Source organism: Enterobacter cloacae complex sp. IR53041 (assembly GCF_049238285.1).
Taxonomy (GTDB): domain Bacteria; phylum Pseudomonadota; class Gammaproteobacteria; order Enterobacterales; family Enterobacteriaceae; genus Enterobacter; species Enterobacter roggenkampii.
This window is the reverse complement of the sequence record NZ_JBMKHB010000003.1, coordinates 1-55,354: the sequence shown is the minus strand read 5'-3', so window position 1 is coordinate 55,354 and position 55,354 is coordinate 1. Positions and strand designations below refer to the sequence as shown.

The 55,354-nt window shown below is 57.5% G+C and carries 58 protein-coding genes and 1 pseudogene (1 of these 59 cut by a window edge); 41 read left to right on the top strand and 18 right to left on the bottom strand.

Going from position 1 to position 55,354, the window contains the following annotated elements:
• Positions 1 to 805, top strand: partial view of a GGDEF domain-containing protein gene (locus ACOTXF_RS03115; RefSeq protein WP_232926655.1) — the 3' portion only. The gene continues 260 nt to the left of window position 1, outside the view; only the last 805 of its 1,065 coding nucleotides appear in the window; its start codon lies off the left edge, out of view; the stop codon is at positions 803 to 805.
• Between the two features lie 95 nt (positions 806 to 900).
• Positions 901 to 1,689, top strand: a complete 789-nt coding sequence (gene fhuF, locus ACOTXF_RS03110) for a siderophore-iron reductase FhuF (RefSeq protein WP_048962992.1) — start codon at positions 901 to 903, stop codon at positions 1,687 to 1,689.
• Positions 1,690 to 1,771: 82 nt separating this feature from the next.
• Here the strand turns inward: fhuF and ACOTXF_RS03105 are convergent, their stop codons facing one another.
• The gene (locus ACOTXF_RS03105) at positions 1,772 to 3,118 is read right to left on the bottom strand and encodes a PTS sugar transporter subunit IIC (RefSeq protein ID WP_032675905.1); all 1,347 of its coding nucleotides are present in this window, start codon (positions 3,116 to 3,118) and stop codon (positions 1,772 to 1,774) included.
• Between the two features lie 328 nt (positions 3,119 to 3,446).
• On the opposite strand from ACOTXF_RS03105, the gene ACOTXF_RS03100 reads away from it, so the two are divergent.
• A complete protein-coding gene (locus ACOTXF_RS03100) occupies positions 3,447 to 3,905 on the top strand; it encodes a YbaK/EbsC family protein (protein WP_008502085.1) in 459 nt (152 codons plus the stop codon).
• A 38-nt stretch (positions 3,906 to 3,943) separates the two neighbouring features.
• Here the strand turns inward: ACOTXF_RS03100 and bglJ are convergent, their stop codons facing one another.
• On the bottom strand, positions 3,944 to 4,579 hold the full coding sequence (gene bglJ, locus ACOTXF_RS03095) for a DNA-binding transcriptional activator BglJ (protein WP_032622978.1): 636 nt from the start codon (positions 4,577 to 4,579) through the stop codon (positions 3,944 to 3,946).
• Entirely contained in the window at positions 4,576 to 5,313 is a 738-nt protein-coding gene (locus tag ACOTXF_RS03090) for a helix-turn-helix transcriptional regulator (RefSeq protein ID WP_232926657.1), read from the bottom strand. Before ACOTXF_RS03090 ends, bglJ begins: the two co-directional genes overlap by 4 nt.
• A gap of 417 nt (positions 5,314 to 5,730) precedes the next feature.
• Here ACOTXF_RS03090 and ACOTXF_RS03085 point away from each other — a divergent pair, with 417 nt between their 5' ends.
• From ACOTXF_RS03085 to ACOTXF_RS03005, 17 genes are all read left to right on the top strand, one after another.
• Positions 5,731 to 6,507, top strand: coding sequence for a threonine/serine ThrE exporter family protein (locus ACOTXF_RS03085; RefSeq protein WP_021240591.1), 777 nt, complete (start codon positions 5,731 to 5,733; stop codon positions 6,505 to 6,507).
• Entirely contained in the window at positions 6,498 to 6,971 is a 474-nt protein-coding gene (locus ACOTXF_RS03080) for a threonine/serine exporter (RefSeq protein WP_020885295.1), read from the top strand. The genes ACOTXF_RS03085 and ACOTXF_RS03080 overlap by 10 nt, the downstream gene beginning before the upstream one ends.
• Positions 6,972 to 7,038: 67 nt before the next feature.
• A complete protein-coding gene (locus ACOTXF_RS03075; protein WP_008502090.1) occupies positions 7,039 to 7,680 on the top strand; it encodes a TetR family transcriptional regulator in 642 nt (213 codons plus the stop codon).
• 41 nt (positions 7,681 to 7,721) lie between these two features.
• Entirely contained in the window at positions 7,722 to 8,174 is a 453-nt protein-coding gene (locus ACOTXF_RS03070) for a MarR family winged helix-turn-helix transcriptional regulator (protein WP_023293337.1), read from the top strand.
• Between the two features lie 84 nt (positions 8,175 to 8,258).
• On the top strand, positions 8,259 to 8,687 hold the full coding sequence (locus ACOTXF_RS03065) for an organic hydroperoxide resistance protein (RefSeq protein ID WP_008502092.1): 429 nt from the start codon (positions 8,259 to 8,261) through the stop codon (positions 8,685 to 8,687).
• Between the two features lie 148 nt (positions 8,688 to 8,835).
• Positions 8,836 to 9,381, top strand: coding sequence for a primosomal protein DnaT (gene dnaT / locus ACOTXF_RS03060; protein ID WP_021240595.1), 546 nt, complete (start codon positions 8,836 to 8,838; stop codon positions 9,379 to 9,381).
• Positions 9,378 to 10,115, top strand: a complete 738-nt coding sequence (dnaC, locus tag ACOTXF_RS03055) for a DNA replication protein DnaC (protein WP_008502094.1) — start codon at positions 9,378 to 9,380, stop codon at positions 10,113 to 10,115. The genes dnaT and dnaC overlap by 4 nt, the downstream gene beginning before the upstream one ends.
• Before the next feature lie 83 nt (positions 10,116 to 10,198).
• On the top strand, positions 10,199 to 10,681 hold the full coding sequence (locus tag ACOTXF_RS03050; protein ID WP_021240596.1) for a DUF2501 domain-containing protein: 483 nt from the start codon (positions 10,199 to 10,201) through the stop codon (positions 10,679 to 10,681).
• Positions 10,682 to 10,951: 270 nt separating this feature from the next.
• Positions 10,952 to 13,243, top strand: a complete 2,292-nt coding sequence (gene opgB / locus ACOTXF_RS03045) for a phosphatidylglycerol--membrane-oligosaccharide glycerophosphotransferase (RefSeq protein ID WP_023326656.1) — start codon at positions 10,952 to 10,954, stop codon at positions 13,241 to 13,243.
• A 180-nt stretch (positions 13,244 to 13,423) separates the two neighbouring features.
• Entirely contained in the window at positions 13,424 to 14,236 is an 813-nt protein-coding gene (locus ACOTXF_RS03040) for an EAL domain-containing protein (RefSeq protein ID WP_232926659.1), read from the top strand.
• Between the two features lie 4 nt (positions 14,237 to 14,240).
• On the top strand, positions 14,241 to 14,735 hold the full coding sequence (locus tag ACOTXF_RS03035; RefSeq protein ID WP_023293340.1) for a Csu type fimbrial protein: 495 nt from the start codon (positions 14,241 to 14,243) through the stop codon (positions 14,733 to 14,735).
• Between the two features lie 2 nt (positions 14,736 to 14,737).
• Complete coding sequence (locus ACOTXF_RS03030; protein WP_025912124.1) at positions 14,738 to 15,514, top strand: fimbrial biogenesis chaperone; 777 nt, start codon at positions 14,738 to 14,740, stop codon at positions 15,512 to 15,514.
• On the top strand, positions 15,435 to 17,723 hold the full coding sequence (locus ACOTXF_RS03025) for a fimbria/pilus outer membrane usher protein (protein ID WP_232926661.1): 2,289 nt from the start codon (positions 15,435 to 15,437) through the stop codon (positions 17,721 to 17,723). Before ACOTXF_RS03030 ends, ACOTXF_RS03025 begins: the two co-directional genes overlap by 80 nt.
• A complete protein-coding gene (locus ACOTXF_RS03020; protein WP_025912122.1) occupies positions 17,714 to 18,670 on the top strand; it encodes a Csu type fimbrial protein in 957 nt (318 codons plus the stop codon). Before ACOTXF_RS03025 ends, ACOTXF_RS03020 begins: the two co-directional genes overlap by 10 nt.
• A 126-nt stretch (positions 18,671 to 18,796) precedes the next feature.
• A complete protein-coding gene (locus ACOTXF_RS03015; protein WP_232926662.1) occupies positions 18,797 to 19,537 on the top strand; it encodes a winged helix-turn-helix domain-containing protein in 741 nt (246 codons plus the stop codon).
• 2 nt (positions 19,538 to 19,539) lie between these two features.
• Complete coding sequence (locus ACOTXF_RS03010) at positions 19,540 to 20,013, top strand: hypothetical protein (RefSeq protein WP_032635519.1); 474 nt, start codon at positions 19,540 to 19,542, stop codon at positions 20,011 to 20,013.
• A 29-nt stretch (positions 20,014 to 20,042) separates the two neighbouring features.
• The gene (locus ACOTXF_RS03005; RefSeq protein ID WP_232926664.1) at positions 20,043 to 20,549 is read left to right on the top strand and encodes a GNAT family N-acetyltransferase; all 507 of its coding nucleotides are present in this window, start codon (positions 20,043 to 20,045) and stop codon (positions 20,547 to 20,549) included.
• A gap of 92 nt (positions 20,550 to 20,641) precedes the next feature.
• Here ACOTXF_RS03005 and tsr read toward each other — a convergent pair whose 3' ends face one another.
• Both tsr and hpaR read right to left on the bottom strand, forming a co-directional pair.
• Entirely contained in the window at positions 20,642 to 22,306 is a 1,665-nt protein-coding gene (gene tsr, locus ACOTXF_RS03000; protein WP_232926666.1) for a methyl-accepting chemotaxis protein, read from the bottom strand.
• A gap of 83 nt (positions 22,307 to 22,389) precedes the next feature.
• Positions 22,390 to 22,830, bottom strand: coding sequence for a homoprotocatechuate degradation operon regulator HpaR (gene hpaR / locus ACOTXF_RS02995; RefSeq protein ID WP_008502106.1), 441 nt, complete (start codon positions 22,828 to 22,830; stop codon positions 22,390 to 22,392).
• A gap of 270 nt (positions 22,831 to 23,100) precedes the next feature.
• On the opposite strand from hpaR, the gene hpaG reads away from it, so the two are divergent.
• The 14 genes from hpaG to yjiA all read left to right on the top strand — a co-directional run bounded on the left by hpaG (position 23,101) and on the right by yjiA (position 38,030).
• Positions 23,101 to 24,378, top strand: coding sequence for a 4-hydroxyphenylacetate degradation bifunctional isomerase/decarboxylase (gene hpaG, locus ACOTXF_RS02990; protein WP_232926668.1), 1,278 nt, complete (start codon positions 23,101 to 23,103; stop codon positions 24,376 to 24,378).
• Positions 24,375 to 25,841, top strand: a complete 1,467-nt coding sequence (gene hpaE, locus ACOTXF_RS02985; RefSeq protein WP_025912116.1) for a 5-carboxymethyl-2-hydroxymuconate semialdehyde dehydrogenase — start codon at positions 24,375 to 24,377, stop codon at positions 25,839 to 25,841. The genes hpaG and hpaE overlap by 4 nt, the downstream gene beginning before the upstream one ends.
• A 2-nt stretch (positions 25,842 to 25,843) precedes the next feature.
• Positions 25,844 to 26,695, top strand: coding sequence for a 3,4-dihydroxyphenylacetate 2,3-dioxygenase (hpaD, locus tag ACOTXF_RS02980; RefSeq protein ID WP_008502109.1), 852 nt, complete (start codon positions 25,844 to 25,846; stop codon positions 26,693 to 26,695).
• A gap of 9 nt (positions 26,696 to 26,704) precedes the next feature.
• The gene (locus ACOTXF_RS02975; protein WP_008502110.1) at positions 26,705 to 27,085 is read left to right on the top strand and encodes a 5-carboxymethyl-2-hydroxymuconate Delta-isomerase; all 381 of its coding nucleotides are present in this window, start codon (positions 26,705 to 26,707) and stop codon (positions 27,083 to 27,085) included.
• A gap of 106 nt (positions 27,086 to 27,191) precedes the next feature.
• Entirely contained in the window at positions 27,192 to 27,995 is an 804-nt protein-coding gene (gene hpaH / locus ACOTXF_RS02970; protein ID WP_232926670.1) for a 2-oxo-hept-4-ene-1,7-dioate hydratase, read from the top strand.
• 9 nt (positions 27,996 to 28,004) lie between these two features.
• Positions 28,005 to 28,802: a 4-hydroxy-2-oxoheptanedioate aldolase gene (gene hpaI / locus ACOTXF_RS02965; protein WP_232926671.1), complete on the top strand. Its 798-nt coding sequence runs from the start codon at positions 28,005 to 28,007 to the stop codon at positions 28,800 to 28,802.
• 21 nt (positions 28,803 to 28,823) lie between these two features.
• A complete protein-coding gene (gene hpaX, locus ACOTXF_RS02960; protein WP_232926672.1) occupies positions 28,824 to 30,176 on the top strand; it encodes a 4-hydroxyphenylacetate permease in 1,353 nt (450 codons plus the stop codon).
• Complete coding sequence (gene hpaA / locus ACOTXF_RS02955; RefSeq protein ID WP_008501306.1) at positions 30,148 to 31,038, top strand: 4-hydroxyphenylacetate catabolism regulatory protein HpaA; 891 nt, start codon at positions 30,148 to 30,150, stop codon at positions 31,036 to 31,038. The genes hpaX and hpaA overlap by 29 nt, the downstream gene beginning before the upstream one ends.
• A 195-nt stretch (positions 31,039 to 31,233) precedes the next feature.
• Positions 31,234 to 32,796, top strand: coding sequence for a 4-hydroxyphenylacetate 3-monooxygenase, oxygenase component (gene hpaB, locus ACOTXF_RS02950; RefSeq protein ID WP_232926674.1), 1,563 nt, complete (start codon positions 31,234 to 31,236; stop codon positions 32,794 to 32,796).
• A gap of 17 nt (positions 32,797 to 32,813) precedes the next feature.
• Positions 32,814 to 33,326 (top strand): 4-hydroxyphenylacetate 3-monooxygenase reductase subunit, encoded by a 513-nt coding sequence (locus ACOTXF_RS02945; protein ID WP_044597195.1) that lies wholly within the window; start codon positions 32,814 to 32,816, stop codon positions 33,324 to 33,326.
• A gap of 177 nt (positions 33,327 to 33,503) precedes the next feature.
• Positions 33,504 to 34,421, top strand: coding sequence for a helix-turn-helix transcriptional regulator (locus tag ACOTXF_RS02940; protein WP_008501309.1), 918 nt, complete (start codon positions 33,504 to 33,506; stop codon positions 34,419 to 34,421).
• A 191-nt stretch (positions 34,422 to 34,612) separates the two neighbouring features.
• Positions 34,613 to 36,766 (top strand): carbon starvation CstA family protein, encoded by a 2,154-nt coding sequence (locus tag ACOTXF_RS02935; RefSeq protein WP_008501310.1) that lies wholly within the window; start codon positions 34,613 to 34,615, stop codon positions 36,764 to 36,766.
• A gap of 96 nt (positions 36,767 to 36,862) precedes the next feature.
• On the top strand, positions 36,863 to 37,066 hold the full coding sequence (locus tag ACOTXF_RS02930; protein ID WP_003856610.1) for a YbdD/YjiX family protein: 204 nt from the start codon (positions 36,863 to 36,865) through the stop codon (positions 37,064 to 37,066).
• A 10-nt stretch (positions 37,067 to 37,076) separates the two neighbouring features.
• Positions 37,077 to 38,030, top strand: a complete 954-nt coding sequence (yjiA, locus tag ACOTXF_RS02925; protein ID WP_048962267.1) for a GTPase — start codon at positions 37,077 to 37,079, stop codon at positions 38,028 to 38,030.
• A 69-nt stretch (positions 38,031 to 38,099) separates the two neighbouring features.
• Here the strand turns inward: yjiA and ACOTXF_RS02920 are convergent, their stop codons facing one another.
• Entirely contained in the window at positions 38,100 to 39,458 is a 1,359-nt protein-coding gene (locus ACOTXF_RS02920) for an esterase-like activity of phytase family protein (RefSeq protein WP_048962266.1), read from the bottom strand.
• A 411-nt stretch (positions 39,459 to 39,869) separates the two neighbouring features.
• Here ACOTXF_RS02920 and ACOTXF_RS02915 point away from each other — a divergent pair, with 411 nt between their 5' ends.
• Positions 39,870 to 40,415 (top strand): YfaZ family outer membrane protein, encoded by a 546-nt coding sequence (locus tag ACOTXF_RS02915; RefSeq protein ID WP_047746519.1) that lies wholly within the window; start codon positions 39,870 to 39,872, stop codon positions 40,413 to 40,415.
• Complete coding sequence (locus ACOTXF_RS02910) at positions 40,415 to 40,735, top strand: hypothetical protein (RefSeq protein WP_008501314.1); 321 nt, start codon at positions 40,415 to 40,417, stop codon at positions 40,733 to 40,735. The genes ACOTXF_RS02915 and ACOTXF_RS02910 overlap by 1 nt, the downstream gene beginning before the upstream one ends.
• 44 nt (positions 40,736 to 40,779) lie before the next feature.
• On the opposite strand, the gene ACOTXF_RS02905 is transcribed toward ACOTXF_RS02910, so the two are convergent.
• Entirely contained in the window at positions 40,780 to 42,150 is a 1,371-nt protein-coding gene (locus tag ACOTXF_RS02905; protein ID WP_048962265.1) for an NAD-dependent succinate-semialdehyde dehydrogenase, read from the bottom strand.
• Positions 42,151 to 42,301: 151 nt separating this feature from the next.
• On the opposite strand from ACOTXF_RS02905, the gene ACOTXF_RS02900 reads away from it, so the two are divergent.
• Together ACOTXF_RS02900 and ACOTXF_RS02895 are read left to right on the top strand one after the other, a co-directional pair.
• Positions 42,302 to 43,045 (top strand): helix-turn-helix transcriptional regulator, encoded by a 744-nt coding sequence (locus ACOTXF_RS02900; RefSeq protein WP_046092376.1) that lies wholly within the window; start codon positions 42,302 to 42,304, stop codon positions 43,043 to 43,045.
• A 47-nt stretch (positions 43,046 to 43,092) separates the two neighbouring features.
• Positions 43,093 to 43,731, top strand: a complete 639-nt coding sequence (locus ACOTXF_RS02895; RefSeq protein ID WP_048962264.1) for a LysE family translocator — start codon at positions 43,093 to 43,095, stop codon at positions 43,729 to 43,731.
• A 30-nt stretch (positions 43,732 to 43,761) separates the two neighbouring features.
• On the opposite strand, the gene ACOTXF_RS02890 is transcribed toward ACOTXF_RS02895, so the two are convergent.
• A complete protein-coding gene (locus tag ACOTXF_RS02890; protein ID WP_023293359.1) occupies positions 43,762 to 44,064 on the bottom strand; it encodes a BrnA antitoxin family protein in 303 nt (100 codons plus the stop codon).
• Positions 44,051 to 44,338 carry a BrnT family toxin gene (locus ACOTXF_RS02885; protein WP_025912099.1) on the bottom strand — a complete coding sequence of 96 codons (288 nt, stop codon included), beginning with the start codon at positions 44,336 to 44,338 and terminating at the stop codon, positions 44,051 to 44,053. The genes ACOTXF_RS02890 and ACOTXF_RS02885 overlap by 14 nt, the downstream gene beginning before the upstream one ends.
• Before the next feature lie 169 nt (positions 44,339 to 44,507).
• Between ACOTXF_RS02885 and ACOTXF_RS02880 the strand changes: the two genes are divergently transcribed.
• Positions 44,508 to 45,779, top strand: coding sequence for a DUF445 domain-containing protein (locus tag ACOTXF_RS02880; protein ID WP_025912097.1), 1,272 nt, complete (start codon positions 44,508 to 44,510; stop codon positions 45,777 to 45,779).
• On the opposite strand, the gene ACOTXF_RS02875 is transcribed toward ACOTXF_RS02880, so the two are convergent.
• From ACOTXF_RS02875 to ACOTXF_RS02845, 7 genes and pseudogenes are all read right to left on the bottom strand, one after another.
• On the bottom strand, positions 45,776 to 46,852 hold the full coding sequence (locus tag ACOTXF_RS02875) for a DUF2955 domain-containing protein (RefSeq protein WP_047746527.1): 1,077 nt from the start codon (positions 46,850 to 46,852) through the stop codon (positions 45,776 to 45,778). The two genes, ACOTXF_RS02880 and ACOTXF_RS02875, sit on opposite strands and share 4 nt — an antisense overlap.
• Positions 46,842 to 47,909, bottom strand: a complete 1,068-nt coding sequence (locus ACOTXF_RS02870; protein WP_025912094.1) for an HlyD family secretion protein — start codon at positions 47,907 to 47,909, stop codon at positions 46,842 to 46,844. The genes ACOTXF_RS02875 and ACOTXF_RS02870 overlap by 11 nt, the downstream gene beginning before the upstream one ends.
• Positions 47,906 to 48,376, bottom strand: coding sequence for a MarR family winged helix-turn-helix transcriptional regulator (locus tag ACOTXF_RS02865; RefSeq protein ID WP_047746530.1), 471 nt, complete (start codon positions 48,374 to 48,376; stop codon positions 47,906 to 47,908). The genes ACOTXF_RS02870 and ACOTXF_RS02865 overlap by 4 nt, the downstream gene beginning before the upstream one ends.
• 146 nt (positions 48,377 to 48,522) lie before the next feature.
• Positions 48,523 to 49,218, bottom strand: a complete 696-nt coding sequence (locus ACOTXF_RS02860; RefSeq protein ID WP_045371542.1) for an ArsR/SmtB family transcription factor — start codon at positions 49,216 to 49,218, stop codon at positions 48,523 to 48,525.
• Positions 49,211 to 49,327, bottom strand: a pseudogene (locus tag ACOTXF_RS02855) (amino acid-binding protein); the annotation flags it as partial. The pseudogene ACOTXF_RS02855 and the gene ACOTXF_RS02860, both read right to left, overlap by 8 nt.
• Positions 49,306 to 49,635 (bottom strand): antibiotic biosynthesis monooxygenase family protein, encoded by a 330-nt coding sequence (locus tag ACOTXF_RS02850; RefSeq protein ID WP_008501327.1) that lies wholly within the window; start codon positions 49,633 to 49,635, stop codon positions 49,306 to 49,308. The pseudogene ACOTXF_RS02855 and the gene ACOTXF_RS02850, both read right to left, overlap by 22 nt.
• 151 nt (positions 49,636 to 49,786) lie before the next feature.
• The gene (locus tag ACOTXF_RS02845) at positions 49,787 to 51,202 is read right to left on the bottom strand and encodes an aldehyde dehydrogenase family protein (RefSeq protein ID WP_047746534.1); all 1,416 of its coding nucleotides are present in this window, start codon (positions 51,200 to 51,202) and stop codon (positions 49,787 to 49,789) included.
• 100 nt (positions 51,203 to 51,302) lie between these two features.
• Between ACOTXF_RS02845 and ACOTXF_RS02840 the strand changes: the two genes are divergently transcribed.
• Positions 51,303 to 52,205 (top strand): LysR family transcriptional regulator, encoded by a 903-nt coding sequence (locus tag ACOTXF_RS02840; RefSeq protein ID WP_047746535.1) that lies wholly within the window; start codon positions 51,303 to 51,305, stop codon positions 52,203 to 52,205.
• On the opposite strand, the gene ACOTXF_RS02835 is transcribed toward ACOTXF_RS02840, so the two are convergent.
• On the bottom strand, positions 52,192 to 52,671 hold the full coding sequence (locus ACOTXF_RS02835) for a carboxymuconolactone decarboxylase family protein (RefSeq protein ID WP_008501331.1): 480 nt from the start codon (positions 52,669 to 52,671) through the stop codon (positions 52,192 to 52,194). The genes ACOTXF_RS02840 and ACOTXF_RS02835 overlap by 14 nt on opposite strands.
• 101 nt (positions 52,672 to 52,772) lie before the next feature.
• On the opposite strand from ACOTXF_RS02835, the gene ACOTXF_RS02830 reads away from it, so the two are divergent.
• The gene (locus ACOTXF_RS02830; RefSeq protein WP_047746537.1) at positions 52,773 to 54,176 is read left to right on the top strand and encodes a PLP-dependent aminotransferase family protein; all 1,404 of its coding nucleotides are present in this window, start codon (positions 52,773 to 52,775) and stop codon (positions 54,174 to 54,176) included.
• A 7-nt stretch (positions 54,177 to 54,183) separates the two neighbouring features.
• Here ACOTXF_RS02830 and ACOTXF_RS02825 read toward each other — a convergent pair whose 3' ends face one another.
• Positions 54,184 to 55,080 (bottom strand): CBS domain-containing protein, encoded by an 897-nt coding sequence (locus ACOTXF_RS02825; protein ID WP_234115168.1) that lies wholly within the window; start codon positions 55,078 to 55,080, stop codon positions 54,184 to 54,186.
• Between the last annotated feature and the right edge of the window lie 274 nt (positions 55,081 to 55,354).

Here is a 55,354-nt window from a genome sequence, read left to right as displayed (position 1 = left end):
CTCCAAATTCGCCTTAATTACTCAGGACCATGCGACGTATTTGCTAATTGCTCTTTTAACGGTACTTTTTATCGGCACGCTGGCGTTCGCCAGTAATATCAAAGCGTTTACGCTGCATTCATTGCCCACCTTTATTGTCTGCCTGTGGTTAAGCGATCACGATATATGGCTGCGAATGACCTATTCTTTCGCACTTCCTGTGGTGGCAATTGCTATTCATAACATTTTGCAAAGACGCAACGACCGTTTCGCTCAGGAGCTGCTCTCTCGCCTTCTGGAAGAACGAGAAACCCTTACCGACCTCAGCATGATGGACCCGCTTACCGGGCTCTATAATCGTCGCGGTCTGCAAAGCCGTCTGGAGAATCTGCCCACGGTAGAAAATGGCGAACACTTTGTCCTGCTGATGGATATCGACCACTTCAAAGCCTATAACGACCATTACGGCCATATGATGGGCGGCCAGGCGCTGAAGCGCGTCTCTGCGGCAATCCGAGACGCCGTGCGTTCTCGCGATATTGTGGCGCGTTTTGGTGGGGAAGAGTTTATGGTGCTGCTGACCAACATTTCACTCGAACACGCTCGCCAGACGGCCGAGCGGATCCGTCAGAAAGTGTATGATTTGAAAATCCCGCATCTGTTTAACGAAAGCGTCGCGACAAACGTCACCATCAGCATTGGCATCGCCATTTTCGAGGATGAAGATGTGGAAGGCGCGCTGGAAAAAGCGGACAAAGCCCTCTATGAAGCAAAGCATATGGGACGCAATAACATTCTGTTAAGCGAAGAGATTCAGACGGCATAAACCTACCGACGATGTCACCAGGACAAAAGTCTTGCCATTGGTATGAGCAATAGTTAGGATTGGCAATCATTATCATTTAGATTTCTATCTAAACTATGGCCACGCATACCGCACACATCGTCGAACCTCTCCTCTGGCGAGCGCCGCTCACCAGCGGGAATGCTTCGCTTGCAGATGCGATACGGGAAAAGATTGCGGAAACGCGTGCCCACCTGCTGGACTTTATCCGGCTTGATGAAGCGCCCCCGTCCCACGCGATGACGCTCTCAGAGTGGCGCCAACCGTCTAAGCTACAATCACTGCTGGCCACCTATTCCGACCATATCTATCGCAACCAGCCTACCCTTACGCGGGAAAATAAACCCCTGCTCTCCCTCTGGGCGCAGTGGTATATCGGGCTGATGGTGCCTCCGCTCATGCTGGCGCTGTTAACACAGAGGAGCATGCTTGAACTCTCGCCGGATAATTTCCACGTCGAGTTTCACGAAACCGGACGTGCTGCCTGCTTCTGGATTGATCTCCACGAAGACCACAGCGCTGAACGCCTCACTGCTCAGGAACGTATGGAGCGGCTCATCACGCAGGCCCTGATCCCGGTGGTGGAAGCGCTGGAAGCGACGGGAGAGATTAACGGGAAGCTTATCTGGAGCAATACGGGCTATTTAATCCACTGGTATTTAACGGAAATGAAGCCGCTTCTCGGTGATGAGAACGTTGAGGCCCTGCGTCAGTCCTGTTTCTTTGCAAAGCAGCTTTCCGATGGCCGTGACAACCCGCTATTCCGTACCGTCGTGCTCCGTGATGGGCTTCTGGTTCGCCGCACCTGCTGCCAGCGCTATCGCCTGCCGGACGTTAAGCAGTGTGGGGATTGCACGCTCAAGTAGAGCAGTGAATTGCCCGGTGGCGCTTCGCTTACCGGGCCGACAAAAACAAAAACGGCAACCTGGGTTGCCGTTTTGCTTTTACCTAGGCCACCTGCTGATTGTCCTCTTCCGCGCTACGCTGCGCTTCTTCCGCTTCCTGCTCCAGCAGCTGCTTCTCATACACTTTGAAGAACGGGAAGTAGATGATCGCCGATACGCAGGCCAGAACCACCACCAGAATCGCCGCGCGGAAATCCCAGCCCAGGGCCCACGCTGCGCCTATCGGCGCCGGTGCCGTCCAGGGAACCACGGAGATGACACGGCCGATCAAATCAAAGGTCATCGCCGCCCACGCCAGCACGGCGTTAACCATCGGTGCCAGCAGGAACGGGATAAAGAACACCGGGTTCATCACGATTGGCGTACCGAAAATGACCGGCTCGTTGATGTTAAAGAAGCTGGGTACCACGCTCAAACGCCCGATAGAGCGTAAATGCGCTGAACGGCTGCGCAGATAGCAAATCACCAATCCCATCGTGGCGCCCGACCCGCCAATTACGATAAAGAACGTCCAGAACGCCTCCATGAAGATATGCGGCAGAGGCTGACCGGCGGCCAGCGCGGTCTGGTTAGCGCCCAGGTTCGTCAGCCAGAACATTTGCAGCATCCCGGAGACGATGGCGGCGCCGTGGATCCCGGCGAACCAGAGCAGATGACCAATCAACACGGCCAGCAGGATCGCAGGCAGGGAATCTGCCGCGGAAACCAGAGGTTTAAAGACCGACATAATGGCCTGCGGGATCAGCATGCCAAACTGTGACTGAATCACCAGGCTCAGAGGATAGAGGGTCAACACCACCACCAGCACCGGGATCAGCAGATCAAAAGAGTTTTTGATCATCGGCGGGACCTGCTCCGGCAGACGAATGCCGATGTTATGCGCTTTGAGGAAACGCATCATCTCAACGCAATAAATCGCCACCAGAATCGCGGTAAAAATGCCCGTTCCCCCCAGACTGTCGACAGGGAGCGTGCCTTTGGTTTTCGGTGCCGCGACCAGCAGAAACGCCATCAGCGACAGCATGGCGCACATAAAGGGGTCCAGCTGATGAGATTTGACGTAGTGTTTGCCAAGGTTATAGGCAATGGCGGCACAGATATAAATGGACATGATGCCCATCGTCATATCAAACGGCGTCAGGATTTGGCCTTCAAACTGCTTCGCCATATCCAGCCAGGCGCGGGCGAAACCCCAGGTGGTATCAGGCGAAAAAGGTGGGTAAGCAAAGACTAACAAAAACGAACCCACAATCATAAACGGCATCGCGGAGATGAACCCGTCACGAATCGCCATAACGTGACGCTGGGAAGAGATCCGCCCGGCTATCGGGCTGACGTAATTTTCGACGAAACGGAATATCAGATTAAACGCAGCATGGTTGGCAGACATGGCAGATCTCCTGTCAGACGTTTGTTACGGGCACATACGCGCCGCACGTTGTTCCATACATCAGCTTCACAACCTTGCTGGCTTGCCAACCAGCGGTACTGCTCAGACGAAATGGTTTCATATTTGGCTCTTATTATTGGATACAGGGGACGTTACGTACTCAGTATTAATCTACGCTCCGCGCTCTGCAACCGGTTACTGTAACCGGTTTCTGTGATTGTGAAGAGGATCCAGAAATCAGCCGTTTGGGGTATTTGTTACTTAAGAGATATTTACAGAGCATAAATTCTTATGACAGATTACGCAGGATATTTGTCAGGAGGAAACAATGAGTTTGCAGTCTGTACAGCAGTTTTTTGCCGACAACGCGCCGGATATAGACGTTATTGAGCTTAGTCAAAGTACTGCTACCGTTGCGTTGGCTGCTGCCGCCCATCGTGTCGAGCCGGGACAAATCGCCAAGACCCTTTCACTCAAGGTTAAAAATGAGGTGATCCTGGTGGTGGCGAAAGGCGACGCGCGTCTGGATAACAAAAAGCTCAAAGACACGTTCGGTGCCAAAGCGCGCATGCTCAGCAGTGATGAAGTGGTGACCATTACCGGTCATCCCGTTGGCGGTGTATGCCCGTTCGGACTGGAAAACCCGCTCGCGGTATATTGCGATATCTCTTTGAAGCAGTACGCCGAAGTGCTGCCCGCCGCAGGCGCAATTCACAGCGCTGTGCGCATTTCACCTGACAGAATGGCAGAACTGACTTCCGCAAAATGGGTGGATGTCTGTATCTGATTGACGCGCCAGAGTGTATCTGGCGCGCAAAAGACGGGTTATAAAAATGTGGGCGTGAGGAGAGCCAAACATTGCGGCTCTCTTGCAGGAAGATGCGTAATAATATCCGCCGCATCGAGCAACCCTACGTCTGAATTCACGCCCAGTTTCACCATCGCATTAAACTTATGTGCCCGAATGGTCTTAATATTCCGTTCAAGCTGTGCCGCGATTTCAGGGATGGAATACCCGCAGGACATATAACGCAATATTGCCCGTTCTGTGGGGCTTAGCATCCTGTTCTGACTCCGGTACCAGTGATTCAGCATATTGTCATTGATGCGCAGCGTTTCGCTGAGCAACTCCACGAGTTCCTTCTGCAGATGCTCAAGCGTCACCGATTTACTGACTACTCCGTGCAGGCGCGATGGCGAAAGATGGCTAATTAGCCGTGCTTCCATCTCGTCAGAAACCAAAATGATGCGCTGGATATGACCGTGCGTAAACGCCAGATCCCGCAGGTGCGCCAGGCAGTTACGGCGCTCCTCTCGCGCATCGGAAAGGGAGTAGATCAGCGAGAAAAAATTAACGTGATGAAGTGCATTCTTAAAACTGTCAAATTCACTAAACAGGTGTAGCTGATAATGGCTCAGGCCGGGCATCGCAAAAAGATGCTGTAGCCCGACGGCACTCATCGCGCAATTTTCGATGATGGCGATATGTCTTGTTGAATCGGTTTTTTCCATTCCTCGAACTCTCCATAGGCTGATAGCAAACTCAGCTCTCTCATTCCCTGTGTACTGTTGATCCAGGCATAAATATCCGCATTACTTCGTAATGACAGCCGTCGCATCGCACTGTTTTTCTGCGCACTGATGGTTTTATTGCTCTTCTTGAGCAATGTGGCGATTTGGTTAATCCCCCATCCTTTCCCTAACAGACGCAGGACCTTACGTTCGGAGTGCGTGAGTGCGATAACGTGTTCATTTTCATTCTCCGTACTCTGAGGTTCCGGAGTTAATAACGTCTGGCTAATCCGCTCTGCCCGCTCGCTACCGGCCCGAATAGCGTTAACCACGCCTTCAATAGGCTCCATGTCAGAAAGCAACGTGCTTTCCGGGCGCATAAATAACTCAACCGCAATAGGGTAAAGCGGCCGCGAGACTAAAAAGATCCAGTGAATATCCCGGTATTGATTCAATAAACCGTAATACTCTTCAAGCGCACCCCGAGGGTTTCTGTATTCGCCTGAAATATCGGCAATAATGACGTCCGCGCGGCGCAACTGGAGCAGCGTTAATTCCTGCAATGAGCGGCAATAGCTCAATTCAAATTCGGGGAAATGACGTGCCATCAGGCCCCCTAACCCGTTTTGCATCACGGGCATCCGGCTAATGACAACGCCATGCTTACCATGCAATGACAACATAGACCCTCCGTGTCCATTTTTCATTTGATGAGTAACGTTAAAACGCATCAACGTATGAGTATTTTCGTCCCTGAGTGTAAGACTGGTTAATACAAGCAGAAGATGAGATGTATGCTTAGTTTAAGAAATGCCTAAACAGCAGTAATATCTCACAAAGCGAAACAAAAATTAATTGTGGAGACATTAAAATAACGACAATATAAAATTAGAATAACTAAATACAAATATTTTATATTTTGGTATTTATAATTCACGGTATTGATAAATTAATCCCTTCCCCCTTCCCCCTTCCACGACACGGACTGCAACTGTTTGCACAAACCTTGATCTGGCCCACAGCAAGAGGGACTGCACTCTGTGCTAAAAGTACCCACTATGGGTTAACAGATAGCTATCCATCTTTTTTCAGGACAATACATGCAGGCAGAGCGGTCAACGCAGCGTGCTATCACGCGGCTATGTATTCAGTGCGGTCTTTTTCTGCTCCAGCACGGCGCGGAAAGCGCGCTGGTTGAGGAGCTTTCCACCCGGCTGGGGCTGGCGCTAGGGATGGACAGCGTCGAAAGCGCAATCTCATCCAACGCCATTGTGCTGACCACAATCAAGGACGGTCAGTGCCTGACCTCCACGCGCAAAAACCATGATCGCGGCATCAACATGCACGTCGTGACCGAAGTGCAGCACATTGTCATCCTTGCAGAACATAAGCTTCTCGATCTCAGTGACATTGAAAAACGGTTCAACCAGATCAAGCCATTACGTTATCCGCGCTGGCTCGTCGTGGTGATGGTAGGGCTCTCGTGCGCCTGCTTTTGTAAGCTCAACAAAGGGGGCTGGGACGGTGCAATCATCACCTTTTTCGCCAGCAGTATCGCCATGTATGTTCGCCAGCTGCTGACGCATCGGCAGCTGCATCCGCAAATTAACTTCTGCATTACCGCGTTTGTCGCCACCACGGTTTCCGGCCTGCTGCTGCGCCTGCCGCAGTTTGCCAACACGCCGACCGTTGCCATGGCCGCCAGCGTGCTTCTGCTGGTCCCAGGCTTTCCGTTGATCAACGCTGTCGCCGACATGTTTAAAGGGCACATCAATACCGGCCTGGCTCGCTGGGCTATCGCCAGCCTGCTGACGCTGGCGACCTGCATCGGCGTGGTCATGGCCATGACACTTTGGGGGTTACGCGGATGGGCGTGATCGATTTTCTGCTGGCGCTGGCGCAGGACATGCTTCTGGCCGCCATTCCAGCCGTCGGCTTCGCGATGGTATTTAACGTACCGCAACGCGCGCTGCCATGGTGTGCGCTGCTGGGCGCGATTGGCCATGGCTCGCGAATGGTGATGATGACGGCGGGTTTTAATATCGAATGGTCAACATTTATGGCCTCCATGCTGGTCGGCAGTATCGGCATCCAGTGGTCGCGCTGGTATCTGGCGCATCCCAAAGTATTCACCGTTGCGGCCGTGATCCCCATGTTTCCGGGGATATCGGCCTATACCGCGATGATTTCCGCGGTGAAAATCAGCCATTTCGGCTATACCGAGCCTCAGATGATCCTTCTTCTCAGCAACTTTCTTAAGGCGTCATCCATCGTCGGCGCGCTCTCCATCGGGCTGTCGATCCCCGGCCTGTGGCTGTACCGTAAACGCCCACGCGTTTGATATTTGTGTTATTTCGCTGCCGTGGAGATAATCCGTCTGGTCCGTTTGGTGAAAATAAGGAAAGGATGTGGCTAACCCTGGCAGCGAACACCCCGAGCACAGTGAAGAATCCAGCCTGAAAGAGAAAATCTTTCAGAGCGCCATCGCGCTTTTTGCCGAGTATGGATTGAACGGTGCACGGATGGAGCAGATCGCAGAGAAAGCGGGCACCACCAAACGCATGGTGGTTTACCATTTCAAGAATAAAGAGAACCTCTATCTCCTCGTACTTGAACATGTTTACACCCAGATTCGCGCCAGCGAAAAAGCGCTAAGCCTGACGGGAATGCCCCCGGTCGAAGCGCTGGTCAATCTGGTTGAAGCCACCTTTGACTATCATGCCGACCACCCTGACTACATCCGGATTATCTGCATGGAAAACATGCAGCGCGGCCGCTTTATGCAGCAGTCGAGCTATCTCCGCCAGGTCAACCGCAGCGCGCTCGATCTGCTGGAGGAGATCCTGCGCCGGGGGAAAGAAAAACAGCTCTTCAGTGAGACGGTTGACGCCCGCGATCTTCATCGTCTGATAAGCAGCTTCAGCTTTCACTACGTTGCCAACAGCTACACCTTTACGCTGCTGTTTGAAGAAGGCGCAGACGAGCAGGCGCAGCGCCAGCACTACCGTAAAATGGCCGTTCAGGTGGCGCTCCGTTACACCTGCCCATAAAATTGCTTGCAATTAAATCGTACACTATCTATATTCATATCATGAACGCGAAAACGAACGATGCAACCGCTGCGCTCAAGCTGGATAACCAGCTCTGCTTTGCCCTCTATTCGGCAAACCTGGCGCTTAACAAGCTGTACCGGCAGCTGCTGGCACCGCTGAACCTGACCTACCCGCAATATCTGGTGATGCTGGTGCTGTGGGAGCAGGATGATATGACGGTGTCGGACATCGGTGAACGGCTGTTCCTTGACTCTGCGACCCTGACGCCGCTGTTGAAACGTCTGGAAAGCGCCGGGCTCATCAACCGCCACCGTTCGCGCAAAGACGAACGTCAGGTCGCCGTCACCCTGAGTGAAGCGGGACGTGAACTCCAGCAGCAGGCATTGGGTATCCCCCATGCGGTGGGTTGCGCAGCGCAGTGTGATACAGACACCTTGCTGGCACTCAAACAGCAGCTCGAACTTTTGCGACAACAGCTACACCGCGCGTAACGCTATACTTTACGCGTCATTATTTACCTATATATATCGCACGCTATTTAATAGCACGAATCTAAACAAAATGAGGAACCTGCCATGTCTTTAGAAAAAGTTGTTTATACCGCCAAAGCAAAAGCCACCGGTGGCCGTGACGGTCGTGCCACCTCCTCCGATGGCGTACTGGACGTCAAACTGGGTGTGCCAAAAGAGATGGGCGGCATGGGGGGAGACGTGACCAACCCTGAGCAGCTGTTTGCCGCGGGCTACTCTGCCTGCTTCCTGGGCGCGATGAAGTTCGTGGCCGCACGCGACAAATTTACCCTGCCAAAAGATGCCTTTATTGAAGGCGAAGTGGGTATTGGCCCGCTGCCTACCGGTTTTGGTATCGAAGCAAAACTGAACATCCATGTTGAAGGTATGGATCCTGCGGAAGCTAAAAAGCTGGTCGATGCGGCACACATTGTTTGCCCGTACTCTAACGCGACCCGCGGCAACATCGACGTCACGCTGAACATCATTGCGTGATAACTGCCTGATGGCGCTGCGCTTATTCGGCCTACGACTGTAGCCCCGGTAAGCGCAGCGCCACCGGGGAAATCCCCTCCTTTCCTTTCCCCTCTCTGTGCTACCATAAGCCCCTATCACGCCCGTAGTCATCAGTAGAGTAAGCGTTATGTCCTCCAGAATTCTGACCACCAGCATTGCTGGTATTGATGCCTTTATGCGCGACCCACGCGGTGTCTTGACCCACGCTGAAGGCGGCACGGTTGCGGTTTTTGCCGACAACGCGCCAGCGTTTTACGCAATCACACCGGAACGTCTGGCACAGCTTCTGGAGATCGAAGCGCAATTGGCACGCCCGGCAAGCGATGTCACGCTGGATACCCAGTTCTTTGATGAACCGGTTAACGTTCCCGTGACCGTTCCGATGGGTAAATTTGCCCTCTATGCGGGCTGGCAGCCGGATGCAGATTTTCAGCGGCAGGCCGCGCTGTGGGGCATTGCGTTAACCCAACCCGCCACCGCGGAAGAGCTTGCCGCGTTTACCGCCTGGTGGCAGGCGGAGGGTAAAGTGTTCACCCATATTCAGTGGCAGCAAAAGCTCGCGCGTCATCTTCAGATTACCCGCGCCGGCAACAACGGCCAGCCAAAACGTGATATCAATGCCTTTTCAGAACCGGATAAACAGATCCCCAGCGGATTCCGAGGTGCGAAATGAAGAACGTCGGCGACCTGATGAAACGTCTGCAAAAAATGATGCCTGCCAACGTAAAGCCTGCTTTCACCACCGGTGAAGAGCTGCTGGCGTGGCAAAAAGAGCAAGGCAAGATCCGCGCCGCCGCGCTCGCCCGCGAAAATCGGGCGATGAAAATGCAGCGCACCTTTAACCGTTCCGGTATTCGTCCCCTGCACCAGAACTGCTCGTTCGATAACTATAAAATTGAGACCACCGGGCAGATGAACGCGCTCGCCGCCGCGCGTCAGTACGTGGATGAATTCGACGGCAATATCGCCAGCTTCATCTTTAGCGGCAAGCCGGGCACCGGCAAAAACCACCTTGCTGCCGCCATCTGCAACGAGCTGCTTCTGCGCGGTAAATCGGTCCTCATCATCACCGTGGCCGATATCATGTCCGCGATGAAAGACACCTTCAGCAACCGTGAAACCAGCGAAGAACAGCTGCTTAACGATCTGAGTAACGTCGACCTGCTGGTCATCGATGAGATTGGCGTTCAGACGGAATCCCGCTATGAAAAAGTCATCATCAACCAGATTGTCGATCGCCGCTCCTCGTCCAAACGCCCGACCGGCATGCTGACAAACCACAACATCGACGAGATGACCCGCTTGCTGGGGGAACGCGTCATGGACCGCATGAAGCTGGGTAACAGCCTGTATGTCATCTTCGACTGGGACAGTTACCGCAGCCGCGTCACCGGGAAAGAGTATTAAGACAGTTCCAGGAATCGCCGACAGGTCGCAGGTATATACTGGAACCCCTTCGGCCCAAAACGGACCTTTTTGAGAGAGCCATGATGAAAAAACAGATTCTAATCAGCACCTTTTTAGGCGCGCTGCTGGTAACCGGCGCAGCGCAGGCGGCGTCCTGGCAGGAATCCCTGTCAAGCGCAGCAAATGAGCTGACCAAAGAGAGCAGCAGCACGCAGGGCGGACTCTCCGCCTCTTCCCTCACCAGCCTGCTGGGCAACAGCTCCCAGAGCCTCAGCGCGGGCACGATGAACAACGCGGCGGGGATTCTGGAATATTGCGCGAAGCAAAAGCTGGCCTCCGTGACCGACGCGCAAAACGTGAAAAACCAGGTGCTGGGTAAACTGGGTCTGGATACTCAGGAGCAAAAAGCGGACACCAACTACATGGACGGCATTCAGGGCCTGCTTAACGCGCAGAACGGTCAGCAGCTTAACCTGAGCACCCTCGGCAACTCTTCTCTGGCCAAACAGGTGAAAACCAAAGCCTGCGATCTGGTGCTGAAACAAGGCGTTAATTTCATCTCCTGATCCACCCCATTTTCTGCCACAACACGCCGCGTTTAGTGCGATAGTCTTGCAGCGCGGCGCTAAATGAGCGTTTTTCCTGCCTGCCACCGTCTCAGCGTCCGTTTGTCAGGATGTGCACATCTTCATAAAAACGATTTTCTAAACCAAATCCTAACAACAGCACACTTTCGTGACACTAAAATTGCAGCTTAACGACATCGCAATTACATTGTATCACCCAAAAAATAAACAGTTAGCCAGCGAAGCACCTGGCGTCATGAGGATATGCTGTTGTCAGAATTCTTGTCTCTTATCCTTTTTCTGGCTTCTGTCGGCGTTTACGCCTGGAAAGCCGGCCGTCACACCTGGTGGTTTATCGCCACGCTGGTGGTGCTCGGCATTTTTATTATTTTAAACATTACCTTATACGCCAGCGATTACTTTACCGGTGACGGTATTAACGATGCGGTGCTCTACACCCTGACGAACAGCCTGACGGGCGCAGGTGTGGGTAAGTACATACTTCCGGGGCTCGGCCTTATCGTCGCGCTGGTGATGATTTTTGGCGCGCTGGCCTGGGTGCTGCGTCGCCGTCGCCATCATCCACACCATCATGGCTACAGCCTGCTGGCGTTATTCCTGGCGCTGGCCTCCGTCGACGCCAGCCCGGCGTTCCATCAGATCACCGAGCTGGTGAAATCCCAGTCGCGCGACGGCGATCCGGATTTCGCGGCTTACTACAAAGAGCCGTCGAAAACGATCGCCAACCCGACGCTCAATCTGGTCTATATCTATGGTGAAAGCCTGGAGCGCACCTACTTTGATAACGATGCCTTCCCGGACCTGACGCCAGATTTGGGCGCCCTGAAAAATGAAGGTCTCGATTTCAGCCACACCATGCAGCTGCCCGGCACGGATTATACGATTGCCGGGATGGTTGCCTCCCAGTGTGGTATCCCGCTGTTCGCGCCTTTTGAAGGTAACGCCTCAGCCTCCATGTCGACCTTCTTCCCGCAGAATATTTGCCTCGGCGATATCCTGAAAAACTCCGGCTACGAAAACTATTTTATGCAGGGAGCAAACCTGCGCTTCGCCGGAAAAGATGTGTTCCTGAAATCCCACGGTTTTGACCACCTGTACGGCTCAGAAGAGTTAAAAACGACGGTTGCCGATCCGAGCTACCGCAACGACTGGGGCTTCTATGACGATACGGTACTCGACGAAACCTGGAAGAAATTCGAGGAGCTGTCCCGCGCGGGGAAGCGTTTCTCTCTCTTTGCGTTGACGGTGGACACCCACCATCCGGACGGGTTTGTCTCGCGCACCTGCAAGCGCAAAAGCTATGAGATTGATGGCAAAAACAACAAATCGTTCAGCGCCGTCACCTGCAGTCAGGAGCACATCGCCGCACTGGTCGAGAAAATCAAAGCCTCGCCCTGGTTTAAAAATACCGTCATCGTCGTCTCATCTGACCATCTGGCGATGAAAAACAGTGCGTGGGATCAGCTCAACAAGCAGGATCGCAGCAATCTGTTCTTCGTCCTGCGCGGCGACCAGCCGCAGCAGGAGGAGATCGCCACCAAACGCAACTCCATGGATAACGGCGCCACCGTGCTGGACATCCTGGGCGGCGACAACTTTATTGGCCTGGGCCGCAGCACGCTGTCGGGGCAATCCCTGTCGGAAGTGTTCCTCAACATGAAGGAAAAAATCCTCGCCTGGAAGCCCGACATCATCCGCCTGTGGAACTTCCCGAAAGAGATGAAGGACTTCACCGTCGATCGGGATAAAAACACCATTGCCTTCTCGGGCAGCAACTTCCGTCTGCCGCTGCTGCTGCGCGTATCGGAAGGACGCGTTGAGCCGTTGCCGGAAAGCGAGTATTCCGCGCCGCTGCGCTACCAGCTGGCCGATTTTGCGCCACGCGATAACTTCGTCTGGGTCGACCGGTGCTACAAAATGGGCCAGCTCTGGTCGCAGCCGCTGGCGCTCTCGACCGACTGGTGCGTCTCGCAGGGCCAGCTTGGCGGAGAGCAAACCGTTCAGCACGTGGATAAGGCGCAGTGGAAGGGCAAAACCGCCTTTAAAGATACGGTGATTGATACCGCGCGCTATCAGCGTAACGTCGACATGCTGAAAATCGTCGACAACGATATTCGCTACAAAGCGGACAGCTTTATCTTTAACGTGGCCGGCGCGCCGGAGGAAGTGAAACAGTTTAGCGGCATCTCGCGGCCGGAGTCCTGGGGACGCTGGTCCAACGCGCAGCTGGGCAATGAGGTGAAAATTGAGTACACCCATCCCCTGCCGGAACAATTTGATCTGGTGATCACCGCCAGGGCCTATGGGCCTAATGCTAACAAGCCCGTACCCGTGCGCGTGGGCGATCGGGAGCAGACGTTAACGCTTGGAAACGACGTGAGCACACAAACGCTGCATTTTGAGAATCCTTCGCGCAGCAATACCCTGGTGATTGTACCGCCGGACCCGCAGTCGACGAATGAGGGAAATATTCTTGGGCATTCGCCGCGCGAGATCGGAATTGGCATGGTCGAAATCAAAATCATCAGCAAAGCGGGCTAATGCACGTCGCGCCCGGCTTTCTGTCGGGCGCTTATGAAAATAAATAATCCTTTATAAATCTTATAAAATAGATAAAAACACTTTATATAAGCCATTTTTATCTATAAATATCCTGCCAAAAACCAAATACATAAAATGTGCAGCTCCTGAAATCACCACGGAGCGTTACGCACTTTTATCATGCTAACCGGCTATAAGTTCGAATCCATCCGGGCACTGCGCAGTGAAAATGTGATTGCCTGGGAGGTATTGTCCACGGCAAAGCCTCACGTCAATCTTGAAGATTACTTTGGCTCGATGACCGCGAACCAGCGTAAAGCGCACTTCTTTGCGCAGCTTCGTCACGCCATGTTTTGCAAGGATGGCGACAAGTATTACCTCAATGCGACATCGGATTTACTGCTGGACACGGACTTCCTCGACAGGCTCAAAGAAGAAACCCCCTGCCCGGAGAGACTTGCTATCGAGGTCACCGATCTCCATTCGATGATACAACTCGACGATACGCAAAGCCGGGCGCTGCGGAAATGCATCGCAACGCTCCATCAGTGGGGGATAGAAGTGTGGGCAGACGATGTTTGCGAAGAACTTCTTCCCGAACTTCTGACCAGCCAGATCCGCTTCTGCGGCATCAAAATTGACAAACATACCTTCTGGAACGGACGGACCGAGCAGGCGAAGTTTCTGCATCTCACCCGCCAGTGCAAGCGCGTCGCCAGCAAGGTGCTGATCGAAGGCATTGAAACCGCAGGTGATTTCGCACTGGCCCGCGCCAGCGCGGCCGATTACGGCCAGGGCTATCTGTGGGGCAGAAAATGCCCCCTCTCATTCCGAATGCTGGCGATATGGTCATCGTTCTGCGCGGCAATGCCTGTTTATGGCCTTGCCCCACTTGTTGCTGCCACAACCTGGCGGCATTCCATCAAAAACGCTGCCTGCTGGACGCTCAGTCATTCGCTTTGTAATTGCACTGTTACTCACGTCAGGAAATAAGATCATGAAAATTATTCCCACCGTTGTATGTTGTTCCGTTCTCCTGCTTCCTGCTGCTGCGATCGCCGCAGACAGCACCGCAAGCGCGACGATGCACGTATCACTTGAGGTCGTGAAGTCGTGCACCCTCAAAGCCAACGACCTCAACTTCTCGCGTCACGGCTCCGATGAGTCGAGCGAAATCCAGGCCAAAACGCAGGTCGATATCGTCTGCACCAACGGCACGCCGTTCACTCTGACCGCCACCAGCAACGACGGCGAAAATGGAACCTTCTGGCTGAAGCCGGAAAACGGCGACACGGGCGCGCAGAAGATTGCGTGGAAGCTCTTTGCTGACGAAGGCAAACAGACGCAAATCACCGGCACGAATGGGCTGGACGATACCGGCAACGGTGCGGAACAGGAAGAAACGCTGTATGGCGTGATTGACGCCGGGGCGCTGACAACCGCCCAGGCAGGTACCTACAGCGACGATATCACGTTAAAACTGGAGTACTGATCGTGCGTCGCTATCTTTCCTGCTTCATTCTGTGGCTCATGATGCTGGCGCTGCTGTCACGCTACGCGCTGGCCGCCACGCTTCAGGTGGCCCCGGTAACGCTCGATCTGCAGAGCGACCAGCGGGCAGCGGCTATCTATCTCACTAACAGTGGGAAAGCGGCCATCCATGCGCAGATTCGGGTGTACGAATGGACGCAAAAAAACGGTAAAGATGTTCTGGTGGCCACCGGGGAGGTGGTCAGCAGCCCGGCGATGACATCACTGGCGCCGGGCCAGCAGCAGCTGGTGCGTATTATCGTCATGCAGCCCGGCATCCGTGCACAGGAGCAAAGTTACCGGCTGGTTATCGACGAACTGCCGGACGCCACGTCCCGTGCCGCCAATCCCACCGCGGTGCACTTCCTGCTGCGCTACTCGATTCCGGTGTTTATTGCCGGGAACCAGAGCGCGCCCGTCAGCCACGATGCCCTGAGCTGTGAGCAGTCTGAAATACCGGCCACCCTTCGCTGCTTTAATGCCGGAAACCGCCACATCCGTCTCAGCCACCTTGAAGCCCTGACGGCCGATGGGCAGGTTGTAGGGTCGATTAAAGGCCTGGCGGGCTATGTGCTCCCGGGACAAACCGCCCTTTTGCCGCTTAAACACGCTTCACGTCACGCGCTCAGCACGCTGCGCGTCTATCTCAATGATGACCACCATGCCAGCCAGATACCCCTGCGCCCGCTCGCTTCTCGCGCTCCTGTTTTGGCTACCGCTCATGCTGTCAGCCCGGACTGAACCCGCCGACACCGTACAATGGCTGGCCATTACCGTAAACCACGCCCCGCGAGGCGAGCTCTGGGCCTGCCGGGTGGTGAATAATGCGTTATGGATAAGCCGCAGCGACATGAAAAAGCTGGGGCTTCACGCCCCGGACGATCGCGCCGAATGGGTTGAGCTGACGTCCCTGCCGGGCATGAAGGTTAATCTCGACGTGCTGTCCCAGCAGGTGTCGATTACCGCTGAGGCAGAGGCGCTCGAGGGCCAGCAGCATCTCACCGCCTCAAAGCCCGCGCCGATGTATCGCTACCCTGATGCGCAACCCGTCAGCGCCTATACGCTCGGATACGCGCTCTACGCCAGCGATGCGCAGGGGAAGCGCCAGCTCAACGCCCAGACCATGCTGACCGCATCCGGAGGATTACCCGGAACGTTCAGCAGCAGTTTCTCAAGCCATGCCGGGGAGGAAAACAGCGCCGGTCGACCGACCCACACGCGTCTCGAAACCCGCTGGCAGTGGGACAACACCGACTCGCTGACCACGCTGGCGCTGGGCGACAGCATCACCACCGGCACCCGCTGGAGCCGACAGGTGCGCTTTGGCGGGCTGCACTGGGCACGTAATTTTGAGCTCAATCCGCAACTCAATACCGAACCGCGCAGCCGCTACAGCGACACGGCCGTACTGCCTTCCACGGTCGATTTGTATATCGACGGCCTTAAGCAGAGCAGCCAGCGCGTCACGCCGGGTGACTTTCTGCTGGATACCCTGCCCTCCTTCACCGGAAGCGGGCAGGCGGAGGTGGTGATTACCGATATCAACGGCCAGCGTCGCACCGTACAGCTCGATCTCTACGGCGCGCCGGGCATGCTGGCGGAAGGGCTCAGCAGCGGTTCGCTGGACATCGGCTGGATGCGCGAAAACTACGCCCTGCATTCCGACGACTATGCCGCCTCGCCGCTGCTGGACGCAGGCTGGCGCTATGGGGTGAATAATCACCTGACGCTGGCGCTGCATACGGAGCAGCAGCGCAGGCTGCACAACGTGGGCACGGGTGCTGACTGGCTGGTCTCTCCCGCCGTAGGGGTGGTCAGCCAGCACGTTGCCGTGAGCGACAGCCCTTACGGTCAGGGCGTTCAGTGGGGCCTCGGCTGGCAGTGGAACGGCAGAGGAACGGGCATTTCTGCCAGCACCGTCCGTACCGAAGCGGATTTCGCCGACAACGCCCGCATGAGCGGTGCCGCGCCCGTCAGGCGCAGCGACAGCGTGTGGGTAAGCCAGTCCATCCCCCATTTCGGTACCGTGGGCGCGGGCTGGGTACAGCAGAACATTCAGGGCAGCACAGAGCGCTACCTCAACGCCTCCTGGTCGGTGTCGCTGCCGGCACACATCTCCACCACGCTGAGCTACACCCGCTCGTTTACGGATGCGTCGAGTCACGTTCAGCTGCTGTTTTCCGTCCCATTGGGTCGCGAGGACACGCTCTCCGCTCAGGCCAGCCGGGATACGCCGCGCATGGATTACCGCCACCAGCCGGACGATGAGGCCGGCGGCTGGTCATGGGAGTTGGGCCAGGGCTTTGGCGAACGACGTGAAAAATATGCGGACGTAGGCTATCTGGGCCGCGCGGGCGAATGGCACGTTGGGCTGCAGCAAGGTGCCAGCCAGGGCAACCAGTACGCCTCCGCCGAAGGTAGCCTGACGCTGCTCGACGGCAGCCTGCACGCGCTGCGCTACATCCAGCAGGGCATGGCGCTGGTCTCCACGCACGGTATTGGGCACGTACCGGTGATGCTGGAAAACCGCCCGGCCGGTGAAACGGATGAGGACGGTTATCTCCTGCTGACCGACCTGCCGCGCTACCACAACAGCAAAGTCAGCATTAACCCGCTCGATCTGCCTGCCGATGTGATCGCCCCCGTCACCGACATGCATGCCAGGCCGGGCAACAACAGCGCGGTCAAAGTCGATTTTAACGTCCATCACGCCGTCACGGTTCAGGCCCGGCTGGTCGACAGCCGCCGCAGGCCGCTCCCGCTGGGCAGCGTCGTGTCAACGCCGCAGGGTGCCACCATCGTGGGCCGCGATGGCTTTATCTGGCTTGAAGATCCGCCCCTGCCGGGTGAACTGGTGGTGAAGACCGGTGAGGGAGAGTGCCGGGTCGCGCTTCCGGCGCCCCGTACCGCGTCATCTATACAGAATATGGGAGAACAACTGTGTCATTAAGAGCGCCGTTATTATTGCTGCTCGTCCTGTCCGTAAAGGCGATGGCGGCAGCCTGCTGGATAACCTCCATGCCCGCCATTAACTTTGGCAACGTCGTGGCGGGCAATACCACCTCCGTCAACACCGAGGTCAAGTTTAGCTGCCAGGCCGACAACGAGGGCAGGACGGAATATCTCAACGTCTGCCTGAGCAGCGTAGACGCCCCGCCCTTTGAGATGATCTCGCCGGGGGATCAGGAGGGAAAACAGTACACCCTCCTCTTCCGCCTGCTGAACGGTGCAGCGCGATCTCAGGAGCTGGGGCCTGCCAGCAGCGGGAACCTGATTCAGCAGACTCTGGCCGCGCAAAGCAATGCCAACGTCAGCGGTACCTTTCCGCTTATCGCTACCATTCCGGCAGGGCAAAGCCAGCTTCCGGCCTACCACTATTACAACTACAACATGAATCTGCGCATCGCCTGGCACAGCGCCCTGCGTCAGGATGCCCTGCAAAACTGCTCGGACGGTTCCGCAGAGGGGGAGCAGGTGCAGGGCGGCACCAGCGCGCAGGCCGAAATCAGCCAGGGATGCTACATCGAGCGCGTGACGCCCCTTAACTTCGGCACCCTGACCAGTACCGCGACCCTGCGTCCGACGCGTTCCACCGCCACCCTGACCACGCGCTGCCCGGCTGGAACCGCATTCACCCTTGCCATGGGCAAAGGCAACCATGCCAGCGGTAATCAGCGGCAGCTCTGCAACAACGAGGGCCAGTGCCTGCGCTACGGGCTCTGGCAGGATGAGGCGGCCACGCAACGCTGGGGAGATCAAAGCAGCGGCGATGCGCTGCAGGTCACCAATCCCGCTGGCGGCACCCAGAACTACACCGTTTACGGCGAGGTCCCGGCACAGCCGCTAACCGGTACCGGGGAATTTATTGATGACGTGATTATCACGCTGACTTATTAAACCACCCAAAATCCTGTCTGGATCAATGTTATCGGTAACAGTGGCGTTAAAATAGCCAGCAATGCAGCCCAGAAGGCGTAGACCTTCTCTTTTTATTTTTTATCTCTGTTTTTATTACAACAACTTATGAAATACCTGCTTGCTGACGCCATCGTCTATAACGACGAGGACGGTTCTGTTTCTCTTATCAATGCGCCGGATGAGGATGCGCAGCTCCTCACCTGTACGGCCAATACCATCATGAAGCTGCTGGTTCAGCATCATGGGAACGTGGTTGAACGGGAAACCTTTCTCCAGGAAGTCTGGGATCGGCGAGGGCTTCAGGGGTCTAACAACTCCTTAAACCAGTACATCAGCATTCTGCGCAAGCTGCTCGCGGCCCTGCTTCCCGACGCGCTGCTTATCGTTACCGTACCGAAAACGGGCTTTATGCTCAGCGCGGACGTTACGGTCACTCCGCTGGAGGAGGCCCCGCCGACCGCCGAAACGGCGAAACCTGCATGGCGCGTTCGCCCGGAATGGCTGTTCTGCGGCGCGCTCACGCTGGTCGTCGTTGCGCTATGCCTCTGGATCGCGCTAACCAAGCCAGAAAATTCACAAAGGGAGATCCATCTGCTGACGCATATCGGCACCTGCCCGGTCTACACCTTTACGCCGCTGGCGGACGTATTTCACGGGAAGGCAATAACGCTGGCGCAAACGCTTCAGAAGGACGGCCATCTTCCGTGCCTGAAAAATTCAATTTTCTACATGCACATTCAGAGAACGCTTTTCTACGGCCACGAAGGGCGGCTGGTGCTCTCCCAATGTTCCCTCACGCAGGGTAAAGCCAGCGCCTGTCGTACGCTTTACTATTACGAGTGGTGATGATGAGACACAAAAAAGTTTGGCTAATCCTGATCCTCAACCTGCTGCTGCTGGGCACCGTGCTGGCGTGGTACTTTCACACGCCCCCGCTGTCGGTGGCCTGCGACGGAAACCTGACCTTTTCCGACCGGCGCGACAACCACGATTTCACCTTTGACGGTGAGATCATTATGCGTTTTCATCCCGACAAAACCGGGTACATCACGGTTAACGGCAGCGTGGTGAATGCCCCACGCAGCTGGGAGGTTTCCCGCCAGGAGATGTTTAAATGGCGTCACGTGGAGGGCGAACTGTATGAGATCGCTATTCAAAAAGTGGAGCGTTTTAGCCATGACGCCATGCCGCCCGGGGTCTTTGAAAAATACGTTGCCGGCCTGACGCTGGGCAATAAAAGGCTTCTGACGATCGAGCGCACGCCGGAAGACGCGCTGGTGATCAGCAATTTTTATTCGCCGGTGCTGATCTGCTCGGAATAATGTCGACGGGTCAGGCTATACTTGTCGCCATGACTCTTCGCATTCGCCCCACCACCCTCAACGACATTGCCGCCCTGCCCGCCATTGAACGCGCGGCGGCCGGGCGCTTCCGTGACTTCCCGGCACTCGCCTGGCTTGCCGATGACGAGGTCATTTCCGCTGAGCAACACCTCGGCTATGTCGAACGCGGGTTAAGCTGGTTGGCGCTGGCAAACGACCAGCCCGTCGGGTTTATCCTTGCCGAAGCCCATCCGTCTTCACTGTTTATTGTCGAACTCTCGGTTGATCTGGACTGGCAGGGAAAAGGGATCGGCAGGCAGCTCATCGCCTGCGTGGCAGACCATGCCCGCAGAAAGGGGCTGACAGCGCTGACGCTGACGACGTTCAGGAACGTCCCGTGGAATGCGCCGTTCTATGCGCGGCTGGGGTTTGAAAAAATGACGACGCTGACGCCTGAACTGCGTCAGAAAAGGGAAGAAGAGACGGCGCACGGTTTCGCGTATGAAACGCGCTGCGCCATGCGCCTGCCTCTGTAATATCGCCCGGTGGCGCTGCGCTTACCGGGCCTACAAAACCACGAACCGTAGGCCGGGTAAGGCGCAGCCGCCACCCGGCACAACATACGGCGTTAGAACGTTTCCCAGTTATCACCAGCATCAGCGGTAACCGTTTTACGCGCCATCGCCGGTGCTGCAACGGTTTTCGCAGAAGCGAACTCACGCGCTTTCATCTGCTCCTGCTGAATGCGGAACACCGCCACGGCCTGCGTCAGACGGCTTGCCTGCTCTTCCAGTGCGACTGCCGCTGCGGCAGACTCTTCCACCAGCGAGGCGTTCTGCTGGGTCACGCGATCCATCTCTGCCACCGCCAGACCGACCTGGTCGATACCGCGGCTCTGCTCGTCAGACGCAGAGGCGATTTCACCCATGATGTCCGTGACGCGGGTGACCGCATTCACGATCTCACCCATGGTTTCACCGGCGCTTTCGACCAGCGTTGAACCCACTTCCACGCGACCCACGGAGTCTTCGATCAGGCTCTTGATCTCGCGTGCCGCCTGGGCGCTGCGCTGGGCCAGGTTACGCACTTCACCTGCCACCACCGCAAAACCACGGCCCTGCTCGCCCGCACGCGCCGCTTCTACCGCCGCGTTCAGTGCCAGGATGTTGGTCTGGAAAGCAATGCCGTCGATCACGCTGATAATGTCGGCGATTTTCTGCGAACTGCCCGCGATATCGCGCATGGTCTGCACCACGTTGTCCACCACTTTGCCGCCTTTCTGCGCGGTTTCAGAGGCGCTCAGCGCAAGATGGCTCGCCTGACGGGCGTTCTCGGCGTTCTGCTTAACGGTCGCCGTCAGCTGCTCCATGCTGGCAGCGGTCTCTTCCAGGGAAGCGGCCTGCTGTTCAGTACGGGAGGAGAGGTCGTTGTTGCCCATCGCGATTTCACTCGCGCCGCTGTGGATCGCATTCGCGCCGTTACGCACGTCACCAACGGTACGCACCAGTTCGCCCTGCATATGACGCAGCGAGTCGGCCAGTTCACCCATCTCGTTGGTGCCCTGAACCTCAATGCGCTTCACCAGGTCGCCGCTGGCGATATGGCGAATGTTGTCGATCAGACGATTCAGCGGGGAGATCAGCGTCTGCTTGATGTTGAGCCAGACGGCCACAATCACCACCAGCACGGCAATCAGGACGCCGATCAGCACCCAGATAGCCTGGCTGTAGGAGCTGTTGCTGTCTTCGACCGCCATCTGGTACAGCTTGTCGTTCTGCTGCAGGTAGCTCACGTACTGCTTCTCAAAACCGTCCTGGTAACTCTGGGTTGGCTGGTCGAAGAAGGCGTTGATTTTGCCCGCGCCCAGCAGCTGGATCAGCTCCGCCAGCGCGCCGTGGTAAATATCATAGTTACGCTTGATCTCCATGGCATCCGCATCGCTTTGACGCGGATCGCGCGGCAGGGCTTCGTAGGCAGCCCAGTTTTTTTCCGCCTGCTTCAGAGACGCAGACGCGATTTGCATCAAATCGTTCACGGTCGCGCCGCTACCGATATTGCTCTGATCCATCATGTAGCGGATACCCGCGCGGTTCAGGGTATTACGGGTTTGCAGCAACGCAACCCAGCTGCCGTTCAGCGTGGACTGTTGCTGGCGAATGGTTTGCAGGACGGTGAAATTCTCTTTGTCATTCTTCAGAGCATTAAAGAAAAGACCACCGGATGTGAGTTGTAAAAGGCCAAATATCGCTAAAACCAGCATTAAGCTGGTGACAATCTTGATACGGTTTAACATGTTTTCTCTTTCCTCAGACAGATACAGAATTTTCGGCCTGGAAAGGGAAAACTTTACGAAATTCATCCTGAAATTTGTGGTTTTTACTCTTCTTCCCGCGCTGCGTTATGTCGGTTTCCGAGTTCAATAAACTCTTCCAGCAGCGCCGTCAGCTGTTTCATCTTCTCCGGCGTATATTCCGCCTCAATCTGCTGATACGCCTCCTCCACCTGCGCCTGGGCGTGCTCATACAGCGCATTGCCCTCTTTGGTCAGCGAGACGTACAGCTTGCGCTGGTCGTTCAGCGGCTTTAAGCGCAGCACCAGACCGTCGCGCTCCATGCGCGTCAGAATGCCGGTGAGGCTCGGGCGCAAAATACAGGTGCGAAACGCCAGATCGTGAAAATCCATCGACGGATGTTCAGCCAGCACGCGCACAATGCGCCACTGCTGCTCGGTCAGGTTATGGCGCTTCACGATCGGTCGGAAGTAGGACATCGCCGCTTCCCGCGCCTGCAGCAGCGCGATGGTTAATGAATCATGCATAGCCTCTCCCCTTCACATCATTAACACGTAAACAATTCATAAAAGATGCTTTTATAAAAAACACGTTTTCCGTCAAAAAGTCTAACAGAAACCCATTAAGTTTATTAACACTCTGATTTTAATACCAATAAAAACCAATATGTAAATTTATTGTTATTCATATCACAAATCTTTCACTTCTGATTGCGAAATAATCAGCAAAAGCATAAAACCAAATCATTAACATATTAATGAAATCCAAACCGGACCTCCGGCCTGAGGAGTATGTGAATGAAAGGTACCGTCTTTGCCGTCGCCCTCAACCATCAGAGCCAGCGCGAAGCCTGGCGAGAGGCGTTTGAAAAAGCCCCCTACAACACGCCGCCGAAAACGGCGGTGTGGTTTATCAAACCGCATAACACCGTGATTCGCGCGGGCGAGCCCATTCCGTTCCCGCAGGGGGAAACGGTGCTGAGCGGCGCCACGGTAGCGCTGGTGGTGGGTAAAACCGCCAGTAAGGTACGCGTGGAGGACGCCGCGGCGTACATCGCCGGATATGCGCTGGCCAACGAGGTGAGCCTGCCGGAAGAGAGCTTCTACCGTCCGGCCATCAAGGCCAAATGCCGCGACGGATTTTGCCCGCTCGGCGAACCGGTCGCCGTTGATAACGTGGATAGCCTGACCATCATCACCGAGATCAACGGCCGCGAAGCGGACCACTGGAACACCGCCGATCTGCAGCGTAACGCTGCCGAACTGCTGAGCACCCTGAGCGAGTTCGCCACCCTTAATCCCGGCGATGCGATCCTGCTCGGTACCCCGCACAGCCGCGTTGAGATCCGCCCGGGCGATCGGGTACGTATTCTGGCGGAAGGATTTCCACCGCTGGAAAACCCGGTGGTGGACGAGCGCGACGTCGCTAGCACGCACCGCACGCCGCCGCACGCCACGCTGTTTGCCCTCGGCCTGAACTATGCCGATCACGCCAGCGAGCTGGACTTCAAGCCGCCCACCGAGCCGCTGGTCTTTATCAAAGCGCCGAACACCTTCAACGGCGACAACCAGACCTCGGTGCGCCCGAACAACGTCGAGTACATGCACTATGAAGCGGAGCTGGTGGTGGTCATCGGCAAAACGGCCCGCAAGGTGAGCGAAGCCGAGGCGATGGACTATGTTGCGGGCTATACGGTCTGCAACGACTACGCCATTCGCGACTATCTCGAAAACTACTACCGCCCGAACCTGCGGGTGAAAAGCCGCGACGGGCTGACCCCCATTTCCCCCAACATCGTGCCAAAAGAGGCCATTCCCGACCCGCACAACCTCGCCCTGCGCACCTTCGTTAACGGTGAGCTGCGCCAGGAAGGCACCACGGCGGATCTGATCTTCAGCATCCCGTACCTGATCGCCTACCTGAGCGACTTTATGACCCTGCAGCCGGGCGACATGATTGCCACCGGCACGCCGAAGGGGCTCTCCGACGTGGTGCCGGGCGATGAGGTGGTGGTGGAAGTGGAAGGCGTGGGACGCCTGGTGAATCGAATTGTGAGTGAGGAGACGGCAAAATGAAAAAGATTAACCATTGGATCAACGGTAAAAACGTCGCGGGCAGCGACTACTTCCACACCACTAACCCGGCCTCCGGCGAGGTCCTCGCAGAAGTGGCCTCCGGCGGCGAAGCCGAAATCCATCAGGCCGTTGCCGCCGCCAAAGAGGCGTTTCCGAAGTGGGCCAACCTGCCGATGAAGGAGCGCGCGCGCCTGATGCGCCGCCTGGGCGACCTGATCGACCAGAACGTGCCGGAGATCGCCGCCATGGAAACCGCCGACACCGGGCTGCCGATCCACCAGACCAAAAACGTGCTCATTCCGCGCGCCTCGCACAACTTCGAATTCTTCGCCGAGGTGTGCCAGCAGATGAACGGCAAGACCTACCCGGTCGACGACAAGATGCTCAACTACACCCTGGTGCAGCCGGTGGGCGTCTGCGCGCTGGTGTCGCCGTGGAACGTGCCGTTTATGACCGCCACCTGGAAGGTCGCGCCCTGTCTGGCCTTAGGCAATACCGCGGTGCTGAAGATGTCCGAGCTCTCCCCGCTGACCGCCGACCGTCTGGGCGAGCTCGCCCTGGAGGCGGGTATTCCGGCGGGCGTGCTCAACGTGGTGCAGGGCTACGGCGCGACGGCAGGCGATGCGCTGGTGCGGCATCACGACGTGCGCGCCGTCTCCTTCACCGGCGGCACCGCCACCGGGCGCAACATCATGAAAAACGCCGGGCTGAAGAAGTACTCCATGGAGCTGGGCGGCAAATCCCCGGTACTGATTTTTGAAGACGCGGATATCGAGCGCGCGCTGGACGCCGCCCTGTTCACCATCTTCTCCATCAACGGCGAGCGCTGCACCGCGGGCTCGCGCATCTTTATCCAGCAGAGCATCTACCCGGAATTCGTCAAGCGCTTTGCCGAGCGCGCCAACCGCCTGCGCGTGGGCGACCCGACCGATCCGAACACCCAGATTGGCGCGCTCATCAGCCAACAGCACTGGGAAAAGGTCTCCGGCTATATCCGCCTCGGCATCGAGGAAGGCGCAACCCTGCTGGCGGGCGGCCCGGACAAACCGACCGATCTGCCTGCGCACCTGAAGGGCGGCAACTTCCTGCGCCCGACCGTGCTGGCGGATGTTGATAACCGCATGCGCGTGGCGCAGGAGGAGATCTTCGGGCCGGTGGCCTGCCTGCTGCCGTTTAAGGACGAAGCGGAAGGGCTGCGCCTGGCCAACGACGTGGAGTACGGCCTGGCGTCATACATCTGGACCCAGGACGTCAGCAAAGTGCTGCGCCTGGCGCGCAATATCGAAGCGGGCATGGTGTTCGTCAACACCCAGAACGTGCGCGACCTGCGCCAGCCGTTTGGCGGCGTGAAGGCCTCCGGCACCGGCCGCGAGGGCGGCGAGTACAGCTTCGAGGTATTCGCGGAGATGAAGAACGTCTGCATCTCCATGGGCGACCATCCGATTCCAAAGTGGGGGATCTGAAAATGGGCAAATTAGCGTTAGCGGCAAAAATCACCCACGTGCCGTCGATGTATCTCTCCGAACTGCCGGGCAAAAACCACGGCTGCCGCCAGGGCGCCATCGACGGACACAAAGAGATCAGCAAGCGCTGCCGGGAGCTGGGCGTCGACACCATTATCGTCTTCGACACCCACTGGCTGGTGAACAGCGCGTATCACATCAACTGTGCGGACCATTTTTCGGGCGTCTACACCAGCAACGAGCTGCCGCACTTTATCCGCGACATGACCTACGACTACGACGGCAATCCGGAACTCGGCCAGCTGATCGCCGACGAGGCGGTGAAGCGTGGCGTGCGCGCCAAAGCGCACAACATTCCGAGCCTCAAGCTTGAGTACGGCACGCTGGTGCCAATGCGCTACATGAACGCGGATAAGCACTTCAAGGTGGTCTCCATCTCGGCGTTCTGCACGGTTCACGACTTCGCCGACAGCCGCAGGCTGGGCGAGGCCATCGTCAGCGCCATCGAAAAATATGACGGCACCGTGGCGGTACTCGCCAGCGGCTCGCTGTCGCACCGCTTTATCGACGACCAGCGCGCGGAAGAAGGGATGAACAGCTACACCCGGGAGTTCGACCGCCAGATGGACGAGCGCGTGGTGAAGCTGTGGCGCGAGGGGCAGTTCAAAGAATTCTGCAGCATGCTGCCGGAGTACGCCGACTACTGCTACGGCGAGGGCAACATGCACGACACGGTGATGCTGCTGGGCATGCTCGGCTGGGACAAATACGACGGCAAGGTGGAGTTTCTCACCGAGCTGTTCGCCAGCTCCGGCACCGGCCAGGTCAACGCCGTTTTCCCGCTGCCCGCCTAAGGAGCCACCATGCCGCACTTTATTGCTGAATGTACCGACAACATCCGCGAGCAGGCCGACCTGCCGGGGCTGTTCGCCAAAGTGAACGAGGCGCTCGCCGCCACGGGCATCTTCCCTATCGGCGGTATCCGCAGCCGCGCCCACTGGCTGGACACCTGGCAGATGGCCGACGGCAAGCACGATTACGCCTTTGTCCATATGACGCTGAAGATTGGCGCGGGGCGCAGTCTGGAGAGCCGGGAAGAGGTCGGTGAAATGCTGTTTGCGCTGATTAAAACGCACTTCGCGGCGCTGATGGCGAGTCGCTATCTGGCGCTGTCGTTTGAGCTGGACGAGCTGCACCCGACGCTCAATTACAAACAAAACAACGTGCACGCGTTGTTTAAATAGACATCTTTTCCGCCGGGTGGCGCTTCGCTTACCGGACCTACAACGGCTCGAACGTAGGCCGGGTAAGCGCAGCGCCACCCGGCAACAGCCGCATAAAGGATACGCCATGCTCGATAAACACACCCATACCCTGATCGCCCATCGTCTGCATCAGGCGGAGCAGTCCCGGGAGCAGATCCGCCAGATCTCCCTCGACTACCCGACGATCACTATCGACGACGCCTACGCCGTCCAGCGCGAATGGGTCAGCCTGAAGATCGCCGAAGGCCGCGTGCTGAAGGGCCACAAGATCGGCCTGACGTCCAAAGCGATGCAGGCCAGCTCGCAGATTAGCGAGCCGGACTACGGCGCGCTGCTGGACGACATGTTCTTCCACGACGGCAGCGACATCCAGGTTGACCGCTTTATCGTCCCGCGCATTGAAGTGGAGCTGGCGTTCGTGCTGGCAAAACCGCTGCGCGGCCCGAACTGCACGATCTTCGACGTCTACAACGCCACGGACTATGTGATCCCCGCGCTGGAGCTGATCGACGCCCGCTGCCACAACGTCGACCCGGACACCCAGCGCCCGCGCAAGGTGTTCGACACCATCTCCGATAACGCCGCCAACGCGGGCGTGATCCTCGGCGGCCGTCCGATTAAGCCCGACGAGCTGGACCTGCGCTGGATCTCCGCCCTGCTCTACCGCAACGGCGTGATCGAAGAGACCGGCGTCGCCGCAGGCGTCCTGAACCACCCGGCCAACGGCGTGGCATGGCTGGCAAACAAGCTCGCCCCGTACGACGTGCAGCTTGAGCCTGGCCAGATCGTTCTCGGCGGCTCGTTTACCCGCCCGGTGCCCGCCAGCAGAGGCGACACCTTCCACGTCGACTACGGCAACTTGGGCTCCATCAGCTGCCGCTTTGTCTAGGAGATAACCATGCAAAACGCATTCAAAGCGGCGCTGCAGGCGGGCCGCCCGCAAATTGGCATATGGCTGGGGCTGACCAGCAGCTACAGCGCGGAGCTGCTGGCCGGAGCAGGCTTCGACTGGCTGCTGATCGACGGCGAGCACGCGCCGAACAGCGTGCAGACCGTCCTGACCCAGCTGCAGGCCATCGCCCCTTATCCCAGCCAGCCGGTGGTCCGCCCGGCGTGGAACGACCCGGTGCAGATCAAACAGCTGCTGGACGTGGGCGCACAAACTCTGCTGGTGCCGATGGTGCAAAACGCCGACGAAGCGCGGCAGGCGGTACGTGCCACCCGCTACCCGCCCGCGGGCATTCGCGGCGTCGGCAGCGCCCTGGCGCGCGCCTCGCGCTGGAACCGCATTCCCGATTACCTGCAGCAGGCCAACGACGCCATGTGCGTGCTGGTGCAGATCGAAACCCGCGAGGCGCTGAAAAACCTGCCGCAGATCCTGGACGTGGACGGCGTCGACGGCGTGTTTATCGGCCCGGCGGATCTGAGCGCCGACATGGGCTTTGCCGGCAATCCGCAGCACCCGGAGGTGCAGGCCGCCATTGAACAGGCGATCGCACAGATACGCGCTGCGGGTAAAGCCCCCGGCATCCTGATGGCGAACGAGCAGCTGGCAAAACGCTATCTTGAACTCGGCGCGCGGTTTGTCGCCGTCGGGGTCGACACGACCCTGCTCGCCCGCGGCGCGGAAGCGCTGGCGGCACGCTTTATCGAAAAACCGGTTACGTCAGTTAATAACAATAAATCCGTCTACTAAACGTAAGATCTGGAGCGCACCATGACGACCTCTACCCTGCAAACCCATGATAATAAAGCTGTTGAACATCGCGCCATTAACAAGCTGTTCCGACGCCTGATCGTCTTTCTCTTTATCCTGTTTGTCTTTTCGTTTCTCGATCGCATCAATATCGGCTTTGCAGGGCTGACGATGGGCAAAGATCTGGGCCTCACGTCAACCATGTTTGGCCTGGCCGCGACGCTCTTTTACGTCACCTACGTGCTGTGCGGGATCCCGAGCAACATCATGCTGGCGAAGATCGGCGCGCGCCGCTGGATCGCCGGGATCATGGTAGTGTGGGGTATTGCCTCCACCTGCACCATGTTCGCCACCAGCCCCGAAACCCTCTACGTTCTGCGCATGCTGGTGGGCATTGCCGAAGCCGGCTTCCTGCCGGGTATTCTGGTCTATCTCACCTGGTGGTTCCCGGCCTATCACCGCGCCCGCGCCAACGCGCTGTTTATGATCGCCATGCCGGTGACCATGATGCTCGGCTCGATCCTCTCCGGGTACATTCTGGCGATGGACGGACTGTGGAACCTCAAGGGCTGGCAGTGGCTGTTCCTGCTGGAAGGGCTGCCGTCGGTGGTGCTCGGCGTGGTGACCTGGTTTTACCTCAACGACACGCCGGACCAGGCCACCTGGCTGGATGAGGACGAAAAGCAGGCGCTCAAAACGATGATCGCCCGCGAGCAGGAGGTTGCCATTGCCCAATCCGTCACGCCGCGCTCGACGCTGCGCGAGGTGCTGACCCCCGCGGTACTGCTCTACACGCTGGCCTACTTCTGCCTGACCAATACGCTGAGCGCGATCAACATCTGGACCCCGCAGATCCTGCAAAGCTTTAACACGGGGAGCAGCAACATCGTCATCGGCCTGCTGGCGGCGATCCCGCAGTTCTGCACCATCCTCGGGATGATCTGGTGGAGCCGCCGCTCCGACAGGCTGAAAGAGCGAAAAAAGCACACCATCCTGCCGTACCTGTTCGCCGCGGCGGGATGGATGCTGGCCTCCGCGACGAACCACAGCCTGATCCAGTTGCTTGGCATCATCATGGCCTCAACCGGATCGTTTACCGCCATGGCGATATTCTGGACCACGCCGGATCGGGTGATTAGCCTGCAGTCCCGCGCGGTGGCGCTGGCGGTGATCAACGCCATCGGCAACGTCGGCTCCGCCGTCAGCCCGCTGCTGATTGGGATCCTGCGCGACGCGACCGGCAGCTTCAGCTCGGGGCTGTGGTTTGTGGCCGGGCTGCTGGTGGTCGGCGCGCTGGTGCTGACGCGTATCCCGATGACGCAGCGGGATCAACAGAGGAACGATCGTGTGCCAGAGCCCTATCGCCAACATTGATATCAGCAAGGAGTACGACGAAAGTCTGGGCACCGACGATGTGCACTACCAGTCGTTCGCCCGCATGGCGGCCTTTTTTGGCCGCGACATGCAGGCGCATCGTCACGACCAGTATTTTCAGATGCACTTTCTCGATACCGGGCAGATTGAGCTCCAGCTCGACGATCACCGCTATTCGGTGCAGGCCCCGCTGTTCGTCCTCACGCCGCCGTCGGTGCCGCACGCGTTTATCACCGAATCCGACAGCGACGGACACGTGCTGACGGTGCGCGAGGATCTGATCTGGCCGCTGCTGGAGGTGCTCTACCCCGGCACGCGGGAGGCGTTTGGCCTGCCGGGGATCTGCCTTTCGCTTGCCGACAGGCCGGACGAGCTGGCGGCGCTGAAGCACTACTGGCAGCTGATTGCCCGGGAATCCACGGAGCAGCTGCCCGGGCGCGAGCATACGCTGGTCCTTCTGGCCCAGGCGGTGTTCACCCTGCTGCTGCGCAACGCGAAGCTCGACGACCACGCGTCAGGCGGCATGCGCGGCGAGCTGAAGCTGTTCCAGCGGTTTACCCAGCTGATCGACACCCACTACCACCAGCACTGGACGGTGCCGGAATACGCCAGCGAGCTGCACCTGACCGAATCCCGCCTGACCGATATCTGTCGCCGCTTCGCCAACCGCCCGCCAAAACGGCTGATCTTCGACCGCCAGCTGCGCGAGGCCAGGCGCCTGCTGCTCTTCTCCGACAGCACGGTCAGCGAGATTGCCTGGCAGCTGGGGTTCAAAGATCCGGCCTATTTCGCCCGCTTTTTTAATCGCTTAGTGGGGTGCTCGCCGAGCGCATACCGGGCCCAGAAAGTACCGGTTTCCTGAAGGCATCACGGTTCGTAGGGCGGGTAAGCGCAGCGCCACCCGCCGAAAAGCCGCACAGATCACAAAACCACAACCCACCCGAAAAGTACCCGTCGTTGTCCCAATCGTCCCTTCACGTTACGCCCCTCTCAGGCTTCAATTAAACAACAAAAACAAAACATAAATTTAACAACACAATTCCGATACGAGGTCCCTATGAAGCATGAAGAGTTCCGCGCAGACGCCAAACGCCCGTTAACCGGTGAAGAGTATTTAAAAAGCCTGCAGGACGGGCGTGAGATTTACATCTACGGCGAGCGCGTCAAAGACGTCACCACCCATCCGGCGTTTCGCAATGCGGCGGCCTCCATCGCGCAGATGTACGACGCGCTGCACAAGCCGGACATGCAGGACACGCTGTGCTGGGGCACCGACACCGGCAGCGGCGGCTATACCCATAAGTTCTTCCGCGTGGCGAAAAGCGCCGACGACCTGCGCCAGCAGCGCGACGCCATCGCCGAGTGGTCGCGCCTGAGCTACGGCTGGATGGGCCGCACGCCGGACTACAAAGCCGCGTTCGGCTGCGCGCTGGGCGCCAACCCGGCCTTCTACGGCCAGTTCGAGCAGAACGCCCGGAACTGGTACACCCGTATTCAGGAAACCGGCCTGTACTTCAACCACGCCATCGTTAACCCGCCGATCGACCGCCACAAGCCGGCGGACGAGGTAAAAGACGTCTACATCAAGCTGGAGAAAGAGACCGACGCCGGGATTATCGTCAGCGGCGCGAAAGTGGTGGCCACCAACTCCGCCCTGACCCACTACAACATGATCGGCTTCGGTTCCGCGCAGGTGATGGGCGAAAACCCAGACTTCGCGCTGATGTTCGTCGCGCCGATGGAGGCCGAGGGCGTGAAGCTGATCTCCCGCGCCTCCTACGAGATGGTGGCAGGCGCAACCGGCTCCCCTTACGACTACCCGCTCTCCAGCCGCTTTGACGAGAACGACGCCATTCTGGTAATGGATCACGTGCTGATCCCGTGGGAAAACGTGCTGATCTACCGCGATTTCGACCTCTGCCGCCGCTGGACGATGGAAGGCGGCTTTGCGCGAATGTACCCGCTGCAGGCCTGCGTGCGCCTGGCGGTGAAGCTCGACTTCATCACCGCCCTGCTGAAGAAATCCCTGGAGTGTACCGGCACCCTGGAGTTCCGCGGCGTGCAGGCGGATCTCGGCGAAGTGGTGGCCTGGCGCAACATGTTCTGGGCGCTGAGCGACTCCATGTGCTCCGAAGCCACCCCGTGGGTCAACGGTGCGTATCTGCCGGATCACGCGGCGTTGCAGACCTACCGCGTGATGGCCCCGATGGCCTACGCCAAGATCAAGAACATCATCGAGCGTAACGTCACCTCCGGGCTGATCTACCTCCCGTCCAGCGCGCGGGACCTGAACAACCCGCAGATCGACCAGTATCTGGCGAAATACGTGCGCGGCTCCAACGGCATGGACCACGTCGAACGCATCAAGATTTTGAAGCTGATGTGGGACGCCATCGGCAGCGAGTTTGGCGGCCGTCACGAGCTGTACGAAATTAACTACTCCGGCAGTCAGGATGAAATTCGCCTGCAGTGTCTGCGCCAGGCGCAGAGCTCCGGCAATATGGACAAGATGATGGCGATGGTCGACCGCTGCATGTCCGAATACGACCAACACGGCTGGACGGTGCCGCACCTGCACAACAACAGCGATATCAACATGCTGGACAAGCTGCTGAAATAGCGCAGCGGGAGGTTGCAATGCATTCAGATGAACAACGCCTGCGTTTTCGCGACGCAATGAGTAGCCTGTCGGCGGCGGTTAACGTGGTCACCACCGAGGGCGAGGCGGGCCGCTGCGGCATCACCGCCACCGCCGTCTGCTCGGTCACGGACACCCCGCCGTCGGTCATGGTATGCATCAACGCCAACAGCGCCATGAACCCGGTATTCCAGGGCAACGGCAGGCTGTGCGTTAACGTGCTGAACCACGAGCAGGAGATCATGGCGCGCCATTTCGCCGGGATGACCGGTATGACGATGGAAGAGCGCTTTGCCCTCTCCTGCTGGCAGAAAGGGCCGCTGGCGCAGCCGGTACTCAAGGGCGCGCTGGCCAGCCTTGAAGGCGAAATAAGCCAGGTGCAAACCATCGGCACGCATCTGGTTTATCTGGTTGAAATTAAAAACATCATTCTGAGTGACGCGGGCCACGGCCTGATCTACTTCAGGCGCCGCTTCCACCCGGTCATGCTGGAGACGGAAGTCGCCGTGTGACCCCCCTCGCGCTGGCCTTTTTTCCGGCCAGCGCCGCTTTCTGCAAAAACTCCTAAGGTTTCCGCTAAATCACGCCGTTATATACCCATAAGAGAAATTTTCTGTGCCTGAATACTGACGCCGCCTGTCAGTGCACCCGCATCATTCAGCGCATACCTATATATACAGGATGACCTTATGGCTAAAACGACGCGGAGCCGCTCGGCTGAACGTCTGGTCGATATTCTCCTTGAGCTACATTTAAACGGTGTGGTAAACCGCGGTGCGCTAATGGAGAAATTTAAAATTACCGAACGCACCGTCTACCGGGATTTAAATGCCCTCTCGCCCATTGTTGAACATACCGGTAACGGTCTATATCGGCTGATTCATTCCGCACAATCGCCGGGTGGGCAAGGATTGCATCACACTCTGGCTAACTTTCTGAATGCCGACAGCTTTTTCCCTGAAAGAAATATGGAATTCTGGCAAAAGCTTGAAACGCGCGTAGACGAAAACCATATTCTTATTCTTGGCAATGAAGCGGAACATACGGTAGAACGCGATATTCGCCGTCATTTAACGAAAATCGAGAAATCGATTAAAAACCATAATGTTTGCCAGATCGTTTATAAGGGTAAAACCCGCCTGATTAATCCCTATAAACTCATTAACAAAAAAAATATATGGTATTTACAAGCCACCGAAAATAGCCGGCTGAAATCCTTCTCATTGAGCCAGATTAGCTGGTTTGATATTCAGAAAACGACCTTCACTCCCGAAGAAAATGTTCTTGAGCTGCTGGAGAAAAGCCTCGATCCCTGGGTGTCCGAAGATACTTTCGCGGTGAAAATATTCATCAAAGATAATATTTCACATTACTTCCTGCGCCGGGATCTTCTGCCGGAACAGGAGCTGCTGGAGGAGCAGCAGGACGGCGTCACGCTGCGCTGCCAGGCGGCTCACGAGAACCAGATCCTGCCGCTGCTGTTCTACTGGCTCCCCCATATTCAGATCCTGGAACCGAGCTGGCTGAAGGAGAAACTCATCAGGACGCTGGAGAGCTATCTGGCCGTAGAGCGCAACCCGAATAATCAAGTGATCTCAATCACATAATTTCGCCCTCTGGCGGCGCGCCGAAACCGCTCGTCGCCGCCTTTGACCGCTCACCCGGCACTTTCAACCACTCATTCATTTACCGTCCTTTACGCGCGCGGGGATCTGGCACGATCGCTCCAGCATTAATCAATACCTCCTCACAACGAACCCTGACCCTTTTTTCTTTACATAAAAAACCAGGTCTTACTATGGATACTAAAAAACTACTGAAGCACGTGCCCTGGGCCTTACTCGGGATCCTCGGTGCTTTCTGTCTGGCGGTTGTCGCATTACGCCGGGGCGAACACGTCAGCGCCCTGTGGATCGTGGTCGCGTCGGTTTCCGTCTACCTTGTGGCTTATCGCTACTACAGCTTATACATCGCGCAGAAGGTCATGAAGCTCGACCCGACGCGTGCCACCCCGGCGGTCATTAACAATGACGGCCTGAACTACGTGCCTACCAACCGCTACGTGCTGTTTGGTCACCACTTTGCCGCCATCGCAGGCGCTGGCCCGCTGGTCGGCCCGGTACTGGCCGCGCAGATGGGCTACCTGCCGGGTACGCTCTGGCTGCTGGCGGGCGTGGTGCTGGCGGGTGCGGTGCAGGACTTTATGGTGCTGTTTATCTCCTCGCGCCGTAACGGTTCGTCGCTGGGTGAGATGATCAAAGAAGAGATGGGCCGCGTGCCGGGCACCATCGCCCTCTTTGGCTGCTTCCTGATCATGATCATCATCCTTGCGGTGCTGGCGCTGATCGTGGTGAAAGCGCTGGCCGAAAGTCCGTGGGGCGTCTTCACCGTCTGCTCTACCGTACCGATTGCGCTGTTCATGGGCATCTACATGCGCTTCCTGCGCCCTGGCCGCGTTGGCGAGGTCTCGGTGATCGGTATCGTGCTGCTGGTCGCCTCCATCTACTTCGGCGGCGTGATTGCGCACGACCCGTACTGGGGCCCGGCGCTGACCTTTAAAGACACCACCATCACCTTCGCGCTGATCGGTTACGCATTCGTTTCTGCCCTGCTGCCGGTGTGGCTGATTCTGGCTCCGCGCGACTACCTGGCGACCTTCCTGAAAATCGGCGTGATCGTCGGGCTGGCCATCGGGATTGTGATCATCAACCCTGAGCTGAAAATGCCGGCGGTAACCCAGTACATTGACGGCACCGGTCCGCTGTGGAAAGGCGCCCTGTTCCCGTTCCTGTTTATCACTATCGCCTGCGGTGCCGTGTCTGGCTTCCACGCGCTGATCTCCTCCGGCACCACGCCGAAGCTGATGGCCAATGAAACCGACGCGCGCTTCATCGGTTACGGCGCAATGCTCATGGAGTCCTTCGTGGCGATCATGGCGCTGGTTGCGGCGTCGATTATCGAGCCTGGCCTGTACTTCGCGATGAACACGCCACCAGCGGGTCTGGGCATCACCATGCCTAACCTGCATGAGATGGGCGGCGAAAATACCGCGCTGATCATGGCGCAGCTGAAAGAGGCCAGCGCACACGCGGCGGCGACCGTCAGCTCCTGGGGCTTTGTGATTTCGCCTGAGCAGATCATGCAGACCGCGAAAGACATCGGCGAACCGTCCGTGCTGAACCGCGCAGGTGGTGCACCGACGCTGGCGGTAGGTATCGCACACGTGTTCCACAAAGTGCTGCCGTGGGCGGACATGGGCTTCTGGTACCACTTCGGTATTCTGTTCGAAGCGCTGTTCATCCTCACCGCGCTGGATGCCGGTACCCGTGCGGGCCGCTTCATGCTGCAGGATCTGCTGGGTAACTTCGTGCCGTTCCTGAAGAAAACCGACTCTCTGGTGGCGGGCGTACTCGGCACCGCGGGCTGCGTAGGCCTGTGGGGTTACCTGCTGTATCAGGGCGTGGTTGACCCACTCGGCGGCGTGAAGAGCCTGTGGCCGCTGTTCGGTATCTCTAACCAGATGCTGGCGGCCGTGGCCCTGGTGCTGGGCACCGTGGTCCTCGTGAAGATGAAACGTACCAAATACATCTGGGTTACCGTGGTGCCTGCGCTGTGGCTGCTGCTCTGCACCACCTGGGCGCTGGGTCTGAAGCTGTTCAGCACCAACCCGCAGCTGGAAGGCTTCTTCTTCATGGCTAACCAGTACAAAGAGAAGATTGCCGCAGGCGGCGCGGATTTAACCGCGCAGCAGATTGCCAACATGAACCATATCGTGGTGAACAACTACACCAACGCGGGTCTGAGCATTCTGTTCCTGGTGGTGGTGTACAGCATCATCTTCTACGGCATCAAAACCTGGATGAAAGTGCGCAACATCGATGGCCGCACGGATAAAGAAACCCCGTACGTGCCGGTACCGGAAGGCGGCGTGAAGACCTCTTCACACCACTAAAACAATGGCGGGCGGCGCTGCGCTGACCCGCCCTACAACGGTACTGTAGGCCCGGATCGCTGCGCGCCACCGGGCTTTTTCTTATCAGGACACGTTATGTTTGGTAACTTAGGCGAAGCAAAAAAATACCTCGGTCAGGCGGCGAAAATGCTGATTGGCATCCCGGACTATGACAACTACGTTGAGCACATGAAGACCAACCATCCGGATAAGCCGTACATGACCTACACCGAATTCTTCCGCGAGCGTCAGGAAGCGCGCTACGGCGGAAGTGGAGAAGGCGGCGTCCGCTGCTGCTAAAGGAGAGACCATGACCCCGATTGCCGTTACCCTGCTGACCGGTTTCCTCGGCGCCGGTAAAACCACCCTGCTGCGCCACATCCTGAACGAGCAGCACGGCTTCAAAATCGCCGTCATCGAAAACGAATTTGGCGAAGTCTCCGTAGACGACCAGCTGATTGGCGATCGCGCCACGCAGATCAAAACCCTGACTAACGGCTGCATCTGCTGCACCCGCTCTAACGAGCTGGAAGACGCCCTGCTGGACCTGCTCGACAGCCGCGACCGCGGCGACATCGACTTTGACCGCCTGGTGATCGAGTGCACCGGCATGGCCGACCCCGGCCCGATTATTCAGACCTTTTTCTCTCACGAGATCCTTTGCCAGCGCTACCTGCTGGACGGCGTCATTGCCCTGGTCGATGCGGTCCACGCCGACGATCAGATGAACCAGTTCACCATCGCCCAGTCTCAGGTGGGCTACGCCGACCGCATCCTGCTGACCAAAACCGACGTGGCGGGCGAAAGCGTTAAGCTTCGCGAGCGCCTGACGCGCATCAACTCCCGCGCGCCGATTTATACGGTGACGCACGGCGATATCGACCTGTCTCAGCTGTTCAACACCAACGGCTTTATGCTGGAAGAGAACGTCACCGCAAAACCGCGCTTCCACTTTATGTCCGACAAGCAAAACGACGTGGCGTCGATTGTGGTGGAGCTGGATTACCCGGTGGACATCAGCGAGGTCTCCCGCGTGATGGAGAACCTGCTGCTGTCGTTTGCCGACAGGCTGCTGCGCTACAAAGGCATGCTGTGGATTGACGGCGAGCCGAACCGCCTGCTGTTCCAGGGCGTGCAGCGCCTGTACAGCGCCGACTGGGACCGACCGTGGGGCGATGAAGCGCCGCACAGCGTGATGGTGTTTATTGGCATCCAGCTGCCGGAGGAGGAAATTCGGGCGGCGTTTGCGAGTCTGAAGAAATAGCCTCCCCGCTTAACTATGCGCTCCGAACAATCCCCCTCTCCCCTGTGGGGAGAGGGGTGAGCGGTAAACTTATTTCAACGCCTCCGGCAGCGTCACAATCCACAGCTCGCTGTCGGACTCCGGCTTCTTCAGCGGCTTCACGCTGAGCGTGGTTTCCACCGGTTTATCATCCAGCGTCAGCTTGCCTTCCGCGTTCACCCGGTAATCCTTAAGCTTCTTACCCTCGACCGGGTTTTGCATCGCGACCTTCACGCCAAAGTCGTTATCGTTCGCCACCGCAAGCGTTTTGCTGTCGATCAGCGCCAGTCCTTCAGCCTTCTCCTGCTGCCAGCCCAGCGCGCGGAGATCGACCACCTGCGTTTTTGACGCAAGGGTAATGCCGCGCTGCGCCAGGGTTTTCTCATCATCAAACTCCGGATACTCGCCCGGCTTGTCAAAGGCGGAAAGATCGCTCGCCTTACTGAGATCCACCTTGTAAATCAGGTTACGCATTCCGTCGTTTTTATCGCTTCCCTGCTCAATCAGCAGGATGTGCTGATTATCGAGCGCCACGATGTCGCCGATTTTGGCGTCGCTGTTTTTGTCGTAGGCCGCGCTGTCGATAGGGTAACCGTACATCGCGGTTTTGCCGGTCGCCGGGTCAAAGCTCACCAGACGGGTGAACAGCGCCTGCTTTTTGCTCTTACCGTCGATGTCCAGCGTGCTCTGCACCGCGGCGATAATCCGCCCGTCCGGCATCCGGGTCAGGCCTTCAAAGCCCCGGTTGGGCTGGCGCCATTTGATGATGTTTGGCAGACCGCCCGCGATGGATTTTTCCCCTTCCGCGGCCTGCGGCCCGTGGATCGCGAGGATCTTGCCTTTGCTGTCGACGTTAATCAGGAACGGGCCGTACTCGTCGCACAGCCAGTAGCCGCCTTTGCCGTCCGGCGTGATGCCTTCCGTATCCAGTCCGCGGTTGTCACCCTTGAGCGTCTTTAAGGTATCGCTGAACGCCACTTCATTGGTGGAACCAATCACGCCGCTTTGCAGCGGCAGACCGTTAATCTCGCCTTTATCGTCATGCAGCGGGCGGGCATCCGTTGCCTCTGCTTTGCCGTTCTGAACGCGGATGGTCATCAGCAGCGGCGCGAAATCTGGCGTGACAAATATTTTGGCTTCGTTTTTACCCATTTTTGGCGCATCGGCGTTGGGACCGCGATCGGTCACGGTCGCAAACGTCAGGGCATCGCCCTGCTTGCCCGTAAACAGCAGACCAGAGCCAATCCCCACCGGGAGCCCGTTCGGGAACGCATCGGCAAACGCGCCGCTGTATTTCACATGGGAGCCCTCGGGGAAGCTGACGACATAGCGCTCAGCGGTAGGCTGTGCCGCCAGGCCAGAGAAAGAGAGCGCACAACCGATAAGCACAGGAATAATTTTTCTTTTCATATTGTTAGCATCCAGTAAGTGAAGCCAACAACGTAAAGAATAAACGTGTCAGAAAAATGACATAGAAAGGCAACCGGCGTGCGCGGGTGAACGTATATTCATTGCCCGGAAATGTAAGGTTGTGTTGTATTGTGTGTCATCTGAAATACTTTTGGAAATTATTAGAAACTCAATTAATTCGCCTCTAATCACTATCCCTTCCTCGTTCAGTTTATGTTTAGTCAAAAAATTAAACGATGCCTAAACGTCCGAACATCACGCGTTGACACCTCGACAATCAAACATAGATGCAACATTTCAAATAAAAAAGTTAACAATATCAGCATAAAACAGCGACCTTCATCACATTTGCAGTCATAAACATCGCTTGTTAAGGTGCCCCCAGATGAATTTAATGACGAGGCATAAAACATGAAAAAACTGAATATCCTTCTTCTTTCTGCTCTGACCGCCCTCTCGGGTTCCGCTCTGGCAATGGGTGGCAGCATTGAGCAGGGTAAAAACTTTACCAACCTCAACCTCGAAATGGGGAAATCCTCATCCGGCCTGTATGCCGAAAGCAACTGGCTTAAAAACACCGATGACGGTACCCAGACCGGCGGCGTGGGCGCAGGCTACAACCTGGAAGTAGGCCCGGTGATGCTGAATGCGGGTGCCAAAGCCATCTACATCGGCCCGAAAAAAGGCGATAACGGCGTGGCGTTCCCGATCGGCGGCGGCGTAAACGTTGCCCTGACCGACAGCATCCACGTGTACGGTGAAGGCTACGTTGCGCCAGAAGGGCTGAACAACAGCGTGAAAAACTACGTGGAAGCCAACGGTGGGGTAAGCTGGACGCCAATCGCGCCGGTGACCCTGAAAGTGGGCTACCGCCACGTGAGCGTTGATGGTAAAGACGGTCGTCCGAACCACACGCTGATTGACGGCGCATATGTAGGCGGTGGAGTCACCTTCTGATGAAACACCGCATGACCGCGCTTTGCGTTCTGAGCCTCACGCTGATGCTCACCGGCTGCGTCCAGTACAAATGGGTGAAACCGGGCGTCAGCGACGCGGAAATGAATAAAAAGCTCACGGAATGCGAAGCGCAGGCACTGATCGATCTTCCCCCGGATAACGTGGTGACCGGTTCGAGCTCGGAAAAAACGGACAAATCGAAAAAGAAAAAGGATATTTCCACGAGCTACACGGTTGAAGATGCGAATGAATATCGCCGGGATACGCTGGTTGACAGCTGCATGTTCAAAAGCGGCTGGGACAAGATCGAAGTGCAATAATCCCCTTAAAAAACCTGCCGGCTGGCAGGTTTTTTTATGACCTCTTACTGACGCACCACCACCAGCTTCTGGTTCACAAACTCTTTGACCCCCAGATCCGACAGCTCGCGTCCGTAACCGGAGCGCTTCACGCCGCCGAACGGCAGCTCTGGCGCGGTATCGGTAAGCCAGTTGATGTACACCATCCCGGTCTCGATCCGTGACGCCATTTTCTTCGCACGCTCGATATCCTGACTGAATACCGCCCCGCCCAGGCCGTAGTGGGAGTCGTTCGCCAGCGCGACCGCCTCGTCGTCGTTTTTCACCACGTACATCTGCGCTACCGGGCCGAAGAACTCTTCGAAGTACGCCGGGTTGTCGCGCGAGATATTCGTCAGGATCGTCGGTTCGAAGAAGCTCCCCTCACGCTGCACCGGCTTGCCGCCATAGTGCAGCGTCGCGCCGTTTTTCACCGCCTCGTTGACCTGTTTGGTCAACGTTTCTAGCGCATCTTTCGACGACAGCGGCCCCAGCGTAGTACTTTCGTCCAGCGGGTCGCCAATCTTCACCTGCTTAAACGCCTCGGTGAATTTGCTCAGGAAGGCATCCGCGATCTTTTCATGCAGGATAAAGCGCTTCGCCGCGGTACAGACCTGCCCGGCGTTGTTGAGACGCGCATTCACGCCAGTCTTGACGGCTTTGTCCAGGTCCGCGTCGTCCAGCACCACGAAGACGTCGTTACCGCCCAGCTCCAGCGTAGATTTCTTAATGTGCTTCGCCGCCTGTGCGGCCACCACACTACCGGCTTTTTCGGAGCCGGTTAATGCGGCACCCTGCACGCGATCGTCGGCAATGATGTTCGCCACCTGCTCGGACGAGATAAACAGGTTGGTCCATGCACCTTCCGGCGCGCCCGCCTCGCGGACCAGATGGGCAAAGGTCTCAGCGCAGTGCGGCACGATGCTGGCATGCTTGGCGATCACCGGGTTGCCCGCCGCCAGGTTTGGTGCCAGGACGCGCATCAGTTGGTAATACGGGAAGTTCCACGGCTCAACGGCCATCAGCACGCCGATGGGGTGGTGCTCCACCCACGCTTCCCCGAGTTCGGATTGATACTTCACCGGGGCCAGGAACTGCTTCGCGTTGTCGGCGTAGTAGCGGGCGATCTGCGCGCACAGCTTCACCTCGCCGCGGCTCTGTTCGATGAGCTTGCCCATCTCCTGACTGGCAATTTTCGCCAGCTCCTCGGTGCGCTCGTCGATCAGGTCGGCAAGCTTATGCAGCACCGGCAGGCGCTGATTGATGTCGCCTTTCGCCCAGTCCGAATGGTAAAGCGCATCGGCCGCCTTCAGCGCCGCTTCGATATCCGCGTCGGTATGCGAGGGGTATTCTTTGATGAGCTGGTTAGTGGCAGGATTTACTGTCTGATAAGCCATGTCGAATCTCCTTATTTTACCGCTTAGGGTATTAAGGGTAGTCAACATGACTGGCTGTGGACGTAAAGTTGGGTATATCCGGAAGGTTCTTAATGAAGCGCTGCCAGACGGTTCGCTGACGTGGTATAAAAAACGTCCAGAAGGAGTTCATATGACCGATACCCGACACATCCGGCAGACTTTTCACCGCGCCTCAGGCCTTGAGTTGCGCAGCACGTGGCAGAGCACGCAGGCGTACAAACGCCACAGTCACCCTCAGCTCTCTATCGGCGCGATTATGGAAGGCCAGACCTGCTGCATTTGTCATGACAAAGAATACATCCTTAACCCCGGGGACCTCATTGTGATCCCGGCCTCTGCGCCGCACAGCTGCAACCCCGTCGCCGGGCAACCGCGCAGCTACCATATGCTCTATATCGACACCGATATTCCTCAGGCGTTACAGGTGATTCGCGACCCTGCGCTGTTTAAGCGCTACCTGGATATTGTTGAGGCGATGTCGCCTGTATCCGTGGACACGCTGCTTTCAGCCCTGCCCCGCTGCGTGACAAACGCCGACGCGCTTCGCTCAACCAGCCAGCACGTGCGGCAGGCGTTTCTTGCCGACCTGGCCGCACCGCCTTCGCTTGACGAACTTGCCCAGCGATTCTCGCTGCGCAAGGAGACGCTGATCCGCACCTTCCGGCAGGATACCGGCCTGACGCCGGGCAGCTTCCTCAACATCTCCCGCGTGGAGTTCGCCAAAGCGCGACTGCGTGCCGGGGACGACATCGCCGACGTTGGCTACCAGAGCGGGTTTGCCGACCAGAGCCATTTTCATAAGACCTTCGTCAGCTATACCGCCGCCACGCCGCGCCAGTACGCGACGGGCCGATCAATATCTGACAATAAATAACGTTGGCATCACCGTAGCCTGACCTCAGATTGTTAACCGAGGTTGCTATGGAACTGTTCTTCCCTTCTGCTTTTCTCGCCCTGGCGCTGGCGCATTTTGTCGCCCTGTTAAGCCCGGGGCCGGACTTCTTCCTGCTGGTGGGCTACGCGGCGCGCTACCGACTGCGCGGCAGCGCCGGATTGTGCGTCGGCATCGCCGCGGGTAACGCGCTTTATATTGTTCCGGTGATTATCGGCTGGAGCGCGCTGCGCCAGTTTGCCTGGCTGTTTACGCTGATAGAGCTTTGCGGGGCGCTGTACCTGCTGTGGATCGGCTCGCATCTGGTGCGAAGCCAACCGCAGGCGATGAGGCTGCATGAAACCCATCAGCGCTGCCCCTCGCTGCGTAAGCAGATCCTGCTGGGGCTCGGCTCGGCGCTGCTTAACCCGAAGAATGCGCTGTTCTATCTGGCGCTGATGACGGCGCTACTGGGGCCGGACGTGACGCTGCTTCAGCAGGCAACCTGCGGCGTCTGGATGGTGACGGTGGTGCTGGCGTGGGATCTGGCGCTGGTGACGCTGATGGGTTTGCCCGCGGTCCAGCAGAAGCTCAGCCGTGCGCTGTGGCTGATAGAGCGCACGGCGGGGGTGGTGCTGATGGGGTTTGGCGGGTGGGTGATGTGGCGGCTGCTGGAAAATATACGCTGAGATAGCGGGCAGCCAAACGCTGCCCGCTATTTATTTTTTGTTTTGATCGCGCAGCATTGCTTCACGCAAAATGGCATTGAGCCGCGTCTGATAACCTTTCCCAGGCCGTTTAAGCCACTCCATCACATCGGCGTCAATGCGTACAGATGCCTGAGTTTTGAGTGGTCGATAGAACTTCCCTCGCACCGCCCCTGACCACTGTTCATCGTCCGTGGCAGGAATATCGCTGTAATCAATCTCCGCATCTGGTTTTTCAGCTAATGCTTTGAGCTCAGCCACACGACGAGCGCTTACCTCAGGCGCACTACCTCGTTTATGTTTAACGATGCTCATAACGGCTCCTCTCTTTACGGTCCGCCTTTCGTGCGCTAATGATACGGATGATTTCTCCTCCGCTTTCAAAACGTACCGTATGTGCGACCAAAATAACAAGAAGGCCTTGCACAAGGCCGATGGTTTGCCAGCGAAATTCACCGTTTTCATAGCGATCCTGAACAGACAAATGATAAGGATCGTCGAAAACCATAACCGCATCCTCAAAGCGTATGCCATGTTTTTGCAGGTTACTTTTCGCCTTATTGCTATCCCACTCATACTCCGTTGGCATAGTGTACCCTTCCCTGATTGTATATACAAAAAAGCATATACAAATTACGCAAGGATTTAACCAAATATGCAAAAGATGAGTTTAATTCCGGAAGGCAGGTTCCAGAAGCGGGAATGACATAACGTTCCCTGCTTTGCACATTCCCCTCGTATCCCTCTATCCTTAACCCATGGAAAAAATAGCTGAACTCAAACGCGCCAAGCTGCTGGCGCTGTCGCTGCTGCTGGTTGCCGCCGCGGCCTTTATCACCACCCTGTTCCTGCCGCAGACCTTTTGGGTGCGCGGCGTCAAGGCCATTGCCGAGGCGGCAATGGTCGGCGCGCTGGCGGACTGGTTTGCGGTGGTCGCGCTTTTCCGCCGGGTGCCGATTCCCTTTATCTCCCGCCATACGGCGATCATCCCGCGCAATAAAGACCGGATCGGCGACAATCTCGGCCAGTTCGTGCAGGAGAAGTTTCTGGATACCCAGTCGCTGGTGGCGTTGATCCGCCGCTATGAGCCCGCACAGATGATTGGCGCCTGGTTCAGCAAGCCCGACAACGCCCAGCGCGTCGGGCTGCATCTGATGCAGGTGATGAGCGGTTTTCTCGAACTCACCGACGACGGGCGCATTCAGCGCCTGCTCAAACGCGCGGTGCATAAGGCCATCGACAAGGTCGACTTCACCGAAACCAGCGCCGTGATGCTGGAGAGCATGACCAAAAACAACCGACACCAGGTGCTGCTGGACGCCATCATCAACCGCCTGATTACCCTGATTCAGCGGGAAAGCACGCGAGAGTTTATCTCTGACCAGATCGTCCACTGGCTGAAGACCGAGCACCCGCGCAAGGCGATGGTGCTGCCCACCGAGTGGCTGGGCGATCAAAGCGCGGAGATGGTATCGAACGCGGTCAACACGCTGCTGGACGATATCAGCCACGACCGCACGCACCAGATCCGCCAGGCGTTTGACCGCGCCACGCTGAAGCTTATCGACAACCTGAAAAACGATCCGGAGATGGCGGCAAAAGCCGACAACATTAAGCACTACCTGAAAAACGACGAGGCGTTTAACCGCTATCTGGGGGAGATGTGGGCCGACCTGCGCCAGTGGCTGAAGGCGGATATGCAGAGTGAGGACTCGCGCGTGAAGCAGCGCATCGCCAACGCCGGGCTGTGGTTTGGCGAAACGCTGACAAACGACGCCAGCCTGCGGGCATCTCTGAACGAGCATCTGGAGCAGGCGGCGCACCGCCTCGCGCCGGATTTTGCCGCGTTCCTGACGCGCCACATCAGCGACACGGTCAAAAGCTGGGACGCCAAAGACATGTCCCGCCAGATTGAACTGAACATTGGTAAAGATCTGCAGTTCATCCGCGTCAACGGCACCCTGGTGGGCGGGACAATTGGCCTGATCCTGTTTTTACTCTCGCAGCTGCCTGCCGTGCTGGGACATTAATCCGCTTTGGGCGGCGCGATGACGTAGCGCGTTGCCTCGAAGCGGTTGAGGATCAGGTGCATCAGAAAGACCATCGTCAGCGTCGCCACCAGCGAAAAGGTAACGGAGGTGATGCGGTACAGATCGCTGAACACCAGGTCGGTATCCGGGTGCATGTTCTGCCCGAACATTATCCCGATGGTGGTGATGCTGGAGAAGCCTACGCCCGCCCCGACCTTCTCCATTACGTGCAGCCGCGCGCCAAACGCCAGCCCAAGGCCGATCAGCGGCATCATCAACAGCATATGGCTGCTGTGATCGTAGAGGATCAGCTGCACCACCAGAATATAGAGGCAACCCAGCACCACGCCGACCACGCGCCAGATGGAGCTCATCACCGCGCCGCGATAGTGCATCGGGAACAGGATCAAAATCCCTGCCATCAGCGCCGAAAGCGAATCGCTTAAGTCGCTAACCTGAAACACGACGAATATCAGCGTCGCGACGGTGCCGGAGAGCAGCGACTCGTGGCGCACGCGGGCGTCGTCTTTCTCAATCAGCGGCGGCGGCTTGCGGGGCTCCACGTCCGGCAGGAGGTAGTTCATCAGCGCGCTCAGGCACACCGCCATCACGCTGGCTTCGATGTTCGAGAACAAAAGCGTATGCCAGTTGGTGGTGGGGTAGCTCATAAAGTTGAGCATCACGCTCTGGCACACCACGCCCATGGACCCGAACAAAAACAGCGGCCCTTTACTCATAAAGCGAAAACGCATCACGTAGAGGGCGAAGACCACCAGCGTCATGATCGCCGGCCATTGCGACAGATAGCCGATGATAATCACCATTTCGACGCAGTTAAGCGATGCGCTGAAGATAAACTGCTTCGCCACGTGGCGGTTAAACACCGGCACCAGCGACAGCAGCATGATCGGGTAGACCACGAAAAACACGCCGTAGCGGGTGTTGTAGAAGCTCGAGATGCTCAGCGCAATCATCCCGGCAAAGACGATGCGCAGGGTCTGGCGAAAGTCGTTTGCCGTGTAGACGATGTTACCGTGCGGAGTAAAGACCCGCGCCAGGGTACTAATAGACATAGTGAAGCAGGCTCACCAGGTGGATCTGCATCCCGGAGAAGAAGCGCGCAAACGGCCCTTCGCTGTTGTAGAGCTGTACGGTCGCGCGGGCGCCGGTCGGCAGATGCTTCGGCAGCGGCTCGTCCAGCGAGACGTGAATGCGCATGCGCTGGGCATCGCGTACCCAGCGGTTGGAGGTTTCCGGCTCGGAGAGCTGGCCATTAACGGCCTCCTGACCTGCCAGGATCCCCGCGTCGCTGCTGGTGACGTGGGCGCGGAAAACGTGTCCCGGGAAGGCGTCAAACACCACGGCCGCATCGGTGCCCTGATGGGTATGGCGCAGACTCTTCTCACGGAAATCGGCCACGATATCGGTCTGGTTGTTTACCAGCGCCAGCGCGGCCGAACCGGAGGAAGCGTAGAAGCCCGGGCTCAGCTGCAGGTTACTGACCGTGCCGTCCGCCTGGGCGTAGACCTTCGTCCAGCCGAGGTTCAGCTCAGCGTCATCCAGCGCGTTGCGGTATTTTTGCAGCGTCACGTTGCGGTGTTCTTCGCGCTCACCACGCTGGATGCGCAGGTTGCGGATGTTGGCCTGAATCGTGCTGACGGACTGCTCGCTGCTCTGCCAGGTGGTGCGAACCTTATCCAGATCCGCCTGCGAGACGTTCTGCAGGGTGCTCAGCTTCTGGTAGCGATCAAAGGTCACTTTGTCGTTACGCGCGGTCAGCACGGCGGTTTTCAGGCTGGCCTGCGCGGCAGCGATCTGCGCATCCAGCTGTTCGTTGGACAGGCGTGCCTGCTCGAGCGCGATTTGCGCCGCTTCCACCTTATTGCGAAACGGCGTGTCGTCGAGTTCAAACAGCAGATCGCCTTTCTTCACCTGGCTGTTGTTATGGACATGTACCGCCGCCACGTAGCCGGAGACGCGCGGAGACACCGGCGTCACCACGCGCATCACGGTGGAGTCCGGCGTCAGCGGGATCCAGATATCCGCGACGATAAAGTAGACAAACATCAGCAGGAAAGAGGCAATACTCACCCTTACCCAGCGGGCAAACTTTTGTTCAGGGGTCATTATTTTTCGGTCTTGTTATCTTCTTCGCGGATTGTCCGCAAATTGCAGGCGATTTGATTCAACGTGGCGCTGAAAATGTCGAGATGTTCCGGCGCGATGTTTTGCGATACGCGCGCCTGATACGTCTCAATCACCTGAGTGAGCCTTTTTAATATGGCTTTTCCCTCAGGCGTCAGCGTCAGAAGCCGGATGCGCTTGTCATAAGGCGATGTGGCGCGCAGCAGGTAACCCTGTTTTTCCAGCTGTGTGAGGGTGCGCATCAGCGGCGGCAGTTCAATGCCCTGCACCTCCGCAAGCTCACTCATTGAGACGTTATCCCCGAGCTGATGAAGCTGCATCATCACCGTCCAGCTCGACTGGGTTAACCCGGTATCGAGAATGGCGTCGTCGATGACGGCACGCCACTGGCGCACGATCATCGCCATCCGCATGCCCATCGGCCTGCGGCAGAACAGTTCTTCTTCACTCATGGGGAAACCTCTCGTCACACGCGGTCAAGATAATAGTTATCAGGGTAACTATCAAGAAACGAGAAGTTAAAGCGCAGGAATTGCGAAAGGTGTTACTGGAGGCAATGTACACGTAGGCCCGGTAAGCGCAGCGACACCGGGCATTTTTAGCGGCTAAAAAGTCTTTTTACAGCGGCCTTTCCCGACGCCGTCACCACCACCTCCCGGTACCCCGCCACCCGCTGGATCCAGCCTTTACTTTCCAGATGGTCGAGCAGCAACGCACCGGCTTCTCCGCCCAGGTGAAACCGTCGCTCGCTCCAGTCCAGGCAGGCGCAGCAGGCCTTCCGGCGCGGATGCGCGCTTAACGGAATACCGAGCGCCAGGAACTGCTCCCGGCCATAGAGTGTCATCGCTGAACCGTCAGCCTCCAGCCAGCCTTCCGCCTGCATGAAATCATAGATCTGCACCGCCACGACGCCTGCGAGGTGGTCGTAGCAGGTCCGGGCTTCACGCATGGCTTTCGGCGCGCTGGTTTCCGGCGGGGTAATGCGGCTCCACGAAAGCCCCATCATCTGTTCCACCAGCGCCGCCACGTCGTGCCCGGCAAGACGATAATAACGATGCCGCCCTTGCGACAGGCAGGTAATCAGCTGCCCTTCAACCAGCCGGGCAAGATGCCCGCTGGCGGTCGACGGCGCAACGTCTGCCGCCGCGCTCAGTTCAGTGGCCGTCCACGCCCGCCCGTCCATTAGCGCACAGAGCATCTTCACGCGCGACGGATCGGCCATGGCAGCCGCCACCGCGGCAATCGCCTTTTCCAGCATCGCGCTGTTATCGGAGGGTAAACTCGTCTTAAGCATGGGCCGCCCAGGGTTCGGTGATCTCTGCGGCCAGCTTATCATCATCCGTCAGCAGAATAAGGTGATTCGCATGGTCGCTGTACTGAGTCAGGATAGACACGCCGCGTGCCCTCCGGTTTCGGAACTGTATTCCCGCACCAGCTGCGCCACCCGAATACGGTAGAAAGAAAAAATCGACGCCCGCCCTTCGGCCTGCGCCGCCTGATGAAAGACGTTCTGCTTCCAGCGGCGGACGGCCTCTTCATCCCGCCACCAGGAAAGAGAGAGGATTTTGCCGTCGGTCGTCAGGCTCTGGAACCGTTCGATATCAATAAAGCCGTCGATGTCGGCCAGTAAAGGCTTAAGCTCTGCGGCAAGCTGAAGATAGCGCGCCTGATGGGCAGGCGCGGCTTTGGCTTCGAAAAGAACTGCGATCATGGTTTTCTCTCCGTTGTGATGTTGGGGAGAGAATGCAGGAGGGAAAAGCACAATGCTTCGGCAAAGAGCGAAGCGTTGTGCCGGATGGCGCTGCGCTTATCCGGCCTACGGCTCATGTAGGCCCGGTAAGCGCAGCGCCACCGGGCGGGTTTTAGCCCACCATCGACCTCGGCTCCATAAACGCCCGAATTCCCCACTCGCCCATCTCGCGCCCCACGCCGGAGTGTTTGAAGCCACCAAATGGCGCTTTCGGTTCATGAGCCAGGGTGTTCACCAGCACGCGACCGGAAACAATCTGCTGTGCCACGCGTCGCGCGCGGTCCACATCGCCGCCCAGCACCATCGCGCTCAGGCCGTATTCTGTGTCGTTGGCAATGGCGATCGCCTCCGCCTCGTCACGATAGGGGATCACGCACAGCACCGGGCCGAAAATCTCGTCACGGGCAATCGTCATCCGGTTGTTCACGTCGGCAAATAGCGTCGGACGCACAAACCAGCCGTCCCGCGTGCCTTCCGGTCGCCCTTCGCCGCCCGCCAGCAGGCGCGCCCCTTCTTCGATTCCTTTGCGGATATAGCCCTGCACCCGCAGCCACTGCTTCTCGCTGACCATCGGGCCGACGTCTGTCGCACTGTTGCGCGGGTCGCCGGATTTCACCGCCGCCACGGCCTGCGCCAGCGCGGTTTCGATCTCCACCTTGCGCGAGTGAGGCACCAGAATGCGCGTTCCGGCCACGCACGCCTGTCCGCTGTTCATAAACCCGGCCTGGATCACCAGCGGGATCGCCTGCGCGAGATCCACATCATCCAGCAGGATCGTCGGCGATTTACCGCCCAACTCCAGCGTCACGCGCTTAAAACTCTCTGCCGCGTTGCGCAGGATCGCCTTGCCGGTATTCGTGGAACCGGTGAACGAGATTTTCGCGACGTCCGGATGGCGGCTGAGGGTTTCGCCCACCGTCTCGCCGCGTCCGGTGACGATGTTAAACACGCCCGGCGGCAGCGCGGCGTCGCGCAGCGCTTCGGTGACAATCTGCGTTTGCAGGGCGCTCATTTCGCTCGGCTTGATGACCGCCGTGCAGCCCGCCGCCAGAGCGGCCGCCAGTTTGCCGCAGATAAACCCCGCATCGCTGTTCCACGGCGTAATCAACCCGGCCACGCCGAGCGGCGTCATCTGCACCGTTGCGGCACCTGCTGGGGTGACAAACTCAAACACCTCAAGCGCCTCGATGGCCTGAGCAATCACCTCTGCCGGATAGCTTGCCATCCACGCCGAGCGCGAGGCGGGCGCGCCGTACTCTTCAATGACCGCTTCCAGCAGATCGTCGTGACGGGCGGCCACGGCGGCGTGCATGCGCTTCAGCGCGGCGATGCGTTCCTGCTTTGTGGTCCGGGACCACGCCGGAAACGCCGCTTTTGCCGCCGCGATAGCGCGTTCAGCGTCAACCTCATCCGCCAGGCGAACCTGACCCATAACCTGCGCCGTCGCCGGGTTGTACAAATCAAACCACTCGGTACCGTGCGGGGTAACAAATTCGCCGTTAATAAAGATCTGTTCGATGGTGTGCATATAAACCTCCTCAGGCTGTGTGAGACCAGTCTGTCACGGCTTCTCCGTTGCGATAATCCACGCTATGCTGCAAGCGTTGTTTCGATTTTCAGGATAATCTATGCATCGTTCAGGCCTGACAGAGCTGGAAGTGGTGATGGCGGTGGTGCGGCGCGGCAGCTTTCGCGGTGCGGCGCAGGAGCTGGGGATGTCCGCCACGGCGGTCAGCAACGCCATCGCCGGGCTGGAGAGCCGCCTTGAGACGCGACTTTTCAACCGCACGACCCGCAGCGTGGCGCTCACCGACGCCGGGCAGCGCTACGTGGCGCGTATCGGCCCGGCGCTGCAGGAGATCCGTCTCGCCGGGGAGGAGATCCACAGCGACACCGGGGAACCCGCCGGCACGCTGCGCCTCAACGTGCCGAACCATATCGGCACGCTGTTTCTGGACCAGCTGCTGATCGACTTCATGATCCGCTACCCGAAAATGCGCGTGGAAACGGTGAGCGAAGCGAGGATGATCGACATCGTCGCCGAAGGCTATGACGCGGGGATCCGCCTCGAAGAGTCCGTTCCGCAGGACATGATCGCCGTGCCGCTGACCGGTGAGATCCGCCAGCTCGTCACCGCCACGCCGGACTATTTCGCCCGTCACGGCATACCCGAGACGCCGGACGATCTGCTTTCACATCATGGGATCGGCATGCGTATGGCCCACGGCGGGATCTACCGCTGGGAGCTGGCACGTCGGGGTGAAACGTACGCGCTTGCCGTGCCGCCGCGCTTTGCTACGTCCGATCTTTTTGCCTCGATCCGCGCCGTAAAAGCGGGGTTAGGGGTGGGATTTTTACCGGAACTCTATATTCAGGACGAGCTGAAAAGCGGGGAGCTGGTGAGCGTCTTAAACGACTGGGCGCAGCCGTTTGCCGGGCTGCGCCTGTACTACCCTGGCCATCGCCACGTCCCGCCGGGACTGCGGGCGCTGGTGGCGATGATCCGCGAGCGCGGGATTATTCCAGGTTAGCCTTATTCAGCCCGTACGCCGCGTCCAGCGAGCCCGGCGCCATGCGGGAGGTGATCCCCAGACGGTTCCAGGCGTTGATCGCCACGATGGCGAAGTTCAGCTCTGAAATCTCCACGTCGGAGAAATGTTCCGCCACGCTGCGGTAGAGCGCATCGCTGACACCGTGAACGCCAATCTGGGTCAGCGCTTCGGTGAACGCCAGCGCCGCTTTTTCACGGGCGCTGAACAGCGGGGACTCGCGCCAGGCCGCCAGATGATACAGGCGCAGCTCGCGCTCGCCGGCGATTTTCGCCTCTTTTGAGTGCATATCCAGACAGAACGTACAGCCGTTCAGCTGCGACACGCGAATGTCGATCAGGTGCTTCAGCGCCGGATCGATGGAGGTTTTTGCCACCTCCATGCTCAGGGCAGACAGCGCGTTGGCGAGGGCAGGTGTAGCTTTATGGTGGTTAACGCGAGTGCTCATGGTCTTTCCTCTTTTTGTGCGGCATGTGCCGTGCGATGAGGCAAATCTACGCCGTTCATGACATAGTAAAAAGATACAAAAAGCATGAAACGAGGTAGGACATGAGGCCGGGCTATCACGAGATTTATTCCCGCTACCGCGACAATATCATGCGCGGCGTGCTGAAGCCGGGCGATAAGGTACCTGCCATCCGCGTGCTGGCGGAAGAGCTGAAGGTGGCGCGTAAAACCGTCGAAACGGCGTATGCCATTCTGACGGGTGAAGGGTATCTGGTGAGCCAGGGCGCGCGCGGCACGTGGGTTAACCCGGACCTCCTGCTGCCGGACAAGCATGCCCCGGCGGAGCAGCCCACCGGTACGCTTCCGGCCTCGCTCATCAGCCAGCGCGAGCGGGCGGGGTTTCTGCGCCCCGGCATCCCCGCCCTCGACAGCTTCCCGTATAAAAAGTGGCTGCTGCTGGCGGGCCAGGCGACGCGGGCCATGCGTCAGGAGGAGATGCTCAACCCGCCCGTTCTGGGCTGGTATCCGCTGCGCCAGGCCATTGCACGCTACCTCAACATCTCACGCGGGCTCTCCTGCACCGCCGAGCAGGTGCTGATCACCAGCGGCTACAGCGGCAGCCTGCGGCTGATCCTCGACACCCTCGCCAGCCGCAGCGACAAGGTGGTGTTTGAGGATCCGGGTTATTTTATGGGCCAGCAGCTGCTCAAGCGGATCGTGCCGCGCCTGCACACGGTGCCGGTCGATCGCTGCGGCATCGACACGGACTACCTGCTCCGCCACCATCGCGGCGCCCGTTTTGCCATCGTCACCCCGTCGCACCAGAGCCCGCTGGCGGTCACGCTCTCGCTGCCGCGCAAGCAGCAGCTGCTCGACTGGGCCAGCCAGAACGAGGCGTGGATTATCGAAGATGATTACGACGGAGAGTTTCACTATACGCGCAAGGTGCTGCCGTCGCTGAAAAGCCTCGACCAGCGCGATCGGGTGATTTTTATGGGCTCCTTCAGTAAAACCATTATGCCGTCGCTGCGCATGGGCTACGTGGTGATGCCCGCCAGCACCGTCGGGGCCTTTACCGACTGCGCGGACATCACCACCAGCGGCCAGCCGGTGCTGACGCAAAAGATCCTCACCGCGTTTCTCAACGAAGGGCATTTTTTCCGTCACCTGAAAAAGATGCGCGCGCTGTATCAGACCCGCCGCGACTGGATGATTGCCGCCCTGCAGGAGGTATATGGCGATCTGTTTTTCACCGAGCAAAACGACGGCGGGATGCATATCGTGGCGTTCCTGACCAAAGGAAGCCGTGACCGGGAAATCGCGCGCTGCTGGCAGGAACAGCAGCTGCAGGTCAATGCGCTCTCGGAGTGGTATCGCGGGTCGGGCAAACGCTACGGGCTGGTGATGGGCTATAACAACGTGCGTTCGTATCAGGAGGCAATACAGCTTCTAAAACGGCCCTATTCAGAAACAATCACAATAATAGAAAATCATCTTGAACCTTAGTATTTCTTTAAGATACTTTGATCGAAACAAGCATATCATCTTTAAATTGCTCGGCTTTTTTTCGGTAGTCTTCTTCTAATTTTGCATCGGACAATGTCAGGAAGGTTCTTGAAAAAGATAATGTATGTACAAAATCTTCCCATTCTAGACCTGAGATGATTGAATTTTGGCTATGTGCAATTTCATTACGTATTTTCTCAATGAATTTCATAAAGCTATCAAATTTACTTTTACTGCTAAATTTAAATATCGAAAGAAATTCACTATTGTTCCTAAGAATAGATTTCTTATCACAAAACTGGATGCAATCCAGTAATGATATTGAGTCATTGAGACCTTTTCTTTCCTCGAAAATACTATGCGCACCATCCATTCTTTTTGAGTTAACATATTGCTGCCATTGATTTTCTGGAAAATAATAAGTTATCCAGAAATTGAGGTGCATTTCTACCAACGAAATAACACCAAAAAAATACGTTCGCGGCAAGGGTTTATTCAGGTCTGCACGAGTGATTATTGCCACAATTTTATCATCGTTTGTAACATACTTAAAAAGATCATCTTTTAAAATTTCAAGAAGCTCTACAAGAGATATTTTATCATCAATGCATGATGTTTTTTCTATTCTACTAATATAATCATAAACTTTTCCTTGCTTTAGTTTTTCTCTTTCAACCTGACCTATAATTTCACCTTTTTCACTGACTACGGCGGTAATGTCAAAGTCTCTTTGCGTAAGAGCATAATGCGCATCAGATGCATCATCGCTACCTTTACAGCATAGAATCGGTTCGCAAATAAGGCTCACAGAAATTTTTTTAAGAAAAATACTGTTGATGGATTCGAAGCGGGTACCATTACGTCTATAACCAGTTAAAGGAGACATCCAAAGTTGTGCGCCCATTATTCACCTTTCATTAGAACAAAAAAAATTGGGCTGAGAATAACGCCCTACGCAGTATCCACGATGTAATAATAAAAGAAGCCGATTGGTTTGTACAAAGTATCAATCGAAGAGATGCCGACATTGATAGCTAACCATCGCCGGGTGGCGGCTTCGCCTTACCCGGCCTACTCGATCCCGTAGGCCCGGTAAGCGTAGGGTATGAACCGGAAACATGGGTAACACTTTAGACCGGATACATGGGTAACAGTTATAACTGGCATAGAAGAGGAGA

Excerpts from the sequence above, each read along its gene's own strand:
- fhuF (WP_048962992.1), top strand. The coding sequence starts at position 901 with ATGGCCACGCATACCGCACACATCGTCGAACCTCTCCTCTGGCGAGCG.
- ACOTXF_RS03105 (WP_032675905.1), bottom strand. The coding sequence starts at position 3,118 with ATGTCTGCCAACCATGCTGCGTTTAATCTGATATTCCGTTTCGTCGAA.
- ACOTXF_RS03100 (WP_008502085.1), top strand. The coding sequence starts at position 3,447 with ATGAGTTTGCAGTCTGTACAGCAGTTTTTTGCCGACAACGCGCCGGAT.
- bglJ (WP_032622978.1), bottom strand. The coding sequence starts at position 4,579 with ATGAGTGCCGTCGGGCTACAGCATCTTTTTGCGATGCCCGGCCTGAGC.
- ACOTXF_RS03090 (WP_232926657.1), bottom strand. The coding sequence starts at position 5,313 with ATGTTGTCATTGCATGGTAAGCATGGCGTTGTCATTAGCCGGATGCCC.
- ACOTXF_RS03085 (WP_021240591.1), top strand. The coding sequence starts at position 5,731 with ATGCAGGCAGAGCGGTCAACGCAGCGTGCTATCACGCGGCTATGTATT.
- ACOTXF_RS03080 (WP_020885295.1), top strand. The coding sequence starts at position 6,498 with ATGGGCGTGATCGATTTTCTGCTGGCGCTGGCGCAGGACATGCTTCTG.
- ACOTXF_RS03070 (WP_023293337.1), top strand. The coding sequence starts at position 7,722 with ATGAACGCGAAAACGAACGATGCAACCGCTGCGCTCAAGCTGGATAAC.
- ACOTXF_RS03065 (WP_008502092.1), top strand. The coding sequence starts at position 8,259 with ATGTCTTTAGAAAAAGTTGTTTATACCGCCAAAGCAAAAGCCACCGGT.
- dnaT (WP_021240595.1), top strand. The coding sequence starts at position 8,836 with ATGTCCTCCAGAATTCTGACCACCAGCATTGCTGGTATTGATGCCTTT.
- dnaC (WP_008502094.1), top strand. The coding sequence starts at position 9,378 with ATGAAGAACGTCGGCGACCTGATGAAACGTCTGCAAAAAATGATGCCT.
- ACOTXF_RS03050 (WP_021240596.1), top strand. The coding sequence starts at position 10,199 with ATGAAAAAACAGATTCTAATCAGCACCTTTTTAGGCGCGCTGCTGGTA.
- ACOTXF_RS03040 (WP_232926659.1), top strand. The coding sequence starts at position 13,424 with ATGCTAACCGGCTATAAGTTCGAATCCATCCGGGCACTGCGCAGTGAA.
- ACOTXF_RS03035 (WP_023293340.1), top strand. The coding sequence starts at position 14,241 with ATGAAAATTATTCCCACCGTTGTATGTTGTTCCGTTCTCCTGCTTCCT.
- ACOTXF_RS03025 (WP_232926661.1), top strand. The coding sequence starts at position 15,435 with ATGCCAGCCAGATACCCCTGCGCCCGCTCGCTTCTCGCGCTCCTGTTT.
- ACOTXF_RS03015 (WP_232926662.1), top strand. The coding sequence starts at position 18,797 with ATGAAATACCTGCTTGCTGACGCCATCGTCTATAACGACGAGGACGGT.
- ACOTXF_RS03010 (WP_032635519.1), top strand. The coding sequence starts at position 19,540 with ATGAGACACAAAAAAGTTTGGCTAATCCTGATCCTCAACCTGCTGCTG.
- ACOTXF_RS03005 (WP_232926664.1), top strand. The coding sequence starts at position 20,043 with ATGACTCTTCGCATTCGCCCCACCACCCTCAACGACATTGCCGCCCTG.
- tsr (WP_232926666.1), bottom strand. The coding sequence starts at position 22,306 with ATGTTAAACCGTATCAAGATTGTCACCAGCTTAATGCTGGTTTTAGCG.
- hpaR (WP_008502106.1), bottom strand. The coding sequence starts at position 22,830 with ATGCATGATTCATTAACCATCGCGCTGCTGCAGGCGCGGGAAGCGGCG.
- hpaG (WP_232926668.1), top strand. The coding sequence starts at position 23,101 with ATGAAAGGTACCGTCTTTGCCGTCGCCCTCAACCATCAGAGCCAGCGC.
- hpaE (WP_025912116.1), top strand. The coding sequence starts at position 24,375 with ATGAAAAAGATTAACCATTGGATCAACGGTAAAAACGTCGCGGGCAGC.
- hpaD (WP_008502109.1), top strand. The coding sequence starts at position 25,844 with ATGGGCAAATTAGCGTTAGCGGCAAAAATCACCCACGTGCCGTCGATG.
- ACOTXF_RS02975 (WP_008502110.1), top strand. The coding sequence starts at position 26,705 with ATGCCGCACTTTATTGCTGAATGTACCGACAACATCCGCGAGCAGGCC.
- hpaH (WP_232926670.1), top strand. The coding sequence starts at position 27,192 with ATGCTCGATAAACACACCCATACCCTGATCGCCCATCGTCTGCATCAG.
- hpaI (WP_232926671.1), top strand. The coding sequence starts at position 28,005 with ATGCAAAACGCATTCAAAGCGGCGCTGCAGGCGGGCCGCCCGCAAATT.
- hpaX (WP_232926672.1), top strand. The coding sequence starts at position 28,824 with ATGACGACCTCTACCCTGCAAACCCATGATAATAAAGCTGTTGAACAT.
- hpaB (WP_232926674.1), top strand. The coding sequence starts at position 31,234 with ATGAAGCATGAAGAGTTCCGCGCAGACGCCAAACGCCCGTTAACCGGT.
- ACOTXF_RS02945 (WP_044597195.1), top strand. The coding sequence starts at position 32,814 with ATGCATTCAGATGAACAACGCCTGCGTTTTCGCGACGCAATGAGTAGC.
- ACOTXF_RS02940 (WP_008501309.1), top strand. The coding sequence starts at position 33,504 with ATGGCTAAAACGACGCGGAGCCGCTCGGCTGAACGTCTGGTCGATATT.
- ACOTXF_RS02935 (WP_008501310.1), top strand. The coding sequence starts at position 34,613 with ATGGATACTAAAAAACTACTGAAGCACGTGCCCTGGGCCTTACTCGGG.
- ACOTXF_RS02930 (WP_003856610.1), top strand. The coding sequence starts at position 36,863 with ATGTTTGGTAACTTAGGCGAAGCAAAAAAATACCTCGGTCAGGCGGCG.
- yjiA (WP_048962267.1), top strand. The coding sequence starts at position 37,077 with ATGACCCCGATTGCCGTTACCCTGCTGACCGGTTTCCTCGGCGCCGGT.
- ACOTXF_RS02920 (WP_048962266.1), bottom strand. The coding sequence starts at position 39,458 with ATGAAAAGAAAAATTATTCCTGTGCTTATCGGTTGTGCGCTCTCTTTC.
- ACOTXF_RS02915 (WP_047746519.1), top strand. The coding sequence starts at position 39,870 with ATGAAAAAACTGAATATCCTTCTTCTTTCTGCTCTGACCGCCCTCTCG.
- ACOTXF_RS02910 (WP_008501314.1), top strand. The coding sequence starts at position 40,415 with ATGAAACACCGCATGACCGCGCTTTGCGTTCTGAGCCTCACGCTGATG.
- ACOTXF_RS02905 (WP_048962265.1), bottom strand. The coding sequence starts at position 42,150 with ATGGCTTATCAGACAGTAAATCCTGCCACTAACCAGCTCATCAAAGAA.
- ACOTXF_RS02900 (WP_046092376.1), top strand. The coding sequence starts at position 42,302 with ATGACCGATACCCGACACATCCGGCAGACTTTTCACCGCGCCTCAGGC.
- ACOTXF_RS02895 (WP_048962264.1), top strand. The coding sequence starts at position 43,093 with ATGGAACTGTTCTTCCCTTCTGCTTTTCTCGCCCTGGCGCTGGCGCAT.
- ACOTXF_RS02890 (WP_023293359.1), bottom strand. The coding sequence starts at position 44,064 with ATGAGCATCGTTAAACATAAACGAGGTAGTGCGCCTGAGGTAAGCGCT.
- ACOTXF_RS02885 (WP_025912099.1), bottom strand. The coding sequence starts at position 44,338 with ATGCCAACGGAGTATGAGTGGGATAGCAATAAGGCGAAAAGTAACCTG.
- ACOTXF_RS02880 (WP_025912097.1), top strand. The coding sequence starts at position 44,508 with ATGGAAAAAATAGCTGAACTCAAACGCGCCAAGCTGCTGGCGCTGTCG.
- ACOTXF_RS02875 (WP_047746527.1), bottom strand. The coding sequence starts at position 46,852 with ATGTCTATTAGTACCCTGGCGCGGGTCTTTACTCCGCACGGTAACATC.
- ACOTXF_RS02865 (WP_047746530.1), bottom strand. The coding sequence starts at position 48,376 with ATGAGTGAAGAAGAACTGTTCTGCCGCAGGCCGATGGGCATGCGGATG.
- ACOTXF_RS02860 (WP_045371542.1), bottom strand. The coding sequence starts at position 49,218 with ATGCTTAAGACGAGTTTACCCTCCGATAACAGCGCGATGCTGGAAAAG.
- ACOTXF_RS02850 (WP_008501327.1), bottom strand. The coding sequence starts at position 49,635 with ATGATCGCAGTTCTTTTCGAAGCCAAAGCCGCGCCTGCCCATCAGGCG.
- ACOTXF_RS02845 (WP_047746534.1), bottom strand. The coding sequence starts at position 51,202 with ATGCACACCATCGAACAGATCTTTATTAACGGCGAATTTGTTACCCCG.
- ACOTXF_RS02840 (WP_047746535.1), top strand. The coding sequence starts at position 51,303 with ATGCATCGTTCAGGCCTGACAGAGCTGGAAGTGGTGATGGCGGTGGTG.
- ACOTXF_RS02835 (WP_008501331.1), bottom strand. The coding sequence starts at position 52,671 with ATGAGCACTCGCGTTAACCACCATAAAGCTACACCTGCCCTCGCCAAC.
- ACOTXF_RS02830 (WP_047746537.1), top strand. The coding sequence starts at position 52,773 with ATGAGGCCGGGCTATCACGAGATTTATTCCCGCTACCGCGACAATATC.
- ACOTXF_RS02825 (WP_234115168.1), bottom strand. The coding sequence starts at position 55,080 with ATGGGCGCACAACTTTGGATGTCTCCTTTAACTGGTTATAGACGTAAT.